We start from the raw sequence: 57,671 nt of genomic DNA, 5'->3' as shown, positions 1-57,671 counted from the left end.
AAAGTTGCTTTCATACTATATATCAAAAACTTATAACGATTTATTGATCTTAAGTTTTATTTTATAAAACCTAAATCTTTAGCCATTGTTAAAGTTATTTTTTCAAAATCTCGATTCTTAGCTTGCTCTTCTTTATTGAAAGGAGCGCCAGGAGCAACAATCTCTAAAGTGTATCCATCTAACTTTACTTCTAGCTTTCTTTTTGCACTAGTAAAAAGTGCCGCTTTACCAACATTTGGAATCCATTTTCCAGATTTTGACATTCCTTTTTTTAATGACCATGCTTCTTTCCAATTTTCACCTTGTCCGACTGCTTCAGAAATTCCGCCAGCATCGTCAGCTGCGCTTACTTCTTTAAATAAAGAAACCATTCCTGTTAAAAAATCCCATTCCGATCCTCCTAATTGTACTCGAACCATACATGTTTTTGTAGTTGCAGTTTGCACAAACTTTCCTTGTCCGACCGTAACTATAGATGAAGCAGGCACACCATATAAACTCGCTAACTTTTCTTTGTTTATTAAACTACAAACATCTGTTACTGCATTAAAATTAATTGCATTTCCTTTGAAGCTTTTATTTACAAAAGATGTATCTCCTAAATCAGATCCTATAATCGATTTTTTATCTCCAAAACATGAACTTAACGTTGTTAAGATCATCGCGAAAATTATTGTTTTTGCTAGTTTCATTTTTACTGTTTTTTATAATTTTATTTTATCTGTAATCTTCGAATTTCTTTAAACGAACGTCAATCATTCCTTTTACTTCTCCTTCTTTAAACACAAAGAATTCTTTCATAAAATTCGAACGTTTCGACTTACATTTTTTCTCTTCTTCTCTAGACTTGGCAGCTCTTTTTTCTAAACAATCAACTAAATGAATTCCGTTAAAACTTGCTACAAATTCTTTTTCATTAAAACGCTCGACATATAACATTCCAGAAAAAGCTTTACTTTCTAACAAATCATATGTATCTGTAAAATATATACTATACATTGTTGCATCGTCTGCTTCTGTAAATCTTATACTATTTGTGTAACTCGACTCTGCTTCCTTTAACAATGGATCGCTTAATTCTTTTAACTTTTTCCCAAATTCATCGGCAGAAATTTTCCCCTCTTGAAACTTTTTCGTTAGTGCTTTCATTTTCTCTTGCATGCCTTTTTTTTGACCTTGAAAGCTTTTCCTTTCTCTTTCTACACGAGCAAAATCTTTACTTTTAATTTGTCCCATCATGCTTTTATTATCATCATAGCCTTTTTTAACTGCACTTAAATTGATGTAAACACTATCCTTTGCTTCTATTGGAAATTTAACTCCGTTTTTAAACTCAATTTCTAAAAGGAATTCCAAAGTATTCGGCAGCTTATTATTATCTACATTTAGTCTTCCTCCAGATCGTTCAAACTTCCCATTATATCCTTCTCTTAATTCATGTTGTGCAATATACACCGTGAGTTTATTTTTACTTACACTGGCTTCAATCACTTCACATCCTCCAAAATTTTTCCCATTAAATATTGTTCTTCCTTGAGCAATTACAGTTTGACTTAACAAGACGAACAGCAATAGATTAAATACTTTTCTCATGACTATTTCTTAATGATTTTCTTATTGATAAAGTTGTTGAACTCGTCTTCTATTCTGACAAGATATAATCCAGCAGGAAGGTTTTGTAATGGAATTTCAGTTATCGTACTATTCACTCCATTTTCTTTTAGTGCAACGCTACCATTGAAATCGTAAATCGTTACAGCTTGAATTGAATTTGAGTTTTGAATCCATAATACATTTGAAGTCGGATTTGGATATAAAGACAATGTAGTTGTTGGTTCAATTTCTTCATTAGACAAAACAGCTGAGTCTTGTGCATTTAATGTAAAAGCTCCGGATTGTAATCTCGATTGTAATCTACTCGATAACTCTAACCAAACTTGTAAATAATATTCTTGACCTGGATCTAAATCATTAACCGATAGATTTCCCGTATCACAATTTATTGGAGAAGCATCTGTACAAGATTCGTATAACGCTATTTTAGAAATTAAAGATCCTGCACTAATTGTGATATTCATACTTCCTGATGCAGGAGCAGTAAACGAATACCAAACATCAAAAACTACTGATCCGTTTTTTGCACAACTCGGATTTGTTGCTGCACCAGAAGCACTTATTGTACTTCCTGGCGTATCTTGACCTAATACAATTGGAACCGTAAAAGAACAATCATCGTTAACTGGCACACAGGTTTCATTGAAGTTTGTTTGCATATCTATTTGAAACCAAGTTGTATTGCTATAATTTACATTATCAACCTGAATACAAGTTAGATCGGCATTAGCAAAAGCAGAGAAATCCTCATTAGCAATTTGCGAGTTATTTCCGTTTTTAATATTTAATCCTTTTAAAGCATTATCGTTACAGCTCAATTTAGTTAAACGTGTATTATTAACTAAGTTTAAATATTCAATAGCATTAACTTCACAGTTTAAGCTTTCTAGTTTTGCATTTGATAATGTATTTAATTCAGCAATTTGATTTCCGTTACAGTTTAGATTTACTAATTCTAAATTTTTAATAATCGATAACGCTGTAATGTCATTGTAAGAACAATCTAAATCCGTTAAATTCACTAATGCACTAACATCTAAACTTGTAAGTTCATTTGTACTACAGTTTAAATTGGTTAAAGCAATAAATTCTTCGATACCAGAAAGATCAGTAATACTTTGTCCACTAACATCTAAAGTAGTCAATGCTTGAATTGCTGAAGTTGATGCTAGATTATCTCCAGTAACTCCATTTCCTGCTCCAATAGATTCTAAATAACTTTCAAAATTACCATCTGGAATCATTGTCGTTTCTTCAGTTGAAGGTTCGTCACAATTGTTTTTAAAAACTAAGTATTCATCGAATCGAAAAGCTCCTGTTATTTTTGTTCTCGACCAATTTGCATTCACATAATCTGCATCAGAAACCTCGACACATTTTAAATTCGGATTTCTTAAACTCTCCAAGTAAAAGTTATTCTTTCCATTTTTAATAGAAACATTAGACAAACTATTCATTTCAAGAAAAATAATATCCGTAATACGTGTATTATTTGCAAAATCTAAGTTGTTTAGTTTATCGCAGTAGTATGAAAAGAAATTACTTAAATTGGTATTACTTGATATATCTACAGTTTCTAAAGCATCATTATTATTAAGAGTAATATGATCTAAATTAATAGCTCCTGTAGTATTGAAGTCAACTAACAACGTATTATCACTTAAAGACACTATTTCTAAATCTGTATTTGTAGATACATCTAAAGAAGTAACTGAGGAGTCTTGTAAATTAATTCGTATTAACTTTGTTAAACCAGAAATATTTAAAGAAGTTAATGTTTGTCCACCAGCAGTTAAATATTGTAATTCTGTATTAGCAGTTAAATCTACTGTCTGTAAAGGATTCTCTGAGATTCTAAGCTCTGTTAATCCTGCAAAATCTTCTATTCCTGTTAAATCTTGAATCCCGATAGATTTCATTGATAAAAATGTAACATCTTTTATATTATCGGTAAGTACATAATCGTCTAATACAGTATCGTAACCTTTATTAATAAGAAACTGTTCAAAGTTATTATCTGGCACATAAGTCTGCTGTGAGAAAGACACTAGTGATAATAAAGCAAGTAAAAAAAGTATTCTATATTTCATATGAGTAGCTTTTAATAGTTATGTGATCATTTCGTTTTTATATTCATATATTAGTTTTTGAATTATCATGAATCTTAACATTTTTCAGAAAAAAAATTTTTCTGTTAATATTTGCGCTATCAAGTAAACTAATGAGTAGAAACATTGACGATATATCATTTCAACAAGAACTAAGAGACGGTAATAGAGATTCTTTGCGAACGATATACGTAACTTATAGAGCAGATTTTTTAAAGTATGCTTTTACTTATAAATTAAGTGAAGATGATGCTTTAGATATTTATCATGATACAATTATTGCCTTCAATAAAAGTTTTCGTCAGAATAAAATAACCGTCACAAAAAGCTCTATAAAAACATACCTTTTTGGTATTGGTAAAAACAAAATTTACAATCATTTTAAAAAACAGAAAAAAGTACATTTAGTAAAAGATCAAGAGGAAGAAGCTTATGAAAGTATCGAGATAAGCGAGACTGAACCAACAGTTGAACAAATCGCACTAAGTAAAGCTCTAGAAAAAATTTCTAAAACCTGTAGAACACTTTTAAAAATGTTTTACTTCAGGAATTTAGACCTTGAAGAAATTGTTAGTTTAACAGATTACAAAGACACAAACACCGTAAGTAGTCATAAATCTAGATGTATGAAAAAACTTAAAGAGTTGGTTAAAAAATGAATGATCACGAAAAAATAATACAGAAGTATTTTAGCAATACATTAAGTGATGAAGAGCAAACTATTTTTGACACACTATTAAAAACTGATCCTAAATTTGCTGAATTAGTTCAATCGCATGAAGATATTGCTATTGCTTTTCAGATTCAAGAAGATCAAGAAATAAGCGCATTAATCAAAGAAATTGAACATAAACGAAATAACAAACCGTTCTTCTTAAAAATTGCTGCTGCAATTGCTGTATTTATAACTGGTTATTACTTTTTATTTAATTCGAGTGCGAATTACGAATCGTATTTAGAGACGTATCCTAATGTATATCATCCGATCACAAGAGGAAATTCTGAAAGTAAATTAGATGAAGCTTTTAATGCGTATGAAAGTGAGGCCTATGAAACTGCAGTAAAAAAATTCGACGAACTTTTGGCTGATGAAAAAACTCCTGAAATTGAATTTTACAAAGCCATGGCTTTATTAAATAATAAAAAGTACAATGATGCTTTTACTATTTTAAGTCAACTACAACAAACCTCTTTTGATTACCAAGAAGAAACCCTTTGGTATTTAACTGTAATTTCTCTTTTAAATGATAAGGAACAAGAAGCTAAAACATACTTAGAGTTTATGAAAAATAACGCTATGAAATATAAGCGTAAGGAACGTGAGATTTTATTGAAAAAACTGAATTAATTCAGATCATCTAAATCTGGTTCTTCTGCTTCTGGTTTTATATAAGCTCCAGTAACAAAATCTAATAATTGTAATTGCGCTAATACTTCTTTACTATGTTCTGAATCAATAAAAATTCTGAAAATTGCATCGGTTTTCATAGTATTATCCATTCCTGTAAGTTGTGTTACAGAAATCTTTTTGTTTTCGAAAACAGTATTAATCGCATCGCTACAATGTTGTTGTTGTTTTGCTATAAACATTGAATCTTTATATTGCATTGCTACAGCTGCTTTAATATGAATAACTAATTCATTCATTTTTATTTTTTTGTTTGAAATTTTAACATCTCTTTTTTGAGTACTAGTACAGCTTACAACTAACAATAGCACTAAGAAATTATATATTTTAAAGTACATTAGATTATAAAATTAATAAAAGCATGGAATACAATTTTGCATTCCACACTTTTACTCTTAACAAACTACTTACTTGATAATTGGTCTTGGATAATACTTATCTACTTTCCAGTTATTCGCTGGATTTATCTTAAGATATTCACTTCCTGAAAAGAAATACATTTTATTACTCTTTCCATTCCACAACGTACAATCTAATCCGTTTGAAAATGGAGCAGTAACTCCCGGCCAATTTCCTGAAATTGGTTTTGGGTATCCTGCATCTACTTTCCATCCATTATTCGGATCTACACGAATATATTCATCATCTTTAAAGAAATATATCTTGTTATTTGTTCCACTCCAAATTGCTCCATCTACTCCGTTAGTAAAATTCGCTGGAAATCCTGCCCAATTTCCTGCAATTGGTTTCGGGTACCCAACATCTACTTTCCATCCGTTGTTAGGATTTACTCGAATGTATTCACTTCCTTTAAAGAAATAAATCTTATTATTTACAGTATTACTTACAGCCGCATCTACTCCATTGGTAAAACTTGCTGGAAATCCTGGCCAGTTTCCTGCAATTGGTCTAGGATAACCAGAATCTACTTCCCAATTATTAGAAGGATTTACTCTAACATACTGACTTCCTTGAAAAATATATGCTTTCCCGTTTTTATGCGCCCAAAGTGCAGCATCTAAATTTTGTCCGAAATTATTTGGGAATCCAGGCCAATTCGAATCTATATCTAAAGAAGCAAAAGCTTCTCTTAAGTCAGGACGTTTTCCAATTCTATTTGTTGCTATTAATTTTGGATAACCTGGATCTTGATTCCAACCATTAAACGGATTTACTCTAACATAATCTTCTCCCTTAAAGAAATACACTTTATTATTTGTTCCACTCCATAATACAGCATCTATTCCATTGGTAAAACCATTGTTTAATCCTGGCCAATTTCCTAAAATTGGTTTCGGATATCCTGCATCTACTTTCCATCCGTTATTCGGATTTAAACGTACATATTCGTCTCCTTTAAAAAAGTAAATCTTATTATTTTTATCATTCCAAATAGCTGCATCAATTCCGTTGGTAAAATTAGCAGGTAAACCTGGCCAATTTCCTGATATAGCTTTCGGATATCCAGGATCTACATTCCAACTGTTATTCGGATCTACTCGTAAGTATTGATTTCCTTTAAAGAAATAAACTTTGTTGTTAGTATCACTCCAAAACGCAGCATCTACTCCCGAAGCAAAGCTTGCTGGAAAACCTGGCCAGTTTCCTGATATCGATTTTGGATACTCTGGCTCTACACTCCAATTTGCACTCGGATCAACTTTTACATATTGACTTCCGCTAAACATGTAAATTTTATCACTTTTCCCATTCCATAAAGCTGCATCGATTCCAGTACCAAAACCACTTGCTGGCATACCTTTCCAGTTTGCAGGAGAAGTTCCTTCAGTGTTTCCGCTGAAACGCATTTGGTTAGAACCTGTGTTTCGCATAATATTTCTAGCAGTTGTTGGAGTTAAAAGCGTTTTTCCTCTTGCTTTTAATCTTCCTTGAATACAAGCTAAAGCTCCTGTTACAACCGGACTCGCACTAGAAGTTCCATTAAAACCACTAGCATACCAACAATTATCATCTGGTCCGCCTTGTAAAGTTCCATAACCTGTTGTTGCTACACTTCTTCCCCAACCTTGAACGTCTACTCTAGATCCCCAGTTTGAGAAACCTAAAATTGTTCTATCACTTGTACTACTCGGAGAACCTGCACCAACAATAATTGCTCCTGACTGTGGATTTCTTAAATTAAATGGATTTTTCCAAGAGCTAGGAAAACCAGAATCTGGATGATTATAAACATCAGTATCAAAATCTTCTGATCCATTACCTGCAGCTTCTACAACAATAATTCCTTTTGAAGTTGCATATACAATAGCAGCAAAATCATCTGGCCACCATTCAATAGCAATAAAACCATCTTGTCCGCTTCCGTTAGCAGCTGGTCCTGGTCTATGAACTTCTAATAAAATAATATCTCCTGCATTTAATCTGTTCGCAGCATTAATAATTGCTTGTGAAGTTCCTAATCCACCATGATATGATATCGCGCTAATATGAGCGTTATGAGAAATCCCTGTCACACCAGATCCATTTTCATCTGCTCCCATAACACCTAAAACTGCCGTTCCATGGTTTTCCGAAGCTGGTCTATTTGTTCCTTCTAATAAACCACCAAAACCATCTTGTAAATCTTCATGATCGAAATTAAATCCTCTTTCTATATCTATAATATCAATTCCTTCACCACGACCACCGCCAAATTGCCAAGCAAATCTTGCGTCTACTCCTTGTGGAGCAGCTTCTAAATAACCTTGATTACCTGTAAAATCTGGTGTAGATCCGTTTGGTTCTACAGCTGGTGGCTTTATATAAGCAGCTTCTACTAAATCACTTGCTAAAAAATCTTTCTTAATACGCTCTAAATCTTTTGGTTTACTTTCGATTAAGAAGAATGACTTTGGATCGTAGTTTAATTTCTTAAATACACTTCCTGCTGTTCTTGGCACTCTACCTTTGCTAAATAAAGGTTGAATTTTAGATTTTCTCTTTTTAATTAAATCTTGAATTGGTTTAATTGCTGCTGCAGAAATTTTCTTAGAAGTAACTTCTGTTGCACTTTTTTGTCTAATCTTAGCTTCTTTTTTAAAAATTACGACTAGTTCTGGTTTGTCGTTTCCAGTAATTACTATTTGTTCCATAATTTGGTTGATTAAATGTTAATTAGTTTTATACCCAGAACAAACCTACCACACTAACTATCAAGAAGTCACAGCAAAAAAACTAGAAATTAATTATGGATTTCTCCTTTTTGAAAAAGGACATCTCCCTAAAGAAGCAGAGGAAATTAACGCTTTCAAAAAGATGAATTCCTAAAAAATATTTCTATTTTTAGAATCAAATTTGCTATTCAATTTTATACCTAACATCAATAATTTCAATGACGCAAGAGCTGTATCAAAAAGCGATGAAATTCGCAGGGGAAAAACACTATAATCAAAAAGTACCAGGAACGAACGCAAATTATCTTTTACATATTTCTAATGTAGTTATGGAAGTATTAGTTGCATCCAATCACGATAATTCTTTTGATATAAATTTAGCTGTTCAAGTTGCTATTTTACATGATACTATAGAAGATACCGATGCTTCTTTTGAAGAAATCGCAACTATTTTTGGAACTGAAGTTGCAAAAGGTGTTTTGGCTTTGACTAAAAATGAAACCTTAACTACAAAACGTGAACAAATGTTAGATAGTTTACGTCGAATTAATATGTTAACGAAAGAAGTGGGATTGGTAAAATTAGCAGATAGAATTACAAATCTTCAAGAACCTCCAAAACATTGGAATCAAGAAAAGATTGAAAATTACCTAGAAGAAGCTACAATAATTGCATCAGAACTTTCAGAAAAAAACAAATACCTGAATCAGCGTTTATTAGAAAAAATAGAGAGTTATAAAGATTTTGTTACTTTTGACGCAAAATAGCTATTACAACTAACAAAATTAAAGACTATGACTAGAGAAGAACGTTTGAGCTTCTGTAAAATTTGTAAAAATCAAAAATTAGATTTCAAACAAGGAATTGTGTGTGGTTTAACTGATGCACCAGCATCTTTTGAAAATTCATGTAATCTTTTCGTTGAAAACACAGAACTAAAAAACGAAATTCTTTTCAAAGAATTTGAAACAATTAATGAAGAAGTAGGAAAAGAAATTCGATTCGCAAATTTTATACTTGATTTTATTTTTGGATATATTTTTATATTAATTTGTAGTATAATTTTAGGAGTAACAGTAGCACTTATTTCTCCTGATTCTCTTACATTTTTTGAACAAGACCGTCCTATATTAGATTTATTTTTAGGATTAATATTTCGTACCATTTACTACATTATTTTTGAAGCTACGACTGGTAGAAGTTTAGCTAAGTTTATTACTAAGACAAAAGTTGTTGATAAAAATGGTGAGAAACCTAATGTGTATACCATATTCTTGAGAACTATTTGTAGGTTCATTCCTTTTGAACCTTTCTCTTTCTTTGGTAATGAAGATTCTGGTTGGCACGATACAATTTCTGAAACAAGAGTTGTAAAAGCTTAACTTTTTGTAACCTATTTCAAAAACATACTGTCTCACCTAAAAAAAACTTTCAAATGACAAGGCTATTAAAAATTTTAAAGTGGATCGTAATTGTAGTTGCAACAATTATTATCGTTGGTATTTCTTATTTAAGATTTTCTCGTTTTTCAGACTCAATGATTTATCATGTGAACGGATTAGAATACAGTGAATTCAAATCTGATTTTAATCATGAAGAGTTTTATTTTGATATTACTGAAGATACCAAAATTCATGCAGCTCTTTTTAAACCAGACTCTATTCCTACAATTGGAACAATATTCCATTTTTCAGGAAAAGGAATGCATTTAATGTCGGTTCAAAAATCATATCAACCTTTATTAAACAAAGGTTTTCAGATTTTTTGTTACGAGCGTAGAGACTTTGGTAAATCGACAGGTAAAGCAGAAAACTCAAAAACAATACAAGCAGATGCTTTAGTGATGTTTGATAAAATTGCAGCTTTGCCAAATGTAAAAGAGAAACCTATTTTAATTTGGGGACAATCACTTGGTGGTGCATTTGCAACTATGACAGCTAATAAAAGACAAGATAAAATACGTGGTTTATTTTTAGAAGGTACTTTTAGCTCTTTTCCTGATATCGGTAAAGAATATGCAAGAGCTTTACATTTAGAAAATTTCAAATGGGTTGTTCCATTAGTTATGAATAATGATTTTCCTGCTGAAGAAGAAATAAAAAACATAAAAATACCTATCGTAGTTGCGCATAGTAAAATCGATAAACAAGTTAGGTATGAACTAGGAAAAAAACTTTATAAAAACGCGCCTAAAAACAGCAGTATTTTTTGGGATATAAACGGTAAACATATTCGAGGAATTTATAATCATGAAAATGAATATGTAAATCACTTCTTAAAAATGATTCAGTAATATGATTGAAGGTATTACGTATATTGAGAATTGTATTGCCAATCCTAATGAACTATTTAATCATTTAATTACAAACGTAAATTGGGACGAAAGAATGGCGGCTCGAAAAACAGCTAGTTTTGGTGTTGCCTATAATTACTCTCAAATTAGTTATCCAGATCAAGAGTTTATTCCAGAATTAAAAACTATTAACAGAAATATTGAAGAGAAGTTAGGTTTTACACCTAATAATTGTTTGCTTAATTATTATTTAGATGGAAAATCTAGCATGGGATTTCATTCAGATCAAACCGACATTCTTAATGAAAATACAGGTGTTGTAATTATTTCTTTAGGTGAAACTCGTACACTTCGATTTAGGAAAATTAATGCAAAAGAAGTTACTAAAGATTATCTCTTAAGTTCTGGGTCTTTATTCTATATGACTGATGCTGTGCAAAAAGAATGGCAACACGCTATACCTAAAACAAATACCGATTTAGGACGAATCAGTTTGACTTTCAGGAAGATTAAATAATTTATTTTATCTTATTTTCCTGAATTCTAAATCTCATACTCATGAAATCAACAGCACATCACGACGAAAGAATTGCTAATATGACATTTGCTTCTGTTTATCCTCACTACGTTACTAAAGTTGAGAAAAAAGATAGAACGGTAGATGAACTGCACGAAGTGATCACGTGGTTAACAGGTTTTACTTCTGAAGAAATACAAAGTTTGATTGATGAAAAAGTAACGTTTAGAACTTTCTTTGAAAGAGCAAATCTAAATCCGAATGCTCATTTAATTACAGGAGTAATTTGTGGATATCGAGTTGAAGAAATTACAAACAAGCTAACACAACAAACTCGCTACTTAGATAAACTTATTGATGAATTAGCAAAAGGTCGCAAAATGGAAAAAATTTTAAGAGTGCCTAAACCATAAAACTTTATCAGCTTTGAAAAAGAGATATAAATTATTAATCACATTCCTTTTATTTCTAGGAATAGGAATTTATGTGATATTTAATAATGTTGCTCCGTATGCAATCATTAAACCTCCTAGAGTTTCTATAACTAAAACTCCAAAGGATTTAAATTTGGATTTTGAGGAAATAACAGTTAATACCCAAGATAGTTTAACCTTAAATGGATACTGGATAAAATCTCAACATCAACAACCTAAAGGAATATTAATATTACTTCACGGAATTGGTGGTTGTAAAGAACACTTTTTAGAACTTTCTGAAACATTAGCAATATCAGGAATTGAATCTATTTTATTTGATGGACGCGCGCATGGAAAAAGTGAAGGCGAGTTTTGTACGTATGGTTTTTATGAAAAAAACGATGTGTCGAAAATTGTTGATCTAATTAAAACTAAAGCTCCCAACTTAAAAATTGGAATATGGGGGAATTCATTAGGAGGAGCAATCGCTTTGCAGACTTTAGAAAATGACAAACGTATAGCATTTGGTGTGATCGAAAGTACTTTTACCGAATTAGATCAAATTGTTTTTCAATACAAAAAGAACTTACTTAAAGGTTTTGGAATAAAATTTTTATCAGATTTCAGTCTAAAAAAAGCAGGAGAAATTGCCAATTTCAATCCAGATAAAGTAAAACCAATTCAAGCTGTAAAAAACATTTCGCAACCAGTTTTAATTGCTCACGGAAGTGATGATCGAAATATTCCTATTGTATTCGGAAAACAACTGTTTAAAAACTTAGCTTCAAAAGATAAAAAGTTCATCAATGTAAAAGATGGCGGTCATCATAATTTATTTGAAAAAGGCGGAATAACGTATAAAAAAGAGCTACTTGATTTTATCAACAGAAATCTAGATTCAACAAAACAGAACCCAATTCAGTAAAATTTTCATTGAAATAATCCTTCTAGTTAATATTCAAACATTTCAACTTCAGAATAGAAAATTTATTCGACCTTTGCCGCTAAATTTAAATAAGCGACTAAAATGAACACTAGAGTTATAGCGTTATTAGCAGTTTCTGTGGTTACTATTATTTACGGAGTTACTTTTACAGTAGCTAAAGAAGTAATGCCACATTACGTAAAACCTTTTGGTTTTATTTTTCTACGTGTGTTTGGAGCTGCAGCCGTATTTTGGTTTTTAAGTTTATTTATTAAAAACGATAAAATTGAAAAAGGTGACTATAAAACCATTGCCTTATCAGCTTTCTTCGGTATTGCATTAAATATGCTTACCTTTTTTAAAGGTTTAAATTATACAACACCAATTAGTGCATCAGTAATGATGGTAACTTCGCCGATTTTAGTACTTATTTTTTCGAGTATTTTAATTAAAGAACGTCCAACATTAACAAAAATCATCGGTGTTATTATTGGATTAATCGGTGCGGTTGTTCTTATTGTTTACGGAACTGAACCAGGAGCAGATGCAAAAAACATGATGTTAGGAAACTTCTTAGTATTTATTAATGCTGCATCCTACGGAATGTACTTGGTTATTGTTAAAAAAGTAGTTGCAAAATATAAGCCTGTTACGTTTATCAGATGGTTATATTTCTTCGGATGTATTTTTGTTTTTCCTTTCGGAATATCAGAATTCTCAGAAGTGCAATGGTCAATTATACCAACATCGGGTTATTTAAGAATTGGATTCGTAGTTATTTTTGCTTCTTGTATCACATATCTTTTCAACCTATTTGCATTATCAAAATTAAAACCAACTACAGTAAGTGTTTTTATTTACTTACAACCTGTTGTAGCTAGTATTTATGCTTTATTGGTGGGAAGTGATCAATTAAACACTATTAAAATTTTAGCTAGTGTTTTAATATTCGTTGGTGTGTACTTGGTTTCTAAACAAACTACCGAGAGTACAAGCAAATAGTGTATCTTTACAGCCAATTAAAAACAACCTATGATTCAATCAATGACAGGATACGGTAAATCCGTATTACAACTTCCTACTAAAAAAGTAACTATTGAGATTAAATCGCTTAATAGCAAAAATTTAGACATTAATACACGTATTCCTTCATACTACAAAGAGAAAGAATTAAGCATTAGAAAAAAACTAGCTTCTGCTTTAGTAAGAGGTAAAGTTGATTTTTCTATTTATGTTGAAATTACTGCAGATCAAACTTCTTCATCAATAAACAAAGCTGTTGTAAATAAATATATCGATCAACTTAGAGATATTGTAGTTGTTGGTACTTCTGATGATGTAAAATTATTAGAAATGGCAGTTCGTATGCCAGATGCTTTAAAGACTGAGCGTGAGGAATTAGATGAAAATGAATGGAATGAGATTGAAAATCATATCAACACAGCATTAAAAGACATTGTTCAGTATAGAACTGATGAAGCTGCTTCGTTAGAAAATGATTTTAAACAACGTATTGCTAACATAAAAACTTGTTTAGCTCAAGTTCATGAAATGGATGGAGAGCGAATTGACAACGTAAAACAACGTCTAGCAAAAGCTTTAGATGATTTAAAAGTTGAGGTTGACGAAAATAGATTTGAACAAGAATTAATCTACTATTTAGAAAAGTTAGATATCAACGAAGAAAAAGTTCGTTTAGCAAATCACTTAGACTATTTCTTACAAACTTTAGATACTAAAGATTCTAACGGAAAGAAACTAGGATTTATCGTTCAAGAAATTGGAAGAGAAATAAATACTACCGGATCGAAAGCAAATTATGCTCCGTTACAAAAAGTAGTAATTCAAATGAAAGACGAGTTAGAAAAAATTAAAGAACAAATATTAAACGTATTATAATGGCGAAAGAATTTCAAGGAAAATTATTTGTGTTTTCAGCACCATCTGGATCTGGTAAAACAACAATTGTTCGTCATTTATTAGCACAAGAACGCTTTAATTTAGAGTTTTCAATTTCTGCTACTTCTAGAGCTCCACGTGGAGAAGAAAAAGACGGAATTGATTATTACTTTATCTCTAGAGATGAATTTATTCAGAAAATTAAATCTGAAGAATTCTTAGAATGGGAAGAAGTATATACTGAAAACTTCTACGGAACTTTAAAAACCGAAGTAGAACGTATTTGGTCTGAAGGAAAACACGTAATTTTTGATATTGATGTTGCCGGTGGATTACGTATTAAAAAGAAATTTCCTGAAGAAACATTAGCTGTTTTTGTAAAACCTCCAAGTGTTGATGAATTAAAAAGACGCTTAAAGGAAAGAAAAACAGAAAGCGAAGATAAAATCAACATGCGAATTGCTAAAGCTTCTGTAGAATTAGCTACTGCTCCTCAATTCGATACTATTATAAAAAACTACGATTTAAGTACAGCTTTACAAGAAGCAGAAGATCTAGTTTCAGACTTTATTGGTTTAGAGAAAAATTAGAAGTCAACAGAATTCATGAAAAACGTCGGATTATATTTCGGAACATTTAATCCTATTCATATTGGTCATTTAATTATTGCCAATCATATGGTAGAGAACTCTGATTTGGATGAAATCTGGATGGTTGTTACGCCACACAATCCTTTCAAGAAAAAAAGTTCTCTTCTTGATAATCATCATCGTTTAGAAATGGTGTTTAAAGCTACGGAAGATTATGATAAAATTTCTCCTTCAGATATTGAGTTTAAATTACCTCAGCCGAACTATACGGTTCATACTTTAGCACATATTTCTGATAAATATCCTGATTATAACTTTAGTTTAATTATGGGAGAAGACAATTTAAAAAGTCTTCATAAATGGAAAAATTACGAGGTAATTTTACAAGAGCATCAAGTATATGTTTATCCACGAATTTCTGAAGGAAAAGTAGAAACTCAGTTCGATAATCATCCAAAAATCAATCGAGTTGATGCTCCAATTGTAGAAATTTCTTCAACTATGATTCGTAACGCAATCAAAGAAAAGAAAAACATAAAACCACTACTTACTGCTGAAGTTTGGAAATACATTGATGACATGAATTTCTATAAAAAATAGTTGTCCTATTTTTTCGTTGTATATTTGATACTCCAAACCTAGTATTCGTGGCTAAAAACAAGAAAAAACCGAGTAAATTAAAACAAAAACTTACCGATAAATATAGATTGGTAGTACTAAATGAAGATACTTTTCAAGAACGTTTTTCGTTAAAGTTATCTCGTTTAAACGTATTTGTATTTGGCGGTATTTTCTCTGTATTGTTAATTACACTTACTACATTTTTAATCGCTTTTACTTCTTTAAAAGAATACATTCCAGGTTATTCTTCCACGAAATTAAAGAAAGATGCTAGTCGATTAACGTATAAAGCAGATTCTTTACGTATCCGTTTAGCTGTATTAGAAAAGTTTACACAAGCTATTCGTCCGGTTTTAACAGGTGATGTGCAACCCGATGCAATAGATTCAATTCGAAATGAAGTAGATAAAACTACTATCGACTATAAAAAATTAGATGCCACACCTCAAGATTTACAATTTAGAGAACAAATTGAACAAAAAGATCGCTACGCATTAGCCGCTGGTAACTCTAATAAAGCAAAAATTGTATTCTTTGCTCCAATTACTGGTAGTGTTACACAATCTTTTAATGCTGCAAATAAACACTTTGCTATAGATATTGTGGCTAAAACTGGAACTCCTGTGAAAGCTATTGCAAACGGAACAGTAATTCTTTCAGGTTGGACTGCAGAAACTGGTTATATTATTACTGTACAACATGCTAATAATTATGTTTCAGTATACAAACACAATGGCCAATTATTAAAACAACAAGGTGATTTTGTAAAATCTGGAGAAGTTATTGCCAGCGTAGGTTCTACAGGTGAATTAACTACAGGTCCGCATCTTCATTTTGAATTATGGAATAACGGATATCCTGTAAATCCAACAAGTTATATTAATTTTCAGTAATAGTTAGCACTAACTAAAATCTTCAAGTTTTAAACTTCAAGCAAAATAAAAATCTATGTCTTTAAAATCTCTTTTAGCAATTCCTTTCGCAAAACGAGCTGTAAAACAAGTTAATAAATGGGCTTCTAAACCTATTGAAACACAGGAAAAAGTATTTCAATACTTAGTTACAGAAGGATGTAAAACAGCTTTCGGTAAAGATCATGATTTTGTTTCAATCAATACTTATGAAGATTTCAAAGAACGTGTTGCCGTTAACGATTACGAAGGTTTACGTCCGTATGTAGATAGAATGGTTGCTGGAGAAGAAAATATTTTATGGAAAGGCAAACCAATTTACTTTGCTAAAACATCTGGAACAACATCTGGTGCTAAATATATTCCAATCACTAAAGAATCGATGCCAACACATATTAAGTCGGCACGAAATGCTTTGTTATTTTATATTAATGAAACTAAAGATGCTTCTTTTGTAAATGGAAAAATGATCTTTTTACAAGGAAGTCCGGTTTTAGATGATATGAACGGAATTAAATTAGGTCGTTTAAGCGGAATTGTAGCGCATTATGTTCCTAATTATTTATTGAAAAATAGATTACCAAGTTGGGAAACGAATTGCATTGAAGATTGGGACACAAAAGTAGATAAGGTAGTTGAAGAAACATTACCTGAAAACATGAGTGTTATTAGTGGAATTCCTTCTTGGGTTCAGATGTATTTTGAAAAGTTGATTGATAAAACAGGAAAAACAATATCTGAGATTTTCCCTAACTTCAATTTCTTTATCTACGGAGGAGTTAATTTCGAACCTTATAAGAATAAATTTGAAGCCTTAATTGGTAAAAAAATCGATTATATAGAATTGTATCCAGCTTCAGAAGGTTTTATCGCATTTCAAGATTCTCAAAAAGAAAAAGGAATGTTATTACAGCTCGATTCTGGTATTTTTTATGAGTTTATTCCTGCTACTGAATTCTTTGATGAAAATCCAACTCGTATTTCATTAAAAGATGTACAATTAGGGGTAAACTATGTTATTATATTAAATACAACTGCCGGACTTTGGGGATATAATATTGGCGATACTGTTGAATTTACTTCATTGTCTCCATACCGAATTAAAGTTACAGGTAGAATTAAGCATTTTATTTCTGCATTTGGTGAGCATGTTATTGGTAAAGAAGTTGAAAAAGCATTAAACGATGCTATTATTGGAACCAATATAAATGTAAGTGAGTTTACTGTGGCTCCCCAAGTAAATCCAGAATCTGGATTACCATATCATGAGTGGTTTATTGAGTTTGAAAATGAGCCAGATAATTTAGAAGAAATGGCTGCAAAAATTGATACTTCGATGCAGCAACAGAATATCTACTATCAAGATTTAATTGAAGGAAAAGTATTACGTCCGTTAATTATCCGAAAAGTAAAAAAAGGTGGATTCCATGAATACATGAAATCTATTGGGAAATTTGGAGGACAGAACAAAATACCTCAACTTTCTGATAACCGTAAAATAGCTGATGTTTTAGAAGGTTTCTTAGTGGATTAATTAAGTTTTCTACACTTTCAAAAATTATTAATTTCATTCCAAAAAAACATTTTTTATTTTTTATGGGTAACATTTTCAATTTACGTTAACTACTAAGCAATAAAACATTTTTTTAACGTAAATATTAAACCCAAATGAAAATTAAAAAAAGAGCTAATAACAAGTTATTAATACGGCTTTTAATCTTATTCATCCTACCTACTATTCTTTATAATTGTAATAATGATGATGACCAATTAATACCTGTTGAAGAAAATGACGCTAATCATTTTGAAAGTTCAATTTTAACTTTTGAAAAACTTCAAACCAAAAATAGAAGTGCTGCTCATAAACTAACAAACATAAATAGCAATAATACTAGATTGCAAAAAAAAGGAGGCTCTAGCACGAATTATTTATCCTTAGATAAAAATAACATATTGGAGCTTCGCACAAAGTTTTACAATAGTTATACTGTTCCTGCTTTCAAAAAAGAAATGTCATCAAACATAATGATTAATTATGTGTTAACTAGTTATCCTAATGGAGACTTCAAACAGCATATTATGACTTATTATGTTGATGAAAATGGTTTCATTGATGATACTAAAACAAAAGTTGAATCATTAAAAGGTGAATTACTATTATCTCGAGGAAATGAATGTGTCACATTTTCTGACATTCAAGATATAAAATGTGAAAATATTTACTGTGATACTCCAGGACATGAAGATGGAAGCCAAATAGGAAAAGGATGTATCGGTGATATACTTAAACCTACTGGAACTAATTGTAAAGTAACTTATTTAAATGAAGAAGATTGCTCTTCTGGTGGAGGTTCATCTAATGGTGGTTCTGTAGGAAATGATAACAGTAATACTTCTGGTAATTCTGGAACTGGATCGGGAGATAACTCAGGAGCTTCTATTGGAAGTGGTAGCTCAGCAATTACAGCACCAGTAGCCAGTGCCTTTAATGATAAAAACTTCACAGATTTTGTTAGAAAACTATCTCCTTTACAACAATTATGGGTTAGCACTAATAGAGATCTAGCTAACCAATTTGGAAACTTATATATAGAAAGTGGTTATTCTCCAGAGCTAGTAACTTTAATTGATAAAAGTATTAACATTTTCATCAATCAAGGAACTGTTGCTGATTTAACTAGTGAATATGAGATGATAAATTTCGTAGACTTAGTAAATCTATTTTTAATAAGTATTGATGGTGAACGATATAGTGAATTTCAGCCTTATTTACTTGAATTAAAAAACGTTGATCTAAATATAGTTGAAAGACAAAAAATTAATCTAGAAGTTGCTGAACTTGCTGATTTGGTTTTAAAAGTAAAAATTACAACTGACATAGCTAATATCGATGGTATTCACAGCAAAATTAGAAAAATAGAAAATGCAATATCAATTTTCCCATCGATACATGATTTGAAGAGATACTGGCCTAGCAATGTCGACGAGTGGAAAATTGTAGGACAATTGTTTGGGAGTGCTGCCTTAGAAATAATATTAGCTAATATACCATTCAGTGACGTTCTAAACATAGCTGAAGATTTTGATAATGGAGACACATTTGCTCTAGCTTTAGGACTTGGCGGTTTAGTAGTCGATGCTCTTGGAGTTGGCTTTATTAAAGGATTCGTGAAATCTGCAAAAATTGGAGTTAAACTAGCTAATGCTTGGCTTAAAATAGTTGATTTTCTTGAGCCATTGGCTAAAGTAATTAACAAAGGCTTTAGAACAAAAGTAGTAGACGATGTTCTTGAACTTACTGATGACGCTGGAAATTTAATCGTAAGAGGTGTAGATGAAATAGAAGCGTTTACAAAAACAAGTAAAAAGCTTGATGACTTTGGGCTAGATGATATTTTACGAAATGATCCAGATATTATAAAAGCTTTCCAAAGAATAGATTGTAACTAACAAAAAATAAAACAATGAAAAAAATAATTTTATATATAATTTTCCTTTTAGCAACACAATTATCTTTTACGCAAAGTAATGCTAATAGAACATTAAACTTAATTAATAATGACTGTCCTATACTTAGAAATCTTATTGATGAGATTAATATTAATCCGCAATTAAAAAATGCTATAGGAGAAGATCCTGACTTAATCATTGCATGGAAAAAACTTGATGATTTAGAAGCCGATGAATTCTTTAAAAAAGATCCTAAAATATTAGACTATGTTCAAAATGGAAGAAATAATGAAATCAACATTGATGTTGAAGAACTTTTAGGTGGTCACTCAAAAGCAAGACACGGAGCACACTTGACAGATAACGACATGAGATTAAGAGCTTTAGGTCAACACCCAAATTTCCCTCAATCAAGATCTGCTCTAAAGTTTGACTCTGATCTAATTCATAAAGATGCAGTTAACAAGGCTTATAGACATCATAAAAATACTATTGAAACGCACTTTAATTCTAGTGATGATTATTTAACGCTCGAGTATAATTATGGTAGTAAAGTTGGTTCTGGATATACAAATATTGGGACTAGAAACTCACCTATATCTTCACCTGTTGAAACTAATAAAATTGTAATTGCCCTTAAAAGAGACACAACTAATCCTGATGGATATATTTTAGATAGCGCATATCCTAATCTATAATAATTTTCTTAAATTCGTAAATACTTATGGACAAAGCAGAACAAAAATTAAAAAGTATACTCAATGAGTTTTTCAGAGATAATTTTTATAAAGATGGAATAATAGGTCTTAGAGAATCTCTGATAAATAAAAATAATTATAAAGATTATTGGGAGGATATTATAAGATTAATAATAAATAGAAACATGGAAAAAAATACTCCTTTCAAATTATTATCTGACGCTGCTAATATACCTTTAGATGAAAACACTGATGAAGAAGCATATAAATGGTTACTTCTAATGGTTATTAATTCTCAAGGGAATAAAAACTTTAAAATAATTGAATATTAAAAATTAGTTCTATTTTTCTATGAAGAGATTCTAAAGTTCAGAAATATCATGTGCCTATGTCGAAAAAGAAATAACATTCTTTATCCATGAAAATGATATAATAAAAGGTAAAAAAGAAGCTTCTAAGGATTCAGACAGGTATATAAAGACTGATATATTTGAAGAAATAATTATATTGTGGCTTGAATTCTTACAAAGTCTAGATAAATAATATTAATAATTAAAATCATATTTTTACCAGACAAAACCAACGCAAATATGCGTTGGTTTTTTTTAACGAAAAATCATGAAAAAAACAACACTTTTTATACTATTATTTATAGTATTTAAAATTAACTCTCAACAAAATACTTACGGAATTTATTTTCCAAACACTGATAGACAAAGTAAATGCAATTACTTTTTACAAGCTTTTCAACAAAAGCCTAAAGAAGTAAGCTTTGGCATTAAAACAGAAGGAGAAAAATTATTTTTTGAAATTAGTGACAAAAGATGGTTTGATATTCTATTTAAAAAAACAGGAGACGGTATTGCAATAGACATTGTATCTAAAGAACGTTACAATTGTAATAAAGTAGTTGATAACAAACAAATACGAGGAACATTATTACCTCCTACTTACGCTATGCAACTTAAACGAAAGTTAAAGAAAAACGTTAATGGCAACTATAGAGTATTAGTAGGAAAAATACCGACTAATCTTCAAGATAAAGAATTAGAATTCAACATCTTATTCTTGCAAAATAAAACACTCTGTCAATATTATAATATTTACAATCTACAAGCTTACCCTTGGGATTTATTAGATATGGGGGTATATCTAGATTCATTGACCTATAAAAATCAAAAAATCACAACGGTTAATGAAAATACGATAACGAAGTATAAAACATTAAAATTTACTATTCCATTTGAAAAAAATAAATCTGAGTATAAACCAGAGGATATTAAACCTCTATACGATTCGTTACGTTTAACTAATTTTAATATCAAAAAAATAGCTATTAAAGCATATGCCTCTATTGAAGGAAGTGTTGAACGAAATATTACACTACAAAAACAACGAGCGAACAGTATTGCAAGCTCTATACAATCGTTTCAAAAGCCTAATATAATTACAGAAATCTCTTCGTCTGAGAACTGGGTAGAGTTTTTAAATGATATAAAAAACACCTCATTTTCAAACTTGAGTAAATTATCAAAAAAAGAAGTTAAAACACAAATAGTAGGCAATAAGGCTAAAGAATTAGAATCAATATTAAAAAATCACAGAAAAGCGGTAATAACACTTTCGCTAGAAAAGAAAGACAAGTATAAAACGTTAAAAATAGAAGAGTTAACAACTCGTTTTAATGACGCTATTAAGAATAATGATTTACAAGAAGCTAATACTATTCAAAACACAATTTTAGATAAGGTAAAGGATAAGCTTTCTCCTGATGCTTTAACTAAAATGAATATTCCTAAACAAAAGAAATATATTAATCTGCTTACTAAAAACAGTATGATTAAGTATTTAATTAATATATCTCAAACTCTTATTGTTGAACAAGAGTTGCTAGCTTTAGAAAAGTTACAACCTAACAACAAAAAAATTAAATATAACTTAACTGTATTGAAATTTATTATTTGGAAGAATAGAGCTAGAAAAATTAATAAAAATAAGTTTAAACAGGAAATTTTAAACTTGAAGAAATTAGGTATTAAAGAGGCTTTGATTGATAGAATGCTAGTGAATTTTCATATTATAAAAGCTCAAGAAGATATACAAAATAGAAACTACGACGAAAAAGATGAATCTATTGAGTTTATTACTGATACTTACGAAAACTTTCCTCTTTCCAATTACGACTATTTAAGTTTAGCTCAGTTTTTAACTTATTATGCTAATATTTACGATGCTATTGATCTTTTAGAAAATAAAGTTAAACAAATTACAGTAGATGAAGATTTACTTTTTTATTATCTAAACTTAACTATTACAGATAAGAACCTAACTAAAACTACAGCTTACAAAGCAACAATTCTTAATGCTTTAAATATGAATCCTAAACGATTTTGTAAGATTTTTAATGCATCACTAAAAGGTGGAGTTACATTTCAGTTATTAGAAAACATAGAATTACGAGCTTTATATTGTGAAAATTGTAAGTAATAATTAAAACAAAAAAGGCAGGAATATTTCCTGCCTTTTTTTATATGTTTTACACTGGTTTAGCATAAAAATCTTCTAGTGAATTCGTATAGAAATAATCATCTAAAGTCATATTCCAGAAATTTATTTTGGTAGGATTTTTACTTCCTGACGGCACTAACATCAAACTGCTTTTTCCAGAGAATTCATGTTTCTTTAAATCTGTATTTTCCAAATAACGCTGATCTAAACTTACGTCAAAATGATACAGATAATCGTAAACAAAATCTACATACTCACGTTTAGAAACTTCGGCAAGACTTTTCATAACTAAAGCCTCATAATTATTTGTTATTGCTTCTTGAAGTTCTACTGCATTTAATGGATTTCCGTTTAAAACTGGCATGATATTAAATTGTCCATCAATAAAAATCCATTTTTTTAACTCTGGAGAATACACTTCAGTCGCTACATGACCTGGAGAGCCTTTTCTGGTTTCAACATCTTTTGTTTTTAAATAGATCGTACGCGATTTAAAACCAGCATTTTCTAATTGAGATTTCAACACAACCGCATAAGCAAAACATGGGAAATTCTTTCCTTCTTTAGCTTCATCTAAAATTGTAATTGCATCAGGTTTGCTCGGTGATACATTTCCGTTATGTTGCCATCTATTGTTTGTCCAATTTAAAACACTTAAAATTTTATCTACATCAGTAGTTTTATTAGCTAAAGCTTCCGCAATTGGATATTTTTCAGCTAAGCTTTTCAAGAATGGAACATCGTTATTCGCAGTGTATTGAATCTGTAAATTCGGAGTATTCTTTGATGTTTCAAATGCTATTTTTTCCTTCGGATAAGCTTCAGCAATAATTAGCATATGACTATAAATAGAATCTTGAAATTGCGCATAAAATTCATACGTCTTGTTACTTTCTACTAAAAAAGAAATACTATCTATTTCAGAAGCAAAAGCCACTGGTTCTTTTGCATTTAAACAACTAACTCTTAGCGTATCTTTTTGTTCATTTGATTTAATTCCCCAAGCTCCTTTATACCAATTGCTATTAAACTGAACATCAACAGCGTTTTTATTGGTTTTCAAAACAGGTAATCCTTTATAAGTTTTTGTTTCTTTTGTGCAAGAAGTAGCAACAACAATCACTAATCCGAAGAGCAATTTTTTCATATAAACTTGTTTTTTTAGTTTGGTTTAGTAATGCAATTTAAAAAAACTCTCGATTAATGATTGTTTGAATGCTTAAAAAGCTAATAATCTCTTTATATTTTTCTTAAAAAAATGTTTCCGCTTATCGTATTCATTTTTAATGAAGCTGAACCTTTTTTTACTTTTCCATAAACTTTTTGAGTGGCATCGCGTTTATTACTGTGATTAAAATCTATGTCTAAATCAGAATATACTGTACCCGTTAAAGTTTGTGCTTTAAATTCTGCGTCTGCGATATAAACATCTATATCTCCACTAATGGTTTTTAATTTCATGTCTTTTGAATGCTTTTTCACTGAAATATTCCCACTAATTAAATCTAAGTTAAGCTTACCTTTAAACTCTAGATCTTTTACATTTCCTGAAATACTTTTCACTTTTAAAGCAATATTTTTAGGTGCATAAATCGTATAATCTACAATTACTTCGTTGTGATATTTACATTTACAATTTTCGCAATCTGAATCTTTATCTGACTTGTTAATTCTATTCTGATATTTTTTAAAGAAATCTCCATAATCTGATTTTACTACGTAAGTGTTACCTAATTTTTCACCTTTTAACGAAAAGTATTCATTTTGTGTATTATCATTTAAATTTGCCGATGCTTTAACTACAATTTCTTGTTTATCCCAGTTTTTGATTTCAATATCTTGAGCAAATTTTACGTTTACCTCAACCTTTTCGATTCCTGAAAGATTGTTCTTAATTTCTGTTTTTTTCTGTGCTGATAGGCTACTAAAAGACAATAGTAGTCCTATGAAAAAAAGTATTCTTTTCATTTTAAATAGTTTAAGTTATTTTGTGTTGTTTATTTTTTACGGAGATAGATATTCCCCATTGAAGATTTTAATTTGATTTGAACTCCTCCATTATTCAACTTACTAGAGATTTTCTGATTTCCTCTTACAGCTCTTAGTCCGTCTTTTTTAGGCACTTCAATATCAAAGTTTGTATAAAAAGTTCCTCGAGTTCTTAAGTCTAAATTCGCTTTTGTACTTGCAGGAATTGTGACATCTATTTCACCAGTATTTGATGATATCGTAATTGGTGAACCTTGATTAACTTTAGAAAAGATAATATTTACTAACGCCGTGTTTGCATTCACAGTAATTGGTCCTGTTACGTCTTTCATTATAATTTCTCCGACGTTTGTCGCTGCTTCTACTTCGGAAGTAAAACCTGTAACTTCAACAGCTCCTAAATTTGGTGTTGTAAATATAATATTGACATCTTTTGGCAACGACATTGAAAAGCCACTACGTTTAATATGTGATCTTAAATCAACTATATTTAAAATATCTCCTTTCTTTTCGATAGAGAATCCCATACCGTCGGTATTATCGTCTCCGCCTGCATAAATTGCTTTTAAACCTTTTGTTTTTTCCTCAAGAGATTTCATGTTTTCATCACTAGCGTATTGATAATTTTTCTCTGTAATGATCAATTCTCCTGATTTTCCGGCATTGATTTTAACTCTTGTATCGGTGTCTATTTTAACCGTTTTAACTCCTTGTAATTTATAGTTAAATGTTTTTGTTTGTCCGTATACAACGGACGCTAATAATACTACTGCTACTGTGATTAATTTTCTCATAATTTTATTAAATTAAAGTTGGCATGTTATAGGCTAACTCTTGTTTGACATAATCTGGCGTTTCTTCATGATCTAACAATTTTTTCATAGGAATGAGCGCTCTTTTTTCCTGAATTTCTGCTAAAACTTGAATCAACTCTATTTGTACCGATGGTTCGGTATCGGTTTCTAATGCTTTTAATAATGCATTTCTAACTTTTTCTAAACTTGAAAATTTTGTTAAGGCTTCTACCGCTGCTAAACGAACATTAATATTCTTATCTACAAACATTTTATTGATGAGTGCATCGATAATTCTTGTATCATCTACAGAATATGTTGTTGTTTTCGATATTGCCAAAATACGTTTGCTTGCCGATTGATTTTCTAATAATGCAAATAAGGCTTGTTGTTCTTTATTTGAGTTTATTTCTGGTTCATTATTCGACATTTTACCTAAGAAATAACCACTAATTAGTATCACAACACTTGCAGCTACTCGTAAATAACTTTTCCATTCTTGCTTCGTTTCTAATTTTACTACTTTACTTTTTTCTTTTTCTAGTTTGATTTCCTCTTGTAAAGCAGTCTCAAAACGTTCTTTTATAGCTATGCTTGGTTGTTCTTCTTTTACTTCATCTAAAACTTCTATAAGCAGTTGTGTATTTTTTAATTCTAACTGACATGCGTCGCACGATTCAATATGTTCTTCAATTAAATTTCTTTCTGTATCAGAAACTTCGTGCATCACATATGCCATTAATTTATCTTGTATTTCTTTACACTTCATCATGCCTTAGTTTTTGTTACCTATTACGTTTACTGATCGAAAATAAATGTCTTTTAATTTCTTTAATGCTCGGTGTGTTTTCACTTTTACAGCATTTTCTGAACTTCCTACAATAGTTGCAATTTGCTCATATTGCATTTCTTGAAGTTTATGCATCACAATAAGCTCCCTATCTTTATCATTTAGTTTCAATAATGATCGCTGTAGATATTCTAAATCTTCTTTATTAGATTCTACAAATAGTTTTCCTTCAGAACTTAATATATCATCTTCAATCACATTTGTTCTTTCCTTTTTTTGCTTTTGATAATGACTTGAAAATATATTTCTAGCCACAGTATATACCCAAGAAGCAAAATTGCCATTGTTATAAGAGCTTCTATATTTTAATACTTTAATAAAAACTTCTTGTGTTAAATCTTCACTTACCATTTTGTTGTGTGTCATTTTCTGAAAGAAATTATAGATTCGAACATGATACCTGTCGAATAAAACAGATAGCTTATTTAGCTCTCCGTTGGCTACTGCCTTCATTAATTGTTCATCAGTTAAATGCTTCAACTTGTTTGGTAGTTTTGATTAGTTTCTATTATTAATACCTCCGTTTTTTTTAAAGGTTACATTTTACTTTAAATTTTTTAAAATAAAAACACAAGTTACTCAGATAATAATTTTCATTCAAAAAACAAGAACAAGACTATATCACATTTCAAATAATGTCGTTTATACTCTTAACGTTTCTTTTCTATTGAATTAACTTTTCGTTCTCTTTTTAATAATGTTGAAAAAATAGATTTGCAAACACTATTAACCTAATATTATTCTATTATGAAATTAATTTCCCCTTTTAAAGGTCTTATCTATTTACTATCATTATCCCTACTTCTGAGTTGTAATGATGATGAAATTATTACTCAAGAAAAAGAAAATACCATATTTGAACCTTTAAAAATTAGTGGTTCAATGATGGTCGACACTAATTTTTATGACAACCAAGGTCCACACGAACATAACTATACCTCAAGAAGGATTACTGGATTTACTGAGGGATTTGAATCGAAGTCTAAGTTTTTTTACAATACAACAACTATAGATTTGAATCAGTCTGGAAACTGGAGTTTTAGTGATGCAAAAATTGGAACTGGTTCTAGAGATAGAAAATTTGGATCTAGAGCAGCAAGATTAAGAGAAACTGGTTACATTTTAATGGCCTTTAACATGGAAGACGGTGTCAAAACAATACGTATTCGTCATGCTAAATATGGAAATGATGATAATTCTTCTTGGCAATTAGTAGCTTCTTATGATAATGGAGATTCTTGGATCTCAGTTGGAGAAACGATAAATACCACTTCTACTACACTTAACACAGTTTCTTTTGAAGTTAATGAAAATAGAAATGTACGCTATGGTGTCTCAAAAGTTTCTGGTGGTTCTAATCGTATTAACATTGATAATTTCGAAATTGTCACCGACGCTAATGGAGGCGGAGATAATGGAGGTGACAATGCTGGAAGAGATAGTAACTTAACGTTTGGAAATCCTTCTGATGCTAACACAACAAGCCCTAATAATTATTTCCTTGTTAAACCAGAATTTACACTTTCGTATAATAATGAAAATGGAACTCCAAATTGGGTTAGTTGGCATTTAAACGCAGACTGGCTAGGTAGTAGAGGACGTTGTAATTGCTTTCAACAAGATAATTCGTTACCAAGCAATTTTAAAAGAATTGGAGATAATGAATATAGGAGTTCTGGATTTCATAGAGGGCATATTTGTCCATCTGCTGATCGAACAGTAACTGGACAAGAAAACGCAAATACATTTTTTATGACTAACATGGCTCCTCAAGCTCCTAGAAACAATACTAGACCTTGGGTCGGATTAGAAAGACATTTACGTTCTTTAGTGAACAGCGGAAATGAAATACATATTATTGCTGGTGTTATTGGCACAGGTGGTTCTGGAAGTAGAGGATATCGTGAGAAACTTAGTAACGGAAGAATTAATGTTCCTGGTTCTTTCTGGAAAGTAGCTTTAATTTTACCAAATGGAACTAACGATATTAATAGAGTAACTACAAATACAAAAATAATAGCCGTTAATATTCCTAATAATCAAAATGTATCGTCTAACTGGAGACAATACCTGACTTCTGTAGATGCTATTGAAAATCTTACTGGATATGATTTCTTTGAAAATATACCTGATGCAATTGAAAACATTATCGAATCAAACATTAGTTCTAGATCTAGTATATAATTGAATAAAAAAGCTCGCTTTTCAAGCGAGCTTTTGTTTTATTTTTTTTCAAGTTCGAGAACTTGTTTTATCATTTTATCATCTAAATGATTGAGTCGATACCAACCTTCATCATTAAATAATTCTCTAGCTATGTTTATTTTTAAAAGTTTTCTAAGCTTTTCTTTAGTTTTAGCTGATGTTCGAACATCTTTGATTTGAGTAAAGAAACGATCCGATATTTTCTGATCTTTATCAAAATCATCTACAAACTCCTCGAATGATAATTTATTTAAGGCTTCTCTATTGTTATCAACATAATTAAATGCAAAATCATTCATCGGTCCGAAAAATATAGCTGGTAAATAAGCTGTAGTATCTATTGGAACAAATACGTCTGGCACAATACCTCCCCCACCATAAACAACTTTTCCTTTAGGCGTTTTATATTGTAAACTATCGACTAGTTTAATACTGTCTTTATTAAATAATTCTCCGTTTCTATAACGACTTTCTACTTCTTCATCGTAAGTTAACTCTAAAGAATTTACCCCCTTAAACTGATCTTGAATTTTCTTTCCTTTGGATCTGTATGGCTTTTGTATTGATCTACCTGTAGGTGTATAATAACGAGCTGTTGTTAAACGTACAGCAGATCCATCACCTAAATCCATTTCTTCTTGTACCAAACCTTTACCAAAAGATCTTCTTCCGATAATTGTTCCTTTATCGTTGTCTTGCAATGCTCCTGCAACAATTTCAGATGCTGAAGCTGAATTTTCATCAATCAATACATATAATCCTCCATCTTCAAAATCACCATCTTCAGTAGCAAAAGATTCAACCACTTCTCCGCCATTATTTTTCGTAAACACGATAAGCTTGTCATCTTCTAAAAATTCATCTACAATTTTATTTGCAATATGAATAAAACCACCTCCATTACCTCGTAAATCTAGCACTAAGTCTGTCATTCCTTTCGATAACAGATTATCTAATGAAGTTTTGAATTCTCTATATGTGTTTTGAGCAAATCGATCTAACTTAATATAACCTATACTGTCGTTTAACATATACGCTACGTCAACACTTTTGATATTAATTTTCCCTCTTCCGATAGAAATATTAAATAAGCTATCATTAGACTTGCGATATACTTGTAAATTAACTTGTGAATTTGGTGCTCCTTTTAATTTTTTTAAAATTTGCCCATTTCGTAATCGTTTACCATACAACGTATCTTCATCTGCCATTAAGATTCTATCTCCAGCTAAAATTCCTTTTTTAATACTAGGACCACCTTCCATAGGATGAATAACGGTAATTGAATCGTTAATTAATCGGAACTGTACTCCAATACCAACGAAATTACCTTGCATGTTTTCGGTAATGGCTTGTAAATTCTCTTTTGGAATATAAACGGAATGTGGATCTAATTTAGATAACATTTCTGCTATTGCTCCATCTAACAATTGATCTGTATCCACTTTATCTACATAATCTCGTTGAATAAAGTTTATTAGACGTTTTACTTTTTGCTCATTTGCAGATACTTTATTGAATCTTGCATTATTTCCGCTAAAAAAATAACCAACTAAAATTCCGAAGGCAGTTGCTATAGCGAAAAATATAGGTAAGTAATTTTTATTCATTCGGTAAGTAAATCAATTCTACTCCAGCTTTTTCTAAAAATTTTAATCCAGAAATATCTTTATATTTATTAGAATATACCACTCTTGTGATTCCTGATTGATGGATTAATTTACTACATTCTCGACAAGGAGATAAAGTGACATATAACGTAGCTCCGTTACAAGATTGTGTAGAACCCGCTACTTTTAATATTGCATTTGCTTCTGCATGTAATACCGACCATTTTGTTTTTCCGTCTTCGTCTTCACAAACATTTTCAAAACCTGTAGGAGTTCCGTTATATCCGTCAGAAATAATCATACGATCTTTTACAATAATCGCACCTACTTTTTTACGTTGACAATAGGAAAGCTGTGCCCATTCTTCAGCTATTTTCAAATAGGCTTTAGCATACTTTAATTCTTTTTTTGTTAAAGTCATAGGAAAGCTAAAATACGGAGAAAATTAAGTTTTCAACGTTAATTTTTACCAAAAAGCACGATCAACCATCATTTGTAATGCAAAACCAATTACGATAGATGATGCTACTAAAATCCAGTCTCTTCTATTTACTCCAAAAACAGATTGAACTAATCCTCCAACAAGTAATATTAAAGCAACAATAATTACTTGAGCAGCTTCTACTCCTAAAGCAAATTCTAATAATGGGACTAATTTATCTTCTCCTCTACTTACCATCATTTTGAAGTAGTTAGAAAAACCTAATCCGTGTACTAATCCGAAAAATAAAGCAAAAAATAAATTCTGATTTTCTTTTCCTACAGATGCTTTTCTAGCGGTAAGCACATTCATTAATCCAGTAATGAATATAGTAAGCGGAATTAAAAATTCAACTAAATCTGCTCGAACATTTATAACTCCAAAAGCAGACAATGCTAAAGTTATTGAATGCCCAATGGTGAATAAAGTTACTAACCATAATACTTTTTTCCACTGTTTAAATTGATATACAACAGCTAAAACTATTAAAAAAAGGATATGATCGTATGCTTTTATATCTAACACATGAAATAATCCTAATTTAAAGTACTCGATAAATTCGTTCATTGCAGGGATTTAAATTTTTATTTGTCGATCGATTTGTTGATCCAAAGATATAAATGTTTCTGTTCTTGAGACTCCTTTTATAGATTGAATATCTTTATTTAACAAATGCATTAAATCTTGATTATTCTTACACATAATCTTGATAAAAACAGCATAGTTACCTGTTGTATAATGACTTTCTACTACTTCAGGAATATCCTTTAATCGTTTTATTGCTGAAGAATATAAGCTCGCAGACTCTAAAAAAATTCCAACAAAAGCGGTTGTAGTGTATCCTAAAGCTTCTGGGTTTAAAACCATTTTATACCCATCAATCAGATTAGATTCATCTAATTTACGTAGTCTTTGATGGATAGCTGCTCCAGAAATTCCAACTTCTCTTGCTATACTTAAAATAGGGGTTCGTGCGTCTTTTACTAACCGTTTGATGATAATTTTATCGATACCATCAATTTTTAATTTTTTCGACATAAAACAAAAGTAAGGAAAAGTTTAAAGGTTATGAATATCAAAGTATAATTTAAAAAACTATTATATTAATGATTAAATTTGCACTGATGTTTGCTTTAGTTGATTGTAATAATTTTTATGCTTCTTGTGAGCGAGTTTTTAATCCGAACTTGCAAAACAAACCTGTAGCTATTTTAAGTAATAACGATGGGTGTGTAATTTCTAGAAGTGATGAAGCTAAAGTAATCGGTTTACCAATGGGAGCTCCTATTTTTAAATGGGAAAACTATTGTAAACAACACAACATTAAAGTAATTTCTTCCAATTATCCGTTATACGGAGATATGAGTGATCGAGTGATGAAAATTCTAGCTCAATTTACTCCAGATGTTGAAATTTATTCTATTGATGAAGCTTTTCTTCAATTTAAAGGTTTCGAAAATTATGATTTAGATGACTACGGAAATCAAATTCGAAATCGCATTTTGCAGTGGACTGGAATTCCGACTTGTGTTGGTATAGCTCCAACAAAAGCTCTAAGTAAAGTCGCTAATAAAATTGCTCGAAAATTCCTTAAAGAAACCGGAGGTGTTTATGTTATTGATTCTGAAGAAAAAAGAATCAAAGCTTTAAAATGGATGCCTCTTGAAAAAGTTTGGGGAATTGGTCGCGGACTCCAGAAGAAATTAAAAGCCGCTGGTTGTGTAAAAGCTTATGACTTTACACAATTGGATAGTGAAATGGTTCGCAAAAAATATTCTATTGTGGTTTGGAGATTACAGCAAGATCTATTGGGAAAACCAACAATGGAATTAGACGAAGAAAAAGATAAAAAAGCAATTGCAACAACACGTAGTTTTGAATATACCTATTCTGATATTGAAAACATTAAAGAACGTGTATCTACATTTGCAACAAATTGTGCAGAAAAATTAAGAAAGCAAAAACACAGTTGTCATATGATTGTCGTTTTACTTCGTAGCGACCGTCATAAAGAACACTTAGAACAACATCGAGTAAGTAAAACGGTAATTCTTCCAAATCCAACAAACTCATCGCTAATTATTAGTAAATGTGCTGTTGAAGCTGTTAAAACAATATTTAAACCAGGTATAAAATATAAACGAGCTGGTGTAATTGTTACAGGTTTGGTTCCAGAAGATAACTTTCAACTCGATTTATTCACCAAAGAAGATCCTAAACATAAACCTCTTATGAATGCTATTGATCTTATTAACCAAAAATATAAGTCAAATAGTGTTAAATTAGCTAACCAAGATCTGCAAAGAACTTGGAAAATGCGTCAAGAAAGATTAACTCCTAAATACACAACAAACATTAACGATATAATAGTTGTAAAATGAGTGTAACATTAACATTCTTTAGTCCGAAAAGCACAGATAGTGAAGGTGCTATTTTTTTTGATACTGGAATTTCTGCTGGATTTCCTTCTCCTGCTGATGACTTTAAGGAATCGCGAATTTCTTTAGATGAAGAATTAATTCGTAATAAAGAAGCTACTTTTTTTGCTCGTGTTAGCGGACAATCGATGATTGGTGCTGGTTTAGATGATAACGATTTATTGGTTATCGATCGAAGTATTCCTCCAACAAATAATAAAATCGCCGTTTGTTTTTTAGACGGTGAATTTACTGTAAAAAGACTTCGTGTAGACGGTAACGAAGTTTGGTTACAACCTGAAAATCCAGATTATCCAATTATTAAAATCACCGAAGAAAATAACTTCGTGATTTGGGGAATTGTAACAAATGTGATTAAGCGTGTTTAGTTTTTAAAATCTTCATAACTGACTCTCAAATAATTCCAATAACTGTTAAAATCCCGAAACATTCCTATCTGACTCTCTCTTAAAGCAATTATTCCAAAATATTGAGGATCGAATTTGTCTGTGTAATTATAACTAGAGTAAACATGGTGCAACCTGTAAGGAGATTTTAAGTCTTTTAAAACTTGATTAAAAATCTGGTAATACTCAGTACTATCTAGTTTTCCAAAATATCTTCTCTCTTTAGTAATATCATCTAATGAAATAAAACTTTTAAATTCATAAGTTTTATTATTACAATCAAACGAAATTAAAACGTGACTTGGTAAAAGAGGATCTACAGATGATTCAGGATGAGACTTTATTTCATATTTAAAGTTTGAAAATTTTAATTCCGGTAATACTTCAGCAGTAAGTTTATGAATTTCTTCTAAATAAATTTTAGGGTTATCCGAAAACTTAGCTAAATCAAAAAACCGAGCTTTTTCACAAAAATCGATAAATTGATAAGGAGTTTTCACTTTATTACTATCAATATAATTTTTTAAGCTTTTATTTTTCTCTTCTGTAATTATATTATATTCAATTAATTTTTTTTCTATAACTATTCAATTTATTAGGAGCTAAAGTTTCATCATAAAATACCTGAGCAACCAAATCTGGCAAAAGCTCTAAAATATCAACGTAGTCATCTCTTTCCACTCTTTCTTTCTGAAAATAAAACTGTTCATTAGAAATCAATCCAATATTTTTTAATTTTTCCAGATAATTAAAAAGTTTTTTTCTTACTAATAATTGTTCTTCTTCTGTGTTTTTATAACTATCAAAATCTATATTAACATCTAAAACTCCTTGCTTATAACCAGTAAACTCTTTAAATTTTAATTGATATAATGCTAAAATATATTTTGCATTAGATTCAATTTCTATTTCAGAAACAATTTTCTTAATCTGATTTTTCTGATTTGATTTGATGAGATCATTACTTATTAAGCTTTCTATTTTCTCATCTTTAGATTGAGCATTTAAAGAGGTAAAAATTAATAATATTAGAATAGCGATAACTTTAATTTTCATCCAGACACAATTTGTTATTACAAACTTAACCAATAACATTGTAATTTCTATCTGCTAACTCTTTGTTATTTTTGTACTGATGAATTTTCCAAAGAAACTAGAACAAAAACTCATTCAAAGAACAACTTCTAACACCTTAAGAAGTTTAAAATCTGATACCAATCGTATTGATTTTTATTCTAATGATTATTTAGGTTTAGCGCAATCTGAATCTGTTTTCGATCAAACACATCAGCTGTTATTAGATAAAAACATCAAAATCAATGGAGCTACAGGTTCTCGTTTAATTTCTGGAAATCATCAGTTATATCAAGAAACTGAAAACTATATTGCTCAATTTCATAATTCACCAAAAGCATTGCTTTTTAATTCTGGTTACGATGCTAACGTCGGATTCTTTTCTTGTGTTCCTCAACGTGGTGATGTGATTTTATATGATGAATATATCCATGCATCTATTCGAGACGGAATTCAACTTTCGAATGCAAAAAGCTACAAATTCAAGCATAATGATTTAGAAAACCTAGATGAGATGCTGAAACGAGTTCAGCATGACACCATTTACATTGTTACAGAATCAGTATTTTCTATGGATGGTGACACACCAAATCTTAACGGATTAGTTACTGTTGCTAAAAAACATAATGCATATTTGGTTGTTGATGAAGCTCATGCTTTGGGTGTTTTCGGAGAAAAAGGTGAAGGTTTAGTTCAGCAATTACAATTGGAAAATGAAGTTTTTGCTAGAATTATAACTTACGGAAAAGCTTTAGGTTGTCATGGAGCAACAATCTTAGGAAGTGAAAAATTATACAGTTATTTGATTAACTTTTCTAGAAGTTTTATCTACACCACAGGTTTGTCACCTCATGCATTAGCCACAATTCAAGTTGCTTACCTGCATTTAAAATCTGAAATCATTCAGCAACTAGAAGAAAATATCAATTTCTTTAAAAGTGAAGTAATACGATTACAATTAGATAATTCTTTTATTGAAAGTAATTCTGCTATTCACTGCTCTGTAATTTCTGGAATAGAAAAAACAAAAGCCATTGCACTACAATTACAAGAAAACGGATTCAATATAAAACCAATTCTTTCTCCAACAGTTCCTGAAGGTCAAGAACGATTACGTTTTTGTTTGCATAGTTTTAATTCTAAAAAAGACATTACAACTATTCTAGAACAACTTGCTACCTTTGTTTAAAATAGAAAAATGAGAGACGATTATACAATTTTAGCTGTTTTTGAATATTCCACTGAAGCTCAACTGGTGAAATCTAAGTTAGATTCTGAAAACATTAGAACCATGTTAATGGATGAAACTACAATAGACTCAGATCCATTGATTAGTCAAGCTATTGGTGGTGTAAAACTTTTAGTTTTTAATCAAGATTTAAAAAAAGCTTCTGAAATTTATAACGACATCAGAACTTATGAAACTGACAATAAAGGTAATGCCATTCATTGTCCGAATTGTAATTCTACAAGGATTTTAGTAGCCGATGTACAGCGAAAGAATTTCTTTTACATGCTTTTCCTATTTTTTGAACCACGAAAATTAATTTGTAACGATTGTAAAACAATCTTTAAATGAAAAAAAGTATAAGAAATATTATTTTACATACTTTACCATGGTTCATTACTTTTATTGAAAATTGAGAACGTCTCCCTGAATTTATTTCAGGGTCCCATCATAATGAAACAAAGCTTTGTTTACATACTTACAAATACATATAGAACAACTTTTTATATTGGAGTTACTTCAAATTTAGAAAAGCGAATTCTAGAGCACAAACAAGGAATTGGTTCTGCTTTTACTAAAAAGTATAATTTATCAGATTTAATTTACTTTGAAAAATTTTCAGACATTCACCAAGCTATTTCAAGAGAAAAACAACTAAAGAATTGGCGTAAAGAATGGAAAATAAACTTGATTAAAAAAGTAAATCCAGTTTTAAAAACATTAGATGTTTGATGTGATGCTGAACTAAATTCAGCATGACGATACTACTGATTTTTATTTGAAACTTACTACTTTTGTTTTATGATGAAACGACAAAAATATTTTATCACCGGTATTTCTACAGAGGTAGGAAAAACTGTTGCTTCAGCAATTATTACAGAAGCTTTAGAAGCTGATTATTGGAAACCAATCCAATCTGGCGATTTAGATTATTCAGATACACATAAAGTAGAAAAGTTAGTAACAAACAAAAAGTCTGTTTTTCATCCAAATAGCTATGCGTTAAAAACACCAATGAGTCCGCATGCTTCTGCTGAAATTGATGGAATTACGATTGACATCAATCAAATTAAAGCTCCAGAAACTCAAAATAATTTAGTTATCGAAGGTGCTGGTGGACTTTTAGTTCCTTTAAACGACGCCCATACTATTTTAGATTTAATTCAACCTGATTATAAAGTTATTGTAGTTTCTCGTCATTATTTAGGAAGTATTAATCACACCTTACTAACTTTAAATTTACTGAAAGAAAAAGGGTTTGATATTTCTTTAATTTTTAGTGGAGATGAGCATCCAACCACAGAAAGTATCATAAAAAAAATGAGTGGAGTTCCTGTAATTGGAAGAATTGAAGAAGAGCCTTACATCGATCAGAATGTAATTCGAGAGTACGCTGAACTGTTTAAAGATAAGTTGTAATAATCTAATTTTATTAGAATATCTGAAGCTTACTTTTTTGATGTGATACTGAAACAAGTTCAGTATAACGGTACTCTCTAGATTTTATTAAAACAATTATTTTTGTTTTGAAACTTATAAATCGTCACCCTGAATTTATTTCAGGGTCTCATTAATGATGAAACAAAGCTTTGTTTACATACTTACAAATACATATAGAACGACTTTTTATATTGGAGTTACCTCCAATTTAGAAAAACGAATTCTAGAACATAAACAAGGAGTTGGTTCTGCTTTTACTAAAAAGTATAATTTATCAGATTTAATTTACTTTGAAAAGTTTTCAGACATTCACCAAGCCATTTCAAGAGAAAAACAACTAAAGAATTGGCATAAGGAATGGAAAATAAACTTGATTAAAAAAGTAAATCCAACTTTAAAAACACTAGAATATTAATTTTGATGCGATGCTGAAACAAGTTCAGCATGACGGCAATCTCTAGATCTTATTAAAACAACTATTTTTGCTAAAAATTAGTAAACGTCACCCTGAATTTATTTCAGGGTCTCATTAATGATGAATTAAGTTCAGCATAACGTTAATTAATAGAACGAAACCATGACACTACAAGAACGCGATAAAAAACACATTTGGCATCCTTTAAAACAACACCAAACACACCCGAATAGTTTAGGAATTGTAAAAGCTAAAGGATGTATCCTTACAGATGAACATGGTAACGAATATATCGATGCTATTTCCTCTTGGTACACATGTATGTTTGGTCATTGTAACGATTTTATCACCAATCGTGTTTATCAGCAAATGCAGCAATTGGATCAAATCATGTTTAGTGACTTTACACATCCTGCTGCTGTAGAACTTTCAGAAAAACTAATTCAAATTCTTCCTGAAAATCAAGCTAAAATTTTCTTTAACGATAATGGTTCAACAGCTGTAGAATCGGCTATAAAAATGGCTTTACAGTATTATTTCAATATTGGAGACAAACGCACAACTTTTATTGCTTTTGAAAATGGTTTTCACGGAGATACTTTCGGAGCCATGTCTACATCTGGACTTTCAGTTTATAACGGACCTTTTGAAGATTTTCTAATAAATATTCATAGAATTCCAGTACCAAATGGAGAGAATCACACTGAAATCTTAGAACAGTTATCTGAAATTATTGCCAATAATAAAATAGCAGCTTTTGTTTACGAACCTATTGTGCAAGGAGCTGCCGGAATGAAAATTCACAATATTGAAGGATTAAATCAAATTATTGAATATTGTAGAAACAATGATGTTTTAACTATTGCAGATGAAGTAATGACTGGTTTTGGTAAAACAGGAAAAAACTTTGCTTCAGATCATGTATCTACGAAACCAGATATTATTTGTTTAAGTAAAGCTTTAACTGGTGGATTAGTTCCGATGGCAATTACTTCTTGTACTCAGAAAATCTACGATGCTTTTTTAAGTAACGATATTGCAAAAGGCTATTTCCATTGTCATACCTATTCCGCGAATCCGATCGGTTGTGCGGCTGCAATTGCAAGTATAGATTTATTAACTTCTGAAGAGATTCAAGATAATATTCAGCGAATTAGCACATCACATATTGCCTTTAGTGAAAAAATCAAAACACACGCTAAAGTAAAATCAACCCGATCTATTGGAGTCATTTTCGCTTTAGATTTAGACACAAACATGGAACGTTATGGAACTTTAAGAGACTTATTATTATCTTCTTTTATGAAAGAAGGTGTGTTTTTAAGACCTTTAGGAAACACCATTTACATTCAAGTTCCGTATGTAATTACAGATGAACAATTAGAAAAAATATATGTTACTATAGAAAAGGTTCTAGATACTCTCTAGAATCTTTTCTTTCTCTAATAAATTAATTTGTTCCCCTGTTTCTTTAATCAGTACATATAATTCTTCGTACACCCATTTTCCATCAACTCGAATTCCTTTTACAACAAGGTTTCCTTCTCCTTTATCTCCAGCAATTTCTATCAAGAAATCAACCTCTCCTCCGTCATCTTTGATTGAAATATTTCCGTTAGGAAATCCTTCAGAATCGATATCTTCTCCTAATAATTCGACAACTCTTTCATTTTGTTTGGCCAATTCGATAACTTCATCAAGAGGTGAAGCATCTACAAACTCGTTTACAAATCCGAAAATAGCAGCTCCCAAACCGAAAACAAATACTAAAATTAGGATTAAACATCCAGAGCAACAACCAACAGGCAAAGCCCAAGGCCAATTTCTACCAAACCAACTTTTTTGAGGTCTTTCGTTCATACTGTTTTTTCAATAAGACTATTTCTAGCTTTACTTGTTACAACGATTTGTAAAGATTTTCATTTTTAGCTTTCTTGTTAAAAACTGAAACAGTTCTATTTCTTTATCTTTTTAACCTTAATTTTGCTGAAATTTTTTTGTATTGAAACCTATATCAATTTCAGCATTTGCATCAATTTCTCCTTTAGGAAAAACTTCGGAAGAAGTATGGAATAGTTATTTAGATACTAATCATAGAATGACTAAAACCACCTTTAAAAACTTTACAGAATGGGTGGCAAGGATTGCAGATGAAGATTTAGAAGCTATATCGGCATTAAGAAAAGCTGACAATAAATATAAAAACCTAGATAACACTGTTTTATTTGCTATTTATGCTTCACGTATAGCTACGCAAAAAGCAGGTTGGAAAACTGGTGATGATTTTGGAATTAATATTGGTTCTTCTCGAGGAGCTACAGCTTTATTTGAAAAATACCATGAAGAGTTTTTACAAACAGGAACTTCATCAACATTAAGCTCGCCAACAACAACACTTGGTAATATTTCTTCTTGGATCGCACACGACTTAAAAAGTAACGGACCAGAAATATCTCATTCTATTACTTGCTCTACAGCCTTACACTCTTTACTTAATGGTGTAGCTTGGTTACAAGCAGGTTTATGCGATAAATTTTTAGTTGGTGGAAGTGAAGCTCCGTTAACTGAATTTACCGTAGCACAAATGAAAGCTTTAAAAGTATATTCTAAAGAAACTGAAGGTTATCCTTGTAAAGCTTTTGACTTAGAAAAAACAAAAAATACGATGGTTTTAGGCGAAGGTGCTGCCGCTGTATGTTTAGAAAATGAAATAACTGAAAATACTATAGCAAAAATTAAAGGTATCGGTTACGCTACTGAAGTTTTAAAACATAATACATCTGTTACTGCTGATGCTGAATGTTTTCAAAAATCGATGAAAATGGCTTGTAAAAACATCGATTTAGATGAAGTAGATGCCATCGTAATGCATGCTCCTGGAACTATAAAAGGAGATTCTTCAGAAATTAATGCAGTTAAAAAAGTATTTGGAAATCATCAACCTTTTTTAACTACCAATAAATGGAAATTAGGACATACTTTTGGTGCATCTGGGCTTCTAAATTTTGAGTTAGGTTTACTCATGTTGACTCATCAAAAACTAATCGAAGTTCCTTTTGCTCAACCACAAAAGAAGCCTAAACAAATAAAAAAAATAATAGTAAATGCTGTTGGTTTTGGAGGTAATGCTGTTTCAGTTTTAATTTCAAAATAGTATAATAATACAATTAGTTTTCCTACTTTTGATAACGCAAACAATGACGACTATATGAGTGAGACTAGACATAACTGGACTAAAGAAGAAATTTTAGCGATTTATAATAAACCAATGATGGAGCTGTTATATGATGCAGCTACAATACACCGTAAACATCACGATCCAAATACAGTACAGGTATCTACGTTACTTTCTATAAAGACAGGAGGATGCCCAGAAGACTGTGGATATTGTCCACAAGCAGCAAGATATCATACAGATGTAGAAGGAAACGACTTAATGAGTGTAAGTCATGTAAAAGCACAAGCACTACGTGCTAAAGCATCTGGAAGTTCGAGAGTTTGTATGGGTGCAGCTTGGAGAAATGTGAAAGACGGACCAGAATTTGATCAAGTATTAGAAATGGTTCGAACTATTAATAAGCTAGATATGGAGGTTTGTTGTACATTAGGTATGATTACTGAAAATCAAGCACACCGTTTAGCTGAAGCTGGTTTATATGCTTATAACCACAATTTAGATTCATCTGAAGAATACTATAAAGAAGTAATTTCAACTAGAGGATTTGAAGATCGTTTAGAAACTATCGATAACGTTCGTAAAACAAACGTAACAGTTTGTTCTGGTGGAATTATTGGAATGGGTGAAGCTATTGAAGATAGAGCAGGAATGTTAGTAGCTTTATCTACATTAAATCCACAACCAGAATCTGTACCAATTAACGCTTTAGTAGCTGTTGATGGAACTCCATTAGAAGATCAAAAACCTGTTTCAATTTGGGAAATGGTACGCATGGTTGCTACAACACGTATTGTAATGCCAGAAACTCAAGTTCGTTTATCTGCCGGTAGAACACAAATGAGTCAAGAAGGACAAACAATGTGTTTCTTCGCTGGAGCGAATTCAATTTTTGCTGGAGACAAGTTATTAACTACTCCAAATCCAGATGTAAACGAGGACATGAAGTTATTCGAGTTACTTGGATTAAACCCTCAAAAGCCATTTATCAAGAAAATGCAACCTAAAACTGTTGAGGCTGAAGACTCTCAATATAATGATTTAGGAGAAAAACCAAAATGGACTAGACCAGGTCATAAGATTGAAAGAAATGAAATTAAAAAACAAGAAGCTAAGCAAGTAAAAGCATAAAATAGATATTACAAATAGGATAATTTATTTTAACAATTACTTTTAAAAAAGGTTTCGTAACGTTTTCTTAACTTTGCTGTTATCAAAATTTGACTAATGGGATTACAATTGGAACAAATAGATAGGGTCGAAACGATTACTAAAGAAGACTTTATCAAAAATTATTTCAAGCCTCAAAAACCTGTTGTTATTGAGCGTTTTATTGAAGATTGGCCAGCATATTCTAAGTGGTCTTTAGAATACATGAAAGAAGTTGCTGGAGACAAAACTGTTCCTTTATACGATGATAGACCTGTAGATTATAAAGATGGTTTTAACGAACCACACGCTACAATGAAGATGAGTGAGTATGTTGATTTACTGAAGCGTGAACCTACTAAGTTTAGAATATTTCTATGGAACGTTTTAAAGGAAGTGCCTGTTTTACAAAAAGATTTTTCTTTTCCTGATTTTGGTTTAAGATTAATGAAAGGCTTACCGATGTTGTTCTTTGGAGGTAGAGATTCTTATACTTTCATGCATTATGATATTGACTTAGCTAACATCTTCCATTTTCACTTCGAAGGAAAGAAAAAGTGTATTTTATTCGATCAAAAACAGAATAAGTTTTTATATAAAATACCACATTCTTTAATTACCAGAGAAGATATAGACTTTAATAATCCAGATTTTGAGAAATGGCCAGCTTTAAAACAAGCTAAAGGTCATGTTGCAGAATTAGAACATGGTAATGTATTATATATGCCTGAAGGTTATTGGCATTATATGCGCTATGTAACGCCTGGTTTTTCAATGAGCCTACGTGCAATAGCAAGAAACCCTAAAAACTTAGGAAAAGCCATTTATAACGTCTTTATCATGCGAACAATTGATAACATAATGCGACGCATTAAAGGTCAGAATTGGATCGACTGGAAAAACGAACAAGCCATTACAAGAACAAATAAGGCTAACAACATAAAATAAAAAAAGAAGGGGAAAAATCCTCTTCTTTTTTTTATGCTTTATATTTTTTATGAATTAACTTTAGTTAGGGATCATTATATAGGTATAACTAAAAATCAAATTCATGAAAGCTTGTCCACATTGTGGCTCTTCTAATCGCTCTAGAAAAAGAAGAACCGGTATCGCTAAACAATTATTTTTTTTAAAACTTTACAACTGTTCAGATTGCAGAAAAGATTATTATTGGATCGCTCCAATTAACTTTTCCTTAAAAGTTAACGTCTCTTAAGTATTTACTTAAAGAGACGAACAATATCATTACCGTTAGCAAAGATTAGTGAAAAATCTTTGGCAAATTCTTGAAGCACCTACAATTCTTGTCTGTTTTACACTTTCAAATGTCTTAAATGTAATTGTTTCAAATATTAATTTTGACAAAAATTAAACATAGTATGGAACTTACCAAAGAACAAAAATTATTTAAAGACATTATAGAAAAAGCTTGGGATGATACAGAATTTAAAAATCAATTAATCGAGAATCCTCAAAAAGCAATTGAAGAGTCTTTCGGCCAAGAAATAAAATTTAAAGCAGATAAAAAAGTAGTATTTACTGATCAAACAGATGAGGCTATTACATATATTAATATACCTGCTAAACCAAATTTTGATGACGTCGAATTAAGTGAAACTGCCTTAGAAAAAGTAGCAGGAGGAAGTTGGCCGACTTTCTTTACTGGTTTGAGTCAGATATTTAACATTGGAGATATAAATGATCATAATAGATATGATCAATCTAATTATTGGGCTTAAAACTCTGTAATGAAAAGAAGGGGAAAAGATCCTCTTCTTTTTTTATACTTCATATTATTTTATGAATTAATTTAAGTTAGGAATAATTATATAGGTATAACTAAAAATCAAATTCATGAAAGCTTGTCCACATTGTGGCTCTTCTAATCGCTCTAGAAAAAGAAGAACCGGTATCGCTAAACAATTATTTTTTTTAAAACTTTACAACTGTTCAGACTGCAGAAAAGATTATTATTGGATCGCTCCAATTAACTTTTCTTTAAAAGTAAAAACAGTTTGAATTATTTCATCCAACTATTTACTAAACGCACAACATCATTACCATTAGCAAAGATTAGTAAGATTAATAAAATAATAAAACCTACTAACTGAGCATACTCTAAGAATTTATCACCAGGTTTCTTTCCAGTAATCATTTCCCAAAGAGTAAATACAACATGACCTCCATCTAGTGCAGGGATTGGTAATAAGTTCATAAATCCTAACATGATTGATAAGAAAGCAGTAATATTCCAGAAAGTTTGTGCACTCCATTCAGATGGGAATATGCTACCAATAGAAATAAAACCTCCTAAACCTTTATAAGCACCTGTACTCGGATTAAAAATCTTCTTTAATTGTTTAACATAACCAGTTAATGTATTCCAAGATTTATTTAAACCTGCAGGAATTGCTTGACCAAAAGAATAAGTTTTAGTTTCTAAACTATAGTAACCTAACTTTTCTAAATCACGCATTGGTAATTGTGCTAAACCTACACCTAATTTACCTTCACCTGTAACTTGTACTTCGATAGGTTTAATTTCGTTTCCTCTTTTAACCTCAATCGTAGTTTTTGTTCCTTTTAATTTTGCAAATAAATCTTTTCCTTCATCAAAATATTTAATCGGAGTTCCGCCAATAGATACAATCATATCTTTAGCTTTTAAGTCCGATTTTAAATTAGGTGATTCTTTTCCAACATTAGAAATTACGAAAGGATATCTTGGTAAAATAAAACTTCCTGCATCTTTACCTCTATCTACTAAATTAGAAATAAAATCAACTGGAATTTTCTTTTCTATTTTCTCTCCGTTTCTTTCAATAACAAAACTGCTACCATTAATTAATTCGATAGGAATTTGATTGAACTTCTTAATCGTTTTTCCATCAACAGAAATAACTTTATCTCCAGTTTCCAATCCTAATTTTACAGCTAAGGCATCTTGTACCCAAACACCATCTTTTACATTGTCGTTTGGCAAATACTTTTCACCGTATACCCACATTAAACAAATGTAAATTAGAATACCTAAAATGAAATTCACGATAACTCCACCTAACATAATAATTAAACGTTGCCAAGCTGGTTTCGAACGGAATTCCCACGGTTGTGGTTCTCCTTTCATTTGCTCCGTATCCATACTTTCATCAATCATTCCAGCTATTTTCACATAACCTCCTAAAGGAATCCAACCAATACCGTAAACTGTTTCACCTATCTTCTTTTTGAAAAGTGAGAACTTGTAATCGAAAAATAAATAGAACTTTTCTACTTTGGTTTTGAATAATTTAGCAGGAACAAAATGTCCTAATTCATGTAAAACAATTAAGAGTGATAAACTTAATATGAATTGTGAGGCTTTTATAAGTATTTCCATAAATGGTTTTGTGTCTTTATCCTAAAAAATGTAACAAATGTACGCTTTTAAGTAGAGTTGTAAAAATTGCTTATTTATACTTTTATAGGTTTTAACAAAGATTTTAGGAAACCCTTTTTTTAAGCCGTATTTTTGTAGAGAAATTACAATGTGAAATGAATATAGCTTTCTTTAAAAAATCTAAATACACTTTTATTTTTTTACTTTTTTTTTCAATAGTGGCTTTACCTTGCTATTACTTTCTAGTGAAGGTTGATAAAAAGTTACCTATTTACAATCCTGCAGATGTAAATCCGAAATTGGTTGATAAATCGATTCGTATGTTCACTAAAAATCATACGGTTGCCGATTTTGAATTAACAAATCAAAATGGAGAAAAAGTTACACAAGAAGATTACAAAGGAAAGATTTATGTTGCTGATTTCTTTTTTGCTACCTGCAAAGGCATTTGCATTCCGATGGCTAATAATATGGTTGAATTACAAGAATATTTTAAAGATGATAACGATATTCTTTTTCTTTCGCATTCTGTAACTCCTAAAAAAGATTCTGTTCCCGCTTTAAAAGCCTATAGTAGACGTATGGGAATTATTGATGAAAAATGGAATGTAACTACTGGTGATAAAAAACATATTTACGAATTGGCTAGAAAAAGCTATTTCGCTGTTTTAGACGAAGGAGATGGTGGTGAACAAGATTTTATTCATACAGAAAACTTCATTCTTATTGATAAAGATCGAAGAATTCGCGGTATATATGATGGTACAAAGTTCGAAAACATGCAGCAAATTATTGATGATATTTTACTACTAAAAGAAGAGTATCAATAATTTTATTTCTTCTTCTTTTTCCCTTCTTTGTCGAAAAACTTATTTAACTCTTGTTCTGTTTTAACTACTGAAACAGCTAAACATAACACCAATAAAATCATTGGTTGCCATGTGATTTTTGGATTTATTATTGCTAATAAAAAAGCTCCAACTAAAGAAACTCCTGCATAAATTAAAAACTGTTTATTAAAGAAGTTATTAGCAAAATCCCAAATGTTTTGATTTTGCATCGTACGAGGAGTACGATAACCATAAAATGAATTGATCTTTTTTGGTGGAAAGAAATAAAAAATCAAACTAAAAAGAAATAACAATCCGTTTACAGATAGTACGTATAAAAATGGACTCATAAATTTTATTTTTTTCTTTGAGGTCGCATTAAACCTTCTTGTGCTACAGAAGCAATTAATTTTCCGTCTCTTGTATAAATATTTCCACAAGCAAATCCTCTAGCTCCATAAGAATTCGGACTTTCAATTGAGAATAATAACCAATCACTAAAATCAAAATCTCTATAAAACCACATAGAGTGATCTAAACTTGCCATTTGTGTATTTCCGAAATGAGCTTTACTTGCATTCGGATATAAACATGCAGTTAAAATATTATAATCAGAAATATACGTTAGAATTTGTTGTTTTTGCGCTAAGTTTAAATCAGAACTATCCCCTTTCAACTTAAACCAAACATCTACAACTGGTGGTAAATCTTTTTGATCGAAAGGATTTACAACTTGAACTGGTTTAAATTCTATAGGACGTTCGATACTTAAAAAAGCCTTCATTTTCTTAGGAAGAAAATCACCAAACTGATCTAACATATCTGTCCAACTCAATAAATCTTCAGGTTGTTTGATATCCTTTTTTATTGGCATTTGATGTTCGTAACCTTCTTCAATTTTATGAAACGAACACGCTAAAATAAAAATGGTTTTATCTCCTTGATGTGCTGTAACTCTTCGTGTAGAAAAACTTCCTCCATCACGAATTGTTTGTACATTGTATATAATTGGTAATTCTAAGTTTCCTGGCTCTAGAAAATAAGAATGTAAAGAATGTAAAATCTTTCTTTCAGGAACTGTTCTGTAAGCTGCGTTTAATGACTGTGCTAAAACCTGACCTCCAAATACATTTGGACTCCCAATATCCTTACTGATTCCGCTAAAATTATTATCTCCCTGATCTTCAAGCGTAAGAATATTTACTAGTTCTATAGTATTCTTCATTGAGTTGAATTTATAAGTTAAAAGTACTCTTTTTAACTCTGCTTAACAAGAGTTTTAGCTTTAAATGGATGCTTTTGCTGAAATGGTGTAGGCTGAATTTTATCTATAAAACACTTTAAAATTTTATTTGGTATACTATTTTTATGTCTGAAATAAATGGTTAAATCCTGAGGTTCTGCACCTACTGAACTTTTGATTTCACTTGCAGTTCTACCGAAATTAATTTGTTTTAACTTATGTGAAATAGCAATATTTATGTAATCGTAAAGCATACGTTGGTAAACAGCATACTTTCTATTATACTGATAAGAAATACCAACAAAGTGAGCATCTAAATTTCCTTGATTAATCATTCCTGATAAAAAACCTACCAATTTATTATTTAAAAGATATCCTTTAATAATATAATCTCTTTTTAAGTTTTCCTTCAATACAGCATAAGAAAGCAAATTGAATTCTCCTAGATTGAACCCTGCTTTAGAAGACACATTTTTATAGAGCTTTTCCATATCTTTTAAATACATATCAATATTACTTTCTGTAATATCAATCTCTTCTAAACTGGCGCTACGCTCCATTGCTTTTTTAGCCTTTACTCGAAACTTTGTTTTCATCGCAGCTAAATAGTCATTGAAATCTGACCAATCTTCATCAATTTGCATTAGCATGTTAGGTTCAACATTGAACGAGTGATAATTGTAGCCTAAAAGTTCATCACTTATAAATAAAGATTCGTGTTCGAAATCTTTAAGCATAAATCCACTTACCTTATAATCAAAATGACCTTCATCGTTTACCAGGTGCAGTACAGATTTTGCAATTTGCTTAATTACTTTTTGCTTGTCTTGTCCTTCTTTTATAAAAATTCCGTGTTCACCACTAACAAATGTATTTCCGCAGGTTAAAATTTTTAAAGGTTTTTGATCTGACAACAAGTGTAATTTTCGACCTATTTTTTTTATGAATTCAACAATACTTTGTAATTCATTTTGAACACTATCTAGATAAAAATTCACAACTTGAACTGTTGAAAAAGCGATAGGTTTATAATGATCATCGAATAAAACTACATACCAAAAATCTATATCTTCATGATATTTTGATATAGCAGATAAGTAATTCGGATTAAAATATAGATCGTTTGTACAGTTTAATTCTTTCCAAATATGTTCTGGAATATCTTCTACTGTAGGATAGTAATTGGCGTTCTGTATTTTTTTACAAATATTCAATTAAATAATTTAAAGCTATACTGTCGTATATATGTTCTGGTAATTGCAAGTTAAGCGTAAAAAAGCAAAATTATAATACTTCTTCAAGTTTTAGCTTTTCTTTTACAAAATACTACATTATGAAATATAAAAAAAGCCTGTATAAACAGACTTAAGTTTCTACTAAAGTATATGTTAACTATTATTTTTCTTTTTTATTCTTCTGATCGTAGGAGAACTTAAATAAAATAAGTAGAAACCAGATAATATTGTTGCTAGTCCTAAAACAGAAAAAATACGCAATGTCCAATTTGTAATATGATCTCTAGTTTCAAAATCCATAACATGTAACATCCATAAAAAATCAAAACGCCTCCAATTATCGTTTCTTACTGAAGTAATTTTAGCCAACTGGGGATGAACATACACCTTTGTATTCGTTGAATGTTCTAATTCAACAACATAAACTGGCAATGGTTTCTCTCTATATTCGTGATCTTTAGCAACGTTTTCTTTTGTTAGTAATGAAACTTTACGAATTGAAATCTCTTCTTTTAATCTACTTTTCACAAAAGAAGAAATTTGATCTTTAGTTAAACTATCTTTAATAGCATACACTCTATTACTTAACGTTAGAAGGTAATTTTTTGAAACAGTTTCTACTCGTAAAAGACTATCCTGATTCACTACAACTCCTTCAATATTTTTGATAGGTTCTTTTATAACTCCTAAAAGTTTACGAACTGGTTCATTGAATTTAAATGCAAAAGTGTGTTCTGATTTATCTAACAATGTTTTACCGTGAACATCTTTCATATTGTTCCAGCTAAAGTACAACCCTCCAATTGTCCAGAATAAAAATTGGATCCCTATAAAAAGACCTAAATAACGATGTGTTTTTCTAGTTCTTAAATGAAGTTTACGTGACATTAAATATAGTTTACTATTTGTATTTAAGCTTCATTATTATTAGCATAACTGCTGAAACTCCTGTAACTGTATTTGCTAGAATTATAGGCAAACTATTTAAGTAAATACCATAAATCAGCCAGCAAATAATTCCTGTTAGAAAAATAGTATACATGGTTAGTGATAATCCTTCTGTAGATTTTGTTTTCCATGTTTTATATACCTGAGGTAAAAAAGAAGCCGTAGTTAAAAATGCTGCTAAATACCCTAAAATCTCATGAAATGACATAATAATATTTCAATTTTAATCGCCAAAGATAGCTCTATAAATCTTACCAACCATCATGTTTCCGATAGGAAAATACAAACCAAAAAACATAGTCATTCCTAAACTGAAATTCCTGATATTAAAAAGTTTATCTAAAATATTATCAGGATACGCATAAGAAGTTTGTAATGCATAACCTAAAAACTCCAATACACCCATTGCTATTAATCCGTAAGCATATTGCATATGAAATGGTAAACCGCGTAAAAGCAACGATATCGGAATCATATAAAATATATAACACGTAATTACTTGCCACCAATAGGTAAACCTTGCAATTTCAACAGCTGCACCAAAATTATTCATTATGGTTCCCCAAATAAAATATACGATTGCATAGGTTAAAACTAGTTTTTTATCTACTGAAAATTGCAATTTTGCGTAAGCGATAAATTCTTTCATAAGTTTAGATTTAAGATTGAAACTGCGCCATAATTACCGTGATGGGTAAGTGATATATTAACTCCTAAAGTTTGATTATTGACTTTAACTTCTGGAATACCTAATGCTGTTTTCTCTATTTGAATAATTTTAGAATTCAGATTATATTTTTCTGCAATTCTATTTTTTAATTGACTATAAACTGTTGCTCGTTGTGTACTGAAACCACCTTCTTTTAAAGGGAAACAAAAAGTATCGACACTTGATAAATTACTTACACCTGAAATTGCAGTGGAATAGATATATTTTTTATTCGTGATAGTTTTCGAAAAATACTTTTCATCATTTATAATTACCGATCCGTTAGAAGAATCAGTAAGAGTGCATACGAGCTTTTTAGGAGCAAAGAAGCGTTCTTTATATTTTCGAACATAGATTTTGTAGACACTCTCTTTCATACTCCACAATTGCCAAACTGAAGTAAAACTACATTTACTTTCTAGTATATGTTCTTGTTCTTCAGATGTAAAAATCTTATCTAAAAAACCGTCACGTTGCCAATTACTTTGCTTTCTTGTAAAGTTGATATCTACAATATCGTTCCCAATCATTACGAAGCTAATTTGCCTTTAATAATTGCTATTGCGTTTTTTACATTTAGCATTTGCTCCATAGCATCGTTATCTATTTCGATATCGAATTCATCTTCAACATCTAAAACTACGTCCACTAAATTAGCAGAATTGATTTTTAAATCATTAATAAAATCAGTCTCTTCCGTTAAATTATCAAAAGCCACTTGGTCTTGAATATAAGGTTTAACGATTTCTTTTAATTTAGGTATTAGTTCTTCGTTTGTCATATACTTATCGGTTGTATTTTTTTAATATTACGCATCCATTTACGTCACCAAAACCAAAACTTGCTTTGGCCATAATATTAATTTTTGTATCTATTTTTTCTTTCGGAATTTGTGCTTGATCTATCTCTGCTAAAATATCTGGATGAATATCTTCACAATTTATCGATGGAAATATAAAATCGTGATGTAACTGAAGAACAGCAGAAATACTTTCGATACTTCCTGCAGCGGCTAAACAATGACCAATCATTGATTTTAATGAATTGATATAAGGAAAATTCGCCCCTTTTCTTCCTAATGCTTCTGACCAATTTTGAATTTCAAAAGCATCTTTTGATGTAGCCGTTAAATGTCCATTAATCACATCAATTTCATCCGCAGTAATTCCTGAATTTCGAATTGCGTCTGTAATACATCGTTGTACAGCTATTCCATTAGGCGCAGTCATTGTTCCTCCATTTCTTTGTCCGCCAGAATTCACAGCTCCACCTAAAACTTCTCCATAAATAGTTGCTCCTCTTCCTAACGCACTTTCTAAAGATTCTAACACCAAAGCTCCGGCTCCAGCTCCTGGGACAAAACCAGATGCTGTTGCACTCATTGGACGAGATCCTTCTTTTGGATTCTCATTGTGTTTATATGTCATTACACGCATAGCATCGAAACCACCCCAAACATAAGGTCCGCCATCACTACAACTCCCAACTAACATTCGATTTGCTTTGCCTAAAGCAATTCTATCGTAACCCATTAATATCGCTTCCGTTCCAGTTGTACAAGCAGAAGAATTTGTAGTTACTTGATTTCCTAAACCTAGCTTACCGCCTAAATATGCGCTAATTCCGCTAGCCATAGTTTGTATAACTGTTGTGCTACCTAAGCGTTTTACTTTATTGTCATCAACTTTATAAATAGCTTCACGAAATTTTTCAACTCCAGAAGTTCCTGTTCCAAAAACAATTCCTGTATCAAAGTCTAAATCACTTTCTTTATCAACTATAAAGCCCGCATCTTTCCAAGCATCTATTCCAGCAATACAACCATATAAAATTCCGGAACTATTAAAACCTCTCAACTCTAAAGCCGATAAATAATCTAGTTTTTTCTCTTCGGTAATTGTTGGAAGTCCGCCAATACAACACGAAAAGTTCAAATCTTTTAAATCTTGATGAAATGTAATACCAGAAACGCCATTTTTAATCGCATTTGTAAACGACTGTATATCGACTCCATTTGGAGCAACAACTCCTAAACCTGTTATTACAACTCTTTTATTCAACTGATTATTTTTTATTCGTTAACATTCCAGCGATTTCACCTCTACATACTAATTCGCCTTTGACATTCAGCATTTTTACTTTACATTTTAACTTATTGAATCTGAAGTATTGTTTTTCAGAAATAACCGTTACTTTCTCTTCAGGAAATACAGGAAGAAAGAAATTGATAGCATTAGATGTTAACGCTATTGCTGGTTTTTCTTCTAACACACTTTCTTTTCCTAAAAGAAAAATACCGAGACAAACTACACCGATTTGCGCCATTACTTCGGTTAATATAACTCCTGGTGTTACTGGATCATCTTTAAAATGCCCTTGATAATAAAATTCTTCTTTTTGAAATGTATATTGACCAGTTACTCCTTCTTCAGAAATATTGATGATTTCATCAACAAATAAAAAAGGTTTTTCATAAGGTAATACTGTTATGATTTGTTCACTTGTCATGCTACACTATATGTTCTCCGCCGTCCACAGGAATAATACTTCCGTTAATCCATTTGGCTTCATCTTTACTTAATAAATATACCACATTTGCCACATCTTCTGGCGTGGTTAAACGTTTAAAAGGATTCGTTTTTAACACGTGATTTTTTATGGTTTCACTTCCTGGAATTCGTTGAAATGAATTTGTATCGGTAACACCTGCTTGAATGCAATTCGCTTTAATTCCGTAAAGAGCAAACTCTAAAGCAATGTTTCGAGTAATTGCTTCTAAAGTTACTTTAGCCGCAGAAACCGCTGCGTAATTTTGCCAAACCTTCCGATTTCCTTCACTTGTAAAACTTATAATTCTAGTATCATCAGCAAATAACTCCGCGGTAAATAATGCTTTTACCCAATCGTATAAACTAATCGCCATGGCATTAATGGTTAGACTAAAATCATCGTTTTTTAATTGTGGTGATTCATCTTCAGCAACCATAGGTTTTAAATTTCCTTTGGCAATACTGTGTACAAATACTCGAATCTTTCCTGTTGATCCTAAATTCTCTTTCAATTCTGAAATAATATGTGCTCTTTTCTCTGTATGCAATGCATCTACATTAAAAGCTAATAATTGAACATTTTCATTACGAAAAATTTCAAAATCATCTTCAATGCGTGACATATCAGATTTTCGATCTCGGTGTAAAATACAGATATTCAGACCGTGTTTTGCTAGCTTTTTAGCAGTTGCTAAACCCAATCCGCTAGAACCACCTAAAATAACAGCCCACTCATTTTTATGTGCAAATTCTCTTACCATTCTAATAAAATTCGTTGCGCTGAAAATCCGGGTCCGAAACTCAACATTAATCCTTTATCACCTTTTGGTAAATCTCTATCTATAAATCGTTCTAAAACATATAAAACAGTAGCGCTAGACATGTTTCCATATAATTTTAAAACCTCTTTCGTATCGTCTATATTCTTTCCTAATTTTCCAAAAAGATCTTCTACGGTTTGTACGATTTTCTTTCCTCCTGGATGAAAAACTAAATGATCTATATCTGATATGCTTAGCTTATTCTTTTCTAAAAAAGGATGGATAATCTTCGGAAAATGATTTGAAATTGTCTCAGGAACAGATTTATCTAACACCATTTGTAATCCTGTATTTTTTAAATTGAAGCCCATCATGTGTGTTGCATTATAAAAATGATACATTGCTTCGTCTAAGATTTCCGGACCAACTTCATCTTCATAAGACGATAAAATAACTGACGATGCTCCATCTCCAAAAATGGCCGCACTTACAATATTTACCATCGAATAATCATTTAATTGAAACGTAGCTGTTGGCGATTCTACAGCGATTACTGCAGCTCTTTTATTTGGGTTCGCTTTTAAAAAGTTTTTCGCATAAATAATTCCTGAAACTCCAGCTGCACACCCCATTTCTGTCACGGGCAAACGAACAATGTCTTGTTTCATTTGTAAGCTATTGATTAGATAGGCATCTAAAGACGGAATCATAATTCCCGTACAACTTACTGTAATAATATAATCAACTTCATTTGCGGCAAGATTTGCTTTCGCCAAAGCCTTTACCAAAGCTTGTTCTGCTAACTTTGTACATTCTCTCGTATAGATTTCATTTTTCTCTTCAAAAGAAGTGTTTAAAAAAACATCTTCTGCATCCATAATTGAATAACGTCGATCTACACCTGCATTTTCAAAAATTTTAATTGCCTTTCTTTGAAAACGCTCTTCTTGACCAGATAACCATACTTTTAAATACGGTAAAATTTCTTTTGTATTTCTTGTATATTTTGGAAGTTGCTTTGCAACTGATGTAATTCGTACGCTCATAAATATTTAATGATGCTTTATTAACCATTGGTAACGGAATGCCCATTTCCAAGTAATTGTGCTTTTACCAGATAAGTTCTTAGCAAAACTCTCTAGTTCTTTTCTTTTAAATCCTCTTAAAATAGATACCAAACCATCGTTCTTCACCATTTTATTTTTAATAAATAACGTAATGATTTTGAATAAGTAATAAGCCAATTTATGTCGGTGTAAATCGTTTATCACTAAACCTAACTTGGTTCGATCTTGTATTATTGGTAATAGCTTTGCTATTTCTTTATCTGAAAAATGATGCAGAAAAAGTGTAAATAGCGAAATATCGTAAGACAGTTCTTTAAATTCGTCAGTCAGGATATCTTGTTTCAAATACCGAATCTCTGGATATTCTTTTGATAACTCAATTGCATAATCTATTGTAGCTTGATTCGCATCTACACCGATAAGTTCAAACTTACGACCTTGTTTTCTTCCTAACTTGGCAATTGCTCTTAACATATCTCCATTTCCACAACCCAAATCGATTATAGAAATCACTTTATCTTTTGGCTGATCTTTACAGAGTTTTTTTACGCCATTTAAGGTTAATATATTACCTCCTAATACACGATTAATTTTAGCAATGATGTCTAGTGTTTTGATCAAGGTTTCACCAGACATATCGAAATCATCCATGATTTCTTCTTCTTTGCTTCTATATTTGGTGTTGATCATTGTATTGGTTTGAGGTATTTCCCATGTGTTTTTTTAATAATGATGGGTAAAATCCATGGAAATAGTCGTAAGCCTAAGGTAATCATTTCCGAAAAGAAATCCATATTAAACAAAGCAGCAAGTTTTCTTCCCATTCGTAAACGCTTATTAAAAGCTTTCTTCCATTCTCGAGTATATATTTCTTCAAGCTCTTTTCTTGTTGAAATCTCTTTATTGAAATATTGTATGATAATTTCTGAAGCTATTTGTGCGGAATGAATTGCCATAGCCATTCCGTTTCCACAAAGTGGATGAATCATTCCTGCAGTATCACCACACATCAGCATGTGATTTTCTACAGGTTGCTTTTCAGCAAAAGAAATCTGACTTATGGTTAACGGACTTGGAAACATTAATTTAGAGTTCCCTATAATTTCTTGTAGTTGTTTATTTTGTAAAAGGACTTTATTTTGAAATTCATCAATATCTGTATACTTTTTAAAAGCATCATAACTTGTGATATAACAAACATTAATATGATCGTTTTCTACTTTAGAAACTCCACAATATCCTCCTTTAAAATTGTATAATGAAACTTTATCCTCTGGAAATTCTCCTTTGTAATGTGCTTTTACTGCCAAAAAAGGTGATTTCTGTTGAATAAAAGAACGCTTTAAACTAATATCAATATTAGAACGCTTTCCATAAGCTCCAATAACAATATCTGCTGTAAAGGTTTTGTTACTTTTTGTGGTTATCGTGAAGATTTCATTCTGAAAGTCAATTTGACTCACATAATCGTGAATAATTTCAACTCCATTTTGCTTAGCGAGTTTTGCTAATTCATAATCTAATGTGTATCTGCTAATTCCAAAACCACCCAAGGGAAGTTTTGTTTTTATGGTAGTGTTACTGGAAGTCGATAATGTAAAATCGGTAATTTCTTTAGCTTGAAACTGAAGCGGATCGAAACCTAAGGATTGTAAATAAGGTAAAACCTCATTTGAGATATATTCTCCACAAACTTTATGCTTCGGATATGTATTTTTTTCAATAACTGTTACCGATATTCCTTTTTTAGCAAGATGAATAGCACTCACCAAACCTGCTAAACCTCCACCAACAATAACTACCTTATTTTGTACCAAGATAGTTTACTTTAGCTATTACTTTTTTTGATAAAATTAAGCTGCTTTTTCCTACGTTATAATCTAACCTATCGATACTAAAATCTGAATTAATGCTTAGTTTATTTCCTTTTTCAGATAATTTAATTGGTATTGTAATTGACTTAGTAGTTCCTTTAATTGTTAGATTTCCAGTTAAGTTATAGAGATTAGTTTCTACCATTTCAATCTTAGTAGACTTTAAAGTAATGTTAGGATATTCTGCAATATTGAAGTATTTTTTCTTAGCCAAACTTTTATCTCTTGACTTGTTTTTTGTTTCTACGGAAGATACAGCTATGGTTGTATTGATATAACTATTAGCTAAATCGTTCTTGTCGAACTTTACATCAAAATCAACTTTAGAAAACATGCAATCTACATAAGATCCAAAATTTTTGATTTTGAACATTACTTTGGTCGCAGATTGATCTTGAACAAACTTTTGAGCGGAAAGATTCCAAGTAGTAACACTTAGAAAAGCAAGTAAAATTAACTTATTCATCTTGGAGTAAATTCATTTGGATTTAACTGCATTGAAGATAAGAAAAATTACAACTCTTTTAAGTGTCGTTACGTTATAATAACTAAACTTTAAGATATTGGATTTATCAATTTAAGATTGATAATTTTTACATATAACCGTTACCGTAGTTTACTTAACCGCTAAGAAATTCACGTTGGTAATTACTTTTCTAGACAATAGAAGACTACTTTTTCCTACTTTATAATCTAGTCTATCAATTGTAAAGCCTGATTTAATACTAATCTTATTTCCATTTTCAGAAACGATTAAAGGTAGTGTTACAG

The 57,671-nt window shown here is 30.7% G+C and carries 66 protein-coding genes (1 of these 66 only partly in view); 32 read left to right on the top strand and 34 right to left on the bottom strand.

The window, feature by feature from the left end:
- Window positions 1–56: 56 nt before the first annotated feature.
- The 3 genes from Q1A15_RS16560 to Q1A15_RS16550 are packed head-to-tail and all read right to left on the bottom strand — an operon-like array spanning window position 57 to window position 3,704.
- Entirely contained in the window at window positions 57–692 is a 636-nt protein-coding gene (locus Q1A15_RS16560) for a hypothetical protein (RefSeq protein WP_299626566.1), read from the bottom strand.
- 25 nt (window positions 693–717) lie between these two features.
- Window positions 718–1,593 carry a hypothetical protein gene (locus Q1A15_RS16555; protein ID WP_299626563.1) on the bottom strand — a complete coding sequence of 292 codons (876 nt, stop codon included), beginning with the start codon at window positions 1,591–1,593 and terminating at the stop codon, window positions 718–720.
- Window positions 1,594–1,595: 2 nt separating this feature from the next.
- Complete coding sequence (locus Q1A15_RS16550) at window positions 1,596–3,704, bottom strand: T9SS type A sorting domain-containing protein (protein WP_299626560.1); 2,109 nt, start codon at window positions 3,702–3,704, stop codon at window positions 1,596–1,598.
- Window positions 3,705–3,835: 131 nt separating this feature from the next.
- On the opposite strand from Q1A15_RS16550, the gene Q1A15_RS16545 reads away from it, so the two are divergent.
- On the top strand, window positions 3,836–4,381 hold the full coding sequence (locus Q1A15_RS16545) for a sigma-70 family RNA polymerase sigma factor (RefSeq protein ID WP_299626557.1): 546 nt from the start codon (window positions 3,836–3,838) through the stop codon (window positions 4,379–4,381).
- Window positions 4,378–5,070 carry a hypothetical protein gene (locus Q1A15_RS16540; protein WP_299626554.1) on the top strand — a complete coding sequence of 231 codons (693 nt, stop codon included), beginning with the start codon at window positions 4,378–4,380 and terminating at the stop codon, window positions 5,068–5,070. Before Q1A15_RS16545 ends, Q1A15_RS16540 begins: the two co-directional genes overlap by 4 nt.
- Here Q1A15_RS16540 and Q1A15_RS16535 read toward each other — a convergent pair.
- Together Q1A15_RS16535 and Q1A15_RS16530 are read right to left on the bottom strand one after the other, a co-directional pair.
- Complete coding sequence (locus Q1A15_RS16535) at window positions 5,067–5,369, bottom strand: hypothetical protein (protein ID WP_299626551.1); 303 nt, start codon at window positions 5,367–5,369, stop codon at window positions 5,067–5,069. The two genes, Q1A15_RS16540 and Q1A15_RS16535, sit on opposite strands and share 4 nt — an antisense overlap.
- A gap of 168 nt (window positions 5,370–5,537) precedes the next feature.
- Complete coding sequence (locus Q1A15_RS16530) at window positions 5,538–8,222, bottom strand: hemopexin repeat-containing protein (RefSeq protein WP_299626548.1); 2,685 nt, start codon at window positions 8,220–8,222, stop codon at window positions 5,538–5,540.
- A 266-nt stretch (window positions 8,223–8,488) separates the two neighbouring features.
- Between Q1A15_RS16530 and Q1A15_RS16525 the strand changes: the two genes are divergently transcribed.
- The 16 genes from Q1A15_RS16525 to Q1A15_RS16450 all read left to right on the top strand — a co-directional run bounded on the left by Q1A15_RS16525 (window position 8,489) and on the right by Q1A15_RS16450 (window position 23,050).
- Entirely contained in the window at window positions 8,489–9,010 is a 522-nt protein-coding gene (locus tag Q1A15_RS16525) for an HD domain-containing protein (RefSeq protein ID WP_299626545.1), read from the top strand.
- A gap of 27 nt (window positions 9,011–9,037) precedes the next feature.
- Window positions 9,038–9,625: an RDD family protein gene (locus tag Q1A15_RS16520; RefSeq protein ID WP_299626542.1), complete on the top strand. Its 588-nt coding sequence runs from the start codon at window positions 9,038–9,040 to the stop codon at window positions 9,623–9,625.
- Window positions 9,626–9,678: 53 nt separating this feature from the next.
- Window positions 9,679–10,536 (top strand): alpha/beta hydrolase, encoded by an 858-nt coding sequence (locus Q1A15_RS16515; RefSeq protein WP_299626539.1) that lies wholly within the window; start codon window positions 9,679–9,681, stop codon window positions 10,534–10,536.
- Window position 10,537: 1 nt separating this feature from the next.
- Window positions 10,538–11,053, top strand: coding sequence for an alpha-ketoglutarate-dependent dioxygenase AlkB (locus Q1A15_RS16510; protein WP_299626536.1), 516 nt, complete (start codon window positions 10,538–10,540; stop codon window positions 11,051–11,053).
- A gap of 41 nt (window positions 11,054–11,094) precedes the next feature.
- A complete protein-coding gene (locus tag Q1A15_RS16505) occupies window positions 11,095–11,466 on the top strand; it encodes a DUF2200 domain-containing protein (protein WP_299626533.1) in 372 nt (123 codons plus the stop codon).
- Between the two features lie 13 nt (window positions 11,467–11,479).
- On the top strand, window positions 11,480–12,394 hold the full coding sequence (locus Q1A15_RS16500) for an alpha/beta hydrolase (RefSeq protein ID WP_299626530.1): 915 nt from the start codon (window positions 11,480–11,482) through the stop codon (window positions 12,392–12,394).
- 102 nt (window positions 12,395–12,496) lie between these two features.
- Entirely contained in the window at window positions 12,497–13,396 is a 900-nt protein-coding gene (locus Q1A15_RS16495) for a DMT family transporter (protein WP_299626527.1), read from the top strand.
- Between the two features lie 30 nt (window positions 13,397–13,426).
- Window positions 13,427–14,293 (top strand): YicC/YloC family endoribonuclease, encoded by an 867-nt coding sequence (locus Q1A15_RS16490; RefSeq protein WP_299626524.1) that lies wholly within the window; start codon window positions 13,427–13,429, stop codon window positions 14,291–14,293.
- Window positions 14,293–14,883, top strand: a complete 591-nt coding sequence (gene gmk, locus Q1A15_RS16485; protein WP_299626521.1) for a guanylate kinase — start codon at window positions 14,293–14,295, stop codon at window positions 14,881–14,883. The genes Q1A15_RS16490 and gmk overlap by 1 nt, the downstream gene beginning before the upstream one ends.
- Before the next feature lie 15 nt (window positions 14,884–14,898).
- Window positions 14,899–15,483: a nicotinate (nicotinamide) nucleotide adenylyltransferase gene (gene nadD / locus Q1A15_RS16480; RefSeq protein WP_299626518.1), complete on the top strand. Its 585-nt coding sequence runs from the start codon at window positions 14,899–14,901 to the stop codon at window positions 15,481–15,483.
- Between the two features lie 47 nt (window positions 15,484–15,530).
- On the top strand, window positions 15,531–16,397 hold the full coding sequence (locus tag Q1A15_RS16475) for a M23 family metallopeptidase (protein ID WP_299626515.1): 867 nt from the start codon (window positions 15,531–15,533) through the stop codon (window positions 16,395–16,397).
- A gap of 55 nt (window positions 16,398–16,452) precedes the next feature.
- Window positions 16,453–17,949, top strand: a complete 1,497-nt coding sequence (locus Q1A15_RS16470) for a GH3 auxin-responsive promoter family protein (RefSeq protein ID WP_299626512.1) — start codon at window positions 16,453–16,455, stop codon at window positions 17,947–17,949.
- Window positions 17,950–18,083: 134 nt separating this feature from the next.
- A complete protein-coding gene (locus Q1A15_RS16465) occupies window positions 18,084–19,865 on the top strand; it encodes a hypothetical protein (protein ID WP_299626509.1) in 1,782 nt (593 codons plus the stop codon).
- A 14-nt stretch (window positions 19,866–19,879) separates the two neighbouring features.
- Entirely contained in the window at window positions 19,880–20,563 is a 684-nt protein-coding gene (locus Q1A15_RS16460; RefSeq protein ID WP_299626506.1) for an RNase A-like domain-containing protein, read from the top strand.
- 26 nt (window positions 20,564–20,589) lie between these two features.
- Complete coding sequence (locus tag Q1A15_RS16455) at window positions 20,590–20,895, top strand: hypothetical protein (protein WP_299626503.1); 306 nt, start codon at window positions 20,590–20,592, stop codon at window positions 20,893–20,895.
- 286 nt (window positions 20,896–21,181) lie between these two features.
- Window positions 21,182–23,050, top strand: coding sequence for a hypothetical protein (locus Q1A15_RS16450; RefSeq protein WP_299626500.1), 1,869 nt, complete (start codon window positions 21,182–21,184; stop codon window positions 23,048–23,050).
- Between the two features lie 49 nt (window positions 23,051–23,099).
- Here the strand turns inward: Q1A15_RS16450 and Q1A15_RS16445 are convergent, their stop codons facing one another.
- The 5 genes from Q1A15_RS16445 to Q1A15_RS16425 all read right to left on the bottom strand — a co-directional run bounded on the left by Q1A15_RS16445 (window position 23,100) and on the right by Q1A15_RS16425 (window position 27,184).
- Window positions 23,100–24,218: a hypothetical protein gene (locus Q1A15_RS16445; protein ID WP_299626497.1), complete on the bottom strand. Its 1,119-nt coding sequence runs from the start codon at window positions 24,216–24,218 to the stop codon at window positions 23,100–23,102.
- 92 nt (window positions 24,219–24,310) lie between these two features.
- Window positions 24,311–25,039 (bottom strand): DUF4097 family beta strand repeat-containing protein, encoded by a 729-nt coding sequence (locus Q1A15_RS16440; protein WP_299626494.1) that lies wholly within the window; start codon window positions 25,037–25,039, stop codon window positions 24,311–24,313.
- Window positions 25,040–25,068: 29 nt separating this feature from the next.
- Entirely contained in the window at window positions 25,069–25,854 is a 786-nt protein-coding gene (locus Q1A15_RS16435; RefSeq protein ID WP_299626491.1) for a hypothetical protein, read from the bottom strand.
- A 7-nt stretch (window positions 25,855–25,861) separates the two neighbouring features.
- Window positions 25,862–26,623, bottom strand: coding sequence for a HEAT repeat domain-containing protein (locus tag Q1A15_RS16430; protein WP_299626488.1), 762 nt, complete (start codon window positions 26,621–26,623; stop codon window positions 25,862–25,864).
- A 6-nt stretch (window positions 26,624–26,629) separates the two neighbouring features.
- Complete coding sequence (locus tag Q1A15_RS16425) at window positions 26,630–27,184, bottom strand: RNA polymerase sigma factor (RefSeq protein ID WP_299626485.1); 555 nt, start codon at window positions 27,182–27,184, stop codon at window positions 26,630–26,632.
- A 267-nt stretch (window positions 27,185–27,451) separates the two neighbouring features.
- Here Q1A15_RS16425 and Q1A15_RS16420 point away from each other — a divergent pair, with 267 nt between their 5' ends.
- Complete coding sequence (locus Q1A15_RS16420; RefSeq protein ID WP_299626482.1) at window positions 27,452–28,888, top strand: DNA/RNA non-specific endonuclease; 1,437 nt, start codon at window positions 27,452–27,454, stop codon at window positions 28,886–28,888.
- Between the two features lie 38 nt (window positions 28,889–28,926).
- On the opposite strand, the gene Q1A15_RS16415 is transcribed toward Q1A15_RS16420, so the two are convergent.
- Genes Q1A15_RS16415 through Q1A15_RS16400 form a run of 4 tightly spaced genes read right to left on the bottom strand, consistent with a single transcriptional unit; the run spans window position 28,927 to window position 32,038 of the window.
- Complete coding sequence (locus Q1A15_RS16415; RefSeq protein WP_299626479.1) at window positions 28,927–30,519, bottom strand: S41 family peptidase; 1,593 nt, start codon at window positions 30,517–30,519, stop codon at window positions 28,927–28,929.
- Window positions 30,512–30,940: a dCMP deaminase family protein gene (locus Q1A15_RS16410; RefSeq protein WP_299626476.1), complete on the bottom strand. Its 429-nt coding sequence runs from the start codon at window positions 30,938–30,940 to the stop codon at window positions 30,512–30,514. The genes Q1A15_RS16415 and Q1A15_RS16410 overlap by 8 nt, the downstream gene beginning before the upstream one ends.
- A gap of 45 nt (window positions 30,941–30,985) precedes the next feature.
- Complete coding sequence (locus Q1A15_RS16405) at window positions 30,986–31,567, bottom strand: HupE/UreJ family protein (protein ID WP_299626473.1); 582 nt, start codon at window positions 31,565–31,567, stop codon at window positions 30,986–30,988.
- Window positions 31,568–31,576: 9 nt separating this feature from the next.
- On the bottom strand, window positions 31,577–32,038 hold the full coding sequence (locus Q1A15_RS16400) for an Lrp/AsnC ligand binding domain-containing protein (RefSeq protein ID WP_095068982.1): 462 nt from the start codon (window positions 32,036–32,038) through the stop codon (window positions 31,577–31,579).
- A gap of 86 nt (window positions 32,039–32,124) precedes the next feature.
- Between Q1A15_RS16400 and Q1A15_RS16395 the strand changes: the two genes are divergently transcribed.
- Complete coding sequence (locus Q1A15_RS16395) at window positions 32,125–33,381, top strand: Y-family DNA polymerase (RefSeq protein ID WP_299626904.1); 1,257 nt, start codon at window positions 32,125–32,127, stop codon at window positions 33,379–33,381.
- A complete protein-coding gene (gene umuD / locus Q1A15_RS16390) occupies window positions 33,378–33,806 on the top strand; it encodes a translesion error-prone DNA polymerase V autoproteolytic subunit (RefSeq protein WP_299626468.1) in 429 nt (142 codons plus the stop codon). Before Q1A15_RS16395 ends, umuD begins: the two co-directional genes overlap by 4 nt.
- On the opposite strand, the gene Q1A15_RS16385 is transcribed toward umuD, so the two are convergent.
- Both Q1A15_RS16385 and Q1A15_RS16380 read right to left on the bottom strand, forming a co-directional pair.
- Complete coding sequence (locus tag Q1A15_RS16385) at window positions 33,803–34,324, bottom strand: hypothetical protein (protein ID WP_299626465.1); 522 nt, start codon at window positions 34,322–34,324, stop codon at window positions 33,803–33,805. The two genes, umuD and Q1A15_RS16385, sit on opposite strands and share 4 nt — an antisense overlap.
- Before the next feature lie 61 nt (window positions 34,325–34,385).
- A complete protein-coding gene (locus Q1A15_RS16380; RefSeq protein WP_299626462.1) occupies window positions 34,386–34,880 on the bottom strand; it encodes a hypothetical protein in 495 nt (164 codons plus the stop codon).
- Window positions 34,881–34,959: 79 nt separating this feature from the next.
- On the opposite strand from Q1A15_RS16380, the gene Q1A15_RS16375 reads away from it, so the two are divergent.
- The 6 genes from Q1A15_RS16375 to bioA all read left to right on the top strand — a co-directional run bounded on the left by Q1A15_RS16375 (window position 34,960) and on the right by bioA (window position 39,409).
- Window positions 34,960–36,087, top strand: a complete 1,128-nt coding sequence (locus Q1A15_RS16375) for an 8-amino-7-oxononanoate synthase (RefSeq protein ID WP_299626459.1) — start codon at window positions 34,960–34,962, stop codon at window positions 36,085–36,087.
- Between the two features lie 9 nt (window positions 36,088–36,096).
- On the top strand, window positions 36,097–36,477 hold the full coding sequence (locus Q1A15_RS16370; protein WP_299626456.1) for a DUF2007 domain-containing protein: 381 nt from the start codon (window positions 36,097–36,099) through the stop codon (window positions 36,475–36,477).
- A gap of 102 nt (window positions 36,478–36,579) precedes the next feature.
- Window positions 36,580–36,858: a GIY-YIG nuclease family protein gene (locus Q1A15_RS16365; protein WP_299626453.1), complete on the top strand. Its 279-nt coding sequence runs from the start codon at window positions 36,580–36,582 to the stop codon at window positions 36,856–36,858.
- 72 nt (window positions 36,859–36,930) lie between these two features.
- Complete coding sequence (gene bioD / locus Q1A15_RS16360) at window positions 36,931–37,545, top strand: dethiobiotin synthase (protein ID WP_299626901.1); 615 nt, start codon at window positions 36,931–36,933, stop codon at window positions 37,543–37,545.
- A 157-nt stretch (window positions 37,546–37,702) separates the two neighbouring features.
- On the top strand, window positions 37,703–37,981 hold the full coding sequence (locus tag Q1A15_RS16355) for a GIY-YIG nuclease family protein (protein WP_299626450.1): 279 nt from the start codon (window positions 37,703–37,705) through the stop codon (window positions 37,979–37,981).
- 162 nt (window positions 37,982–38,143) lie between these two features.
- Entirely contained in the window at window positions 38,144–39,409 is a 1,266-nt protein-coding gene (gene bioA / locus Q1A15_RS16350; protein WP_299626447.1) for an adenosylmethionine--8-amino-7-oxononanoate transaminase, read from the top strand.
- Here the strand turns inward: bioA and Q1A15_RS16345 are convergent.
- On the bottom strand, window positions 39,395–39,841 hold the full coding sequence (locus Q1A15_RS16345; protein ID WP_299626444.1) for a cytochrome c oxidase assembly factor Coa1 family protein: 447 nt from the start codon (window positions 39,839–39,841) through the stop codon (window positions 39,395–39,397). The two genes, bioA and Q1A15_RS16345, sit on opposite strands and share 15 nt — an antisense overlap.
- Window positions 39,842–39,983: 142 nt before the next feature.
- Between Q1A15_RS16345 and Q1A15_RS16340 the strand changes: the two genes are divergently transcribed.
- The 4 genes from Q1A15_RS16340 to Q1A15_RS16325 all read left to right on the top strand — a co-directional run bounded on the left by Q1A15_RS16340 (window position 39,984) and on the right by Q1A15_RS16325 (window position 44,044).
- Entirely contained in the window at window positions 39,984–41,135 is a 1,152-nt protein-coding gene (locus tag Q1A15_RS16340) for a beta-ketoacyl synthase N-terminal-like domain-containing protein (protein ID WP_299626441.1), read from the top strand.
- A gap of 54 nt (window positions 41,136–41,189) precedes the next feature.
- Window positions 41,190–42,287 (top strand): biotin synthase BioB, encoded by a 1,098-nt coding sequence (gene bioB / locus Q1A15_RS16335; protein WP_299626438.1) that lies wholly within the window; start codon window positions 41,190–41,192, stop codon window positions 42,285–42,287.
- A gap of 96 nt (window positions 42,288–42,383) precedes the next feature.
- Window positions 42,384–43,253 carry a cupin-like domain-containing protein gene (locus tag Q1A15_RS16330; protein ID WP_299626435.1) on the top strand — a complete coding sequence of 290 codons (870 nt, stop codon included), beginning with the start codon at window positions 42,384–42,386 and terminating at the stop codon, window positions 43,251–43,253.
- A 410-nt stretch (window positions 43,254–43,663) separates the two neighbouring features.
- Window positions 43,664–44,044: an NHLP leader peptide family RiPP precursor gene (locus Q1A15_RS16325; RefSeq protein WP_299626432.1), complete on the top strand. Its 381-nt coding sequence runs from the start codon at window positions 43,664–43,666 to the stop codon at window positions 44,042–44,044.
- 281 nt (window positions 44,045–44,325) lie between these two features.
- Here Q1A15_RS16325 and rseP read toward each other — a convergent pair whose 3' ends face one another.
- Window positions 44,326–45,684 carry an RIP metalloprotease RseP gene (gene rseP, locus Q1A15_RS16320; RefSeq protein WP_299626429.1) on the bottom strand — a complete coding sequence of 453 codons (1,359 nt, stop codon included), beginning with the start codon at window positions 45,682–45,684 and terminating at the stop codon, window positions 44,326–44,328.
- 155 nt (window positions 45,685–45,839) lie between these two features.
- Here rseP and Q1A15_RS16315 point away from each other — a divergent pair, with 155 nt between their 5' ends.
- Window positions 45,840–46,514 (top strand): SCO family protein, encoded by a 675-nt coding sequence (locus tag Q1A15_RS16315; protein WP_299626426.1) that lies wholly within the window; start codon window positions 45,840–45,842, stop codon window positions 46,512–46,514.
- Window positions 46,515–46,516: 2 nt separating this feature from the next.
- Here Q1A15_RS16315 and Q1A15_RS16310 read toward each other — a convergent pair whose 3' ends face one another.
- The 16 genes from Q1A15_RS16310 to Q1A15_RS16235 form a co-directional block, all read right to left on the bottom strand.
- Window positions 46,517–46,864, bottom strand: a complete 348-nt coding sequence (locus tag Q1A15_RS16310) for an SdpI family protein (RefSeq protein ID WP_299626423.1) — start codon at window positions 46,862–46,864, stop codon at window positions 46,517–46,519.
- Window positions 46,865–46,869: 5 nt separating this feature from the next.
- A complete protein-coding gene (locus tag Q1A15_RS16305; RefSeq protein ID WP_299626420.1) occupies window positions 46,870–47,739 on the bottom strand; it encodes an acyl-CoA thioesterase II in 870 nt (289 codons plus the stop codon).
- 32 nt (window positions 47,740–47,771) lie between these two features.
- Window positions 47,772–48,971: a GNAT family N-acetyltransferase gene (locus Q1A15_RS16300; RefSeq protein ID WP_299626417.1), complete on the bottom strand. Its 1,200-nt coding sequence runs from the start codon at window positions 48,969–48,971 to the stop codon at window positions 47,772–47,774.
- A 174-nt stretch (window positions 48,972–49,145) separates the two neighbouring features.
- Window positions 49,146–49,880 (bottom strand): hypothetical protein, encoded by a 735-nt coding sequence (locus Q1A15_RS16295; RefSeq protein ID WP_299626414.1) that lies wholly within the window; start codon window positions 49,878–49,880, stop codon window positions 49,146–49,148.
- A gap of 13 nt (window positions 49,881–49,893) precedes the next feature.
- Window positions 49,894–50,148, bottom strand: coding sequence for a SemiSWEET transporter (locus Q1A15_RS16290; protein WP_299626411.1), 255 nt, complete (start codon window positions 50,146–50,148; stop codon window positions 49,894–49,896).
- A 15-nt stretch (window positions 50,149–50,163) separates the two neighbouring features.
- Window positions 50,164–50,589, bottom strand: coding sequence for a hypothetical protein (locus Q1A15_RS16285; RefSeq protein WP_299626408.1), 426 nt, complete (start codon window positions 50,587–50,589; stop codon window positions 50,164–50,166).
- Window positions 50,586–51,179, bottom strand: a complete 594-nt coding sequence (locus Q1A15_RS16280; protein ID WP_299626406.1) for a 4'-phosphopantetheinyl transferase superfamily protein — start codon at window positions 51,177–51,179, stop codon at window positions 50,586–50,588. Before Q1A15_RS16280 ends, Q1A15_RS16285 begins: the two co-directional genes overlap by 4 nt.
- Window positions 51,179–51,430 carry a phosphopantetheine-binding protein gene (locus Q1A15_RS16275; protein WP_299626403.1) on the bottom strand — a complete coding sequence of 84 codons (252 nt, stop codon included), beginning with the start codon at window positions 51,428–51,430 and terminating at the stop codon, window positions 51,179–51,181. The genes Q1A15_RS16280 and Q1A15_RS16275 overlap by 1 nt, the downstream gene beginning before the upstream one ends.
- A gap of 4 nt (window positions 51,431–51,434) precedes the next feature.
- The gene (locus Q1A15_RS16270) at window positions 51,435–52,709 is read right to left on the bottom strand and encodes a beta-ketoacyl-[acyl-carrier-protein] synthase family protein (RefSeq protein ID WP_299626400.1); all 1,275 of its coding nucleotides are present in this window, start codon (window positions 52,707–52,709) and stop codon (window positions 51,435–51,437) included.
- A gap of 4 nt (window positions 52,710–52,713) precedes the next feature.
- The gene (locus Q1A15_RS16265; protein WP_299626397.1) at window positions 52,714–53,157 is read right to left on the bottom strand and encodes a FabA/FabZ family ACP-dehydratase; all 444 of its coding nucleotides are present in this window, start codon (window positions 53,155–53,157) and stop codon (window positions 52,714–52,716) included.
- A gap of 1 nt (window position 53,158) precedes the next feature.
- Entirely contained in the window at window positions 53,159–53,959 is an 801-nt protein-coding gene (locus tag Q1A15_RS16260; protein WP_299626394.1) for an SDR family oxidoreductase, read from the bottom strand.
- On the bottom strand, window positions 53,953–55,005 hold the full coding sequence (locus tag Q1A15_RS16255) for a type III polyketide synthase (protein ID WP_299626392.1): 1,053 nt from the start codon (window positions 55,003–55,005) through the stop codon (window positions 53,953–53,955). The genes Q1A15_RS16260 and Q1A15_RS16255 overlap by 7 nt, the downstream gene beginning before the upstream one ends.
- Before the next feature lie 6 nt (window positions 55,006–55,011).
- Complete coding sequence (locus tag Q1A15_RS16250; RefSeq protein WP_299626389.1) at window positions 55,012–55,716, bottom strand: methyltransferase domain-containing protein; 705 nt, start codon at window positions 55,714–55,716, stop codon at window positions 55,012–55,014.
- Window positions 55,713–56,843 (bottom strand): NAD(P)/FAD-dependent oxidoreductase, encoded by a 1,131-nt coding sequence (locus Q1A15_RS16245; protein ID WP_299626386.1) that lies wholly within the window; start codon window positions 56,841–56,843, stop codon window positions 55,713–55,715. The genes Q1A15_RS16250 and Q1A15_RS16245 overlap by 4 nt, the downstream gene beginning before the upstream one ends.
- Window positions 56,830–57,366: a YceI family protein gene (locus tag Q1A15_RS16240; RefSeq protein WP_299626383.1), complete on the bottom strand. Its 537-nt coding sequence runs from the start codon at window positions 57,364–57,366 to the stop codon at window positions 56,830–56,832. The genes Q1A15_RS16245 and Q1A15_RS16240 overlap by 14 nt, the downstream gene beginning before the upstream one ends.
- A 150-nt stretch (window positions 57,367–57,516) precedes the next feature.
- A protein-coding gene (locus tag Q1A15_RS16235; RefSeq protein ID WP_299626380.1) for a YceI family protein crosses the window boundary here: on the bottom strand, window positions 57,517–57,671 show its 3' portion. 379 nt of this gene lie beyond the right edge of the window; only the last 155 of its 534 coding nucleotides appear in the window; the start codon falls outside the window, past its right edge — the gene reads right to left on this strand; its stop codon occupies window positions 57,517–57,519.

Origin of the sequence: uncultured Tenacibaculum sp., from assembly GCF_947495995.1 — a bacterium.
Lineage (GTDB): Bacteria > Bacteroidota > Bacteroidia > Flavobacteriales > Flavobacteriaceae > Polaribacter.
Note: the sequence above shows the minus strand (reverse complement) of the source record. Positions and strands in the feature narration are given on the sequence as shown.

Coding starts and splice junctions, on each gene's coding strand:
- Q1A15_RS16540 (WP_299626554.1), top strand. CDS start 4,378: ATGAATGATCACGAAAAAATAATACAGAAGTATTTTAGCAATACATTA.
- Q1A15_RS16405 (WP_299626473.1), bottom strand. CDS start 31,567: ATGAACGAATTTATCGAGTACTTTAAATTAGGATTATTTCATGTGTTA.
- Q1A15_RS16415 (WP_299626479.1), bottom strand. CDS start 30,519: ATGAATAAAAATTACTTACCTATATTTTTCGCTATAGCAACTGCCTTC.
- Q1A15_RS16555 (WP_299626563.1), bottom strand. CDS start 1,593: ATGAGAAAAGTATTTAATCTATTGCTGTTCGTCTTGTTAAGTCAAACT.
- Q1A15_RS16380 (WP_299626462.1), bottom strand. CDS start 34,880: ATGAAAATTAAAGTTATCGCTATTCTAATATTATTAATTTTTACCTCT.
- Q1A15_RS16285 (WP_299626408.1), bottom strand. CDS start 50,589: ATGAAAGAATTTATCGCTTACGCAAAATTGCAATTTTCAGTAGATAAA.
- Q1A15_RS16465 (WP_299626509.1), top strand. CDS start 18,084: ATGAAAATTAAAAAAAGAGCTAATAACAAGTTATTAATACGGCTTTTA.
- Q1A15_RS16530 (WP_299626548.1), bottom strand. CDS start 8,222: ATGGAACAAATAGTAATTACTGGAAACGACAAACCAGAACTAGTCGTA.
- Q1A15_RS16450 (WP_299626500.1), top strand. CDS start 21,182: ATGAAAAAAACAACACTTTTTATACTATTATTTATAGTATTTAAAATT.
- Q1A15_RS16355 (WP_299626450.1), top strand. CDS start 37,703: ATGAAACAAAGCTTTGTTTACATACTTACAAATACATATAGAACGACT.
- Q1A15_RS16440 (WP_299626494.1), bottom strand. CDS start 25,039: ATGAAAAGAATACTTTTTTTCATAGGACTACTATTGTCTTTTAGTAGC.
- Q1A15_RS16255 (WP_299626392.1), bottom strand. CDS start 55,005: ATGAGCGTACGAATTACATCAGTTGCAAAGCAACTTCCAAAATATACA.
- Q1A15_RS16535 (WP_299626551.1), bottom strand. CDS start 5,369: ATGAATGAATTAGTTATTCATATTAAAGCAGCTGTAGCAATGCAATAT.
- Q1A15_RS16490 (WP_299626524.1), top strand. CDS start 13,427: ATGATTCAATCAATGACAGGATACGGTAAATCCGTATTACAACTTCCT.
- Q1A15_RS16290 (WP_299626411.1), bottom strand. CDS start 50,148: ATGTCATTTCATGAGATTTTAGGGTATTTAGCAGCATTTTTAACTACG.
- Q1A15_RS16250 (WP_299626389.1), bottom strand. CDS start 55,716: ATGATCAACACCAAATATAGAAGCAAAGAAGAAGAAATCATGGATGAT.
- Q1A15_RS16365 (WP_299626453.1), top strand. CDS start 36,580: ATGAAACAAAGCTTTGTTTACATACTTACAAATACATATAGAACAACT.
- bioB (WP_299626438.1), top strand. CDS start 41,190: ATGAGTGAGACTAGACATAACTGGACTAAAGAAGAAATTTTAGCGATT.
- nadD (WP_299626518.1), top strand. CDS start 14,899: ATGAAAAACGTCGGATTATATTTCGGAACATTTAATCCTATTCATATT.
- Q1A15_RS16545 (WP_299626557.1), top strand. CDS start 3,836: ATGAGTAGAAACATTGACGATATATCATTTCAACAAGAACTAAGAGAC.
- Q1A15_RS16315 (WP_299626426.1), top strand. CDS start 45,840: ATGAATATAGCTTTCTTTAAAAAATCTAAATACACTTTTATTTTTTTA.
- Q1A15_RS16525 (WP_299626545.1), top strand. CDS start 8,489: ATGAAATTCGCAGGGGAAAAACACTATAATCAAAAAGTACCAGGAACG.
- Q1A15_RS16505 (WP_299626533.1), top strand. CDS start 11,095: ATGAAATCAACAGCACATCACGACGAAAGAATTGCTAATATGACATTT.
- Q1A15_RS16410 (WP_299626476.1), bottom strand. CDS start 30,940: ATGACTTTAACAAAAAAAGAATTAAAGTATGCTAAAGCCTATTTGAAA.
- Q1A15_RS16420 (WP_299626482.1), top strand. CDS start 27,452: ATGAAATTAATTTCCCCTTTTAAAGGTCTTATCTATTTACTATCATTA.
- Q1A15_RS16520 (WP_299626542.1), top strand. CDS start 9,038: ATGACTAGAGAAGAACGTTTGAGCTTCTGTAAAATTTGTAAAAATCAA.
- bioD (WP_299626901.1), top strand. CDS start 36,931: ATGAAACGACAAAAATATTTTATCACCGGTATTTCTACAGAGGTAGGA.
- Q1A15_RS16330 (WP_299626435.1), top strand. CDS start 42,384: ATGGGATTACAATTGGAACAAATAGATAGGGTCGAAACGATTACTAAA.
- Q1A15_RS16265 (WP_299626397.1), bottom strand. CDS start 53,157: ATGACAAGTGAACAAATCATAACAGTATTACCTTATGAAAAACCTTTT.
- Q1A15_RS16370 (WP_299626456.1), top strand. CDS start 36,097: ATGAGAGACGATTATACAATTTTAGCTGTTTTTGAATATTCCACTGAA.
- Q1A15_RS16240 (WP_299626383.1), bottom strand. CDS start 57,366: ATGAATAAGTTAATTTTACTTGCTTTTCTAAGTGTTACTACTTGGAAT.
- rseP (WP_299626429.1), bottom strand. CDS start 45,684: ATGGAAATACTTATAAAAGCCTCACAATTCATATTAAGTTTATCACTC.
- Q1A15_RS16295 (WP_299626414.1), bottom strand. CDS start 49,880: ATGTCACGTAAACTTCATTTAAGAACTAGAAAAACACATCGTTATTTA.
- Q1A15_RS16515 (WP_299626539.1), top strand. CDS start 9,679: ATGACAAGGCTATTAAAAATTTTAAAGTGGATCGTAATTGTAGTTGCA.
- Q1A15_RS16510 (WP_299626536.1), top strand. CDS start 10,538: ATGATTGAAGGTATTACGTATATTGAGAATTGTATTGCCAATCCTAAT.
- Q1A15_RS16550 (WP_299626560.1), bottom strand. CDS start 3,704: ATGAAATATAGAATACTTTTTTTACTTGCTTTATTATCACTAGTGTCT.
- Q1A15_RS16455 (WP_299626503.1), top strand. CDS start 20,590: ATGGACAAAGCAGAACAAAAATTAAAAAGTATACTCAATGAGTTTTTC.
- gmk (WP_299626521.1), top strand. CDS start 14,293: ATGGCGAAAGAATTTCAAGGAAAATTATTTGTGTTTTCAGCACCATCT.
- Q1A15_RS16395 (WP_299626904.1), top strand. CDS start 32,125: ATGTTTGCTTTAGTTGATTGTAATAATTTTTATGCTTCTTGTGAGCGA.
- Q1A15_RS16310 (WP_299626423.1), bottom strand. CDS start 46,864: ATGAGTCCATTTTTATACGTACTATCTGTAAACGGATTGTTATTTCTT.
- Q1A15_RS16275 (WP_299626403.1), bottom strand. CDS start 51,430: ATGACAAACGAAGAACTAATACCTAAATTAAAAGAAATCGTTAAACCT.
- Q1A15_RS16435 (WP_299626491.1), bottom strand. CDS start 25,854: ATGAGAAAATTAATCACAGTAGCAGTAGTATTATTAGCGTCCGTTGTA.
- umuD (WP_299626468.1), top strand. CDS start 33,378: ATGAGTGTAACATTAACATTCTTTAGTCCGAAAAGCACAGATAGTGAA.
- Q1A15_RS16445 (WP_299626497.1), bottom strand. CDS start 24,218: ATGAAAAAATTGCTCTTCGGATTAGTGATTGTTGTTGCTACTTCTTGC.
- Q1A15_RS16345 (WP_299626444.1), bottom strand. CDS start 39,841: ATGAACGAAAGACCTCAAAAAAGTTGGTTTGGTAGAAATTGGCCTTGG.
- bioA (WP_299626447.1), top strand. CDS start 38,144: ATGACACTACAAGAACGCGATAAAAAACACATTTGGCATCCTTTAAAA.
- Q1A15_RS16305 (WP_299626420.1), bottom strand. CDS start 47,739: ATGAAGAATACTATAGAACTAGTAAATATTCTTACGCTTGAAGATCAG.
- Q1A15_RS16280 (WP_299626406.1), bottom strand. CDS start 51,179: ATGATTGGGAACGATATTGTAGATATCAACTTTACAAGAAAGCAAAGT.
- Q1A15_RS16560 (WP_299626566.1), bottom strand. CDS start 692: ATGAAACTAGCAAAAACAATAATTTTCGCGATGATCTTAACAACGTTA.
- Q1A15_RS16430 (WP_299626488.1), bottom strand. CDS start 26,623: ATGAAGTGTAAAGAAATACAAGATAAATTAATGGCATATGTGATGCAC.
- Q1A15_RS16460 (WP_299626506.1), top strand. CDS start 19,880: ATGAAAAAAATAATTTTATATATAATTTTCCTTTTAGCAACACAATTA.
- Q1A15_RS16400 (WP_095068982.1), bottom strand. CDS start 32,038: ATGTCGAAAAAATTAAAAATTGATGGTATCGATAAAATTATCATCAAA.
- Q1A15_RS16495 (WP_299626527.1), top strand. CDS start 12,497: ATGAACACTAGAGTTATAGCGTTATTAGCAGTTTCTGTGGTTACTATT.
- Q1A15_RS16375 (WP_299626459.1), top strand. CDS start 34,960: ATGAATTTTCCAAAGAAACTAGAACAAAAACTCATTCAAAGAACAACT.
- Q1A15_RS16260 (WP_299626394.1), bottom strand. CDS start 53,959: ATGGTAAGAGAATTTGCACATAAAAATGAGTGGGCTGTTATTTTAGGT.
- Q1A15_RS16470 (WP_299626512.1), top strand. CDS start 16,453: ATGTCTTTAAAATCTCTTTTAGCAATTCCTTTCGCAAAACGAGCTGTA.